This window comes from Microbulbifer mixtoriginis (SeqCode) (assembly GCF_052466865.1).
Genome location: NZ_CP174293.1, coordinates 3,945,873 through 4,003,543 on the forward strand (window position 1 = coordinate 3,945,873; position 57,671 = coordinate 4,003,543).

The 57,671-nt window shown below is 52.9% G+C and carries 56 protein-coding genes and 1 other RNA gene (2 of these 57 cut by a window edge); 21 read left to right on the top strand and 36 right to left on the bottom strand.

The features are described 5' to 3' along the window. The 19 genes from secA to rsmI all read right to left on the bottom strand — a co-directional run. Window positions 1-1,415 carry the 5' portion of a preprotein translocase subunit SecA gene (gene secA, locus ACJJJA_RS17800; protein WP_444900077.1) on the bottom strand. Its footprint begins 1,330 nt before the window's first position, so only the first 1,415 of its 2,745 coding nucleotides appear in the window; its start codon is at window positions 1,413-1,415; the stop codon falls past the left edge of the window. Window positions 1,416-1,577: 162 nt separating this feature from the next. Continuing rightward, window positions 1,578-2,513: a M23 family metallopeptidase gene (locus tag ACJJJA_RS17805; RefSeq protein ID WP_252082956.1), complete on the bottom strand. Its 936-nt coding sequence runs from the start codon at window positions 2,511-2,513 to the stop codon at window positions 1,578-1,580. A 201-nt stretch (window positions 2,514-2,714) separates the two neighbouring features. Further along, on the bottom strand, window positions 2,715-3,626 hold the full coding sequence (gene lpxC, locus ACJJJA_RS17810; protein ID WP_252082957.1) for a UDP-3-O-acyl-N-acetylglucosamine deacetylase: 912 nt from the start codon (window positions 3,624-3,626) through the stop codon (window positions 2,715-2,717). 426 nt (window positions 3,627-4,052) lie between these two features. Further along, entirely contained in the window at window positions 4,053-5,312 is a 1,260-nt protein-coding gene (ftsZ, locus tag ACJJJA_RS17815; RefSeq protein WP_252082958.1) for a cell division protein FtsZ, read from the bottom strand. A gap of 88 nt (window positions 5,313-5,400) precedes the next feature. After that, window positions 5,401-6,636: a cell division protein FtsA gene (gene ftsA, locus ACJJJA_RS17820; protein ID WP_444902941.1), complete on the bottom strand. Its 1,236-nt coding sequence runs from the start codon at window positions 6,634-6,636 to the stop codon at window positions 5,401-5,403. 112 nt (window positions 6,637-6,748) lie between these two features. Next, window positions 6,749-7,555, bottom strand: coding sequence for a cell division protein FtsQ/DivIB (locus tag ACJJJA_RS17825; RefSeq protein WP_444902942.1), 807 nt, complete (start codon window positions 7,553-7,555; stop codon window positions 6,749-6,751). A gap of 6 nt (window positions 7,556-7,561) precedes the next feature. Next, window positions 7,562-9,004 (bottom strand): UDP-N-acetylmuramate--L-alanine ligase, encoded by a 1,443-nt coding sequence (gene murC, locus ACJJJA_RS17830; protein ID WP_435583648.1) that lies wholly within the window; start codon window positions 9,002-9,004, stop codon window positions 7,562-7,564. Window positions 9,005-9,059: 55 nt separating this feature from the next. Then, a complete protein-coding gene (murG, locus tag ACJJJA_RS17835; protein ID WP_252082962.1) occupies window positions 9,060-10,157 on the bottom strand; it encodes an undecaprenyldiphospho-muramoylpentapeptide beta-N-acetylglucosaminyltransferase in 1,098 nt (365 codons plus the stop codon). Then, window positions 10,157-11,389 (bottom strand): putative lipid II flippase FtsW, encoded by a 1,233-nt coding sequence (ftsW, locus tag ACJJJA_RS17840; protein WP_444902943.1) that lies wholly within the window; start codon window positions 11,387-11,389, stop codon window positions 10,157-10,159. Before ftsW ends, murG begins: the two co-directional genes overlap by 1 nt. Beyond that, entirely contained in the window at window positions 11,386-12,768 is a 1,383-nt protein-coding gene (gene murD, locus ACJJJA_RS17845; protein ID WP_444902944.1) for a UDP-N-acetylmuramoyl-L-alanine--D-glutamate ligase, read from the bottom strand. Before murD ends, ftsW begins: the two co-directional genes overlap by 4 nt. A gap of 7 nt (window positions 12,769-12,775) precedes the next feature. Continuing rightward, window positions 12,776-13,861, bottom strand: coding sequence for a phospho-N-acetylmuramoyl-pentapeptide-transferase (gene mraY / locus ACJJJA_RS17850; protein ID WP_252082965.1), 1,086 nt, complete (start codon window positions 13,859-13,861; stop codon window positions 12,776-12,778). Beyond that, complete coding sequence (locus tag ACJJJA_RS17855; protein WP_444902945.1) at window positions 13,861-15,240, bottom strand: UDP-N-acetylmuramoyl-tripeptide--D-alanyl-D-alanine ligase; 1,380 nt, start codon at window positions 15,238-15,240, stop codon at window positions 13,861-13,863. The genes mraY and ACJJJA_RS17855 overlap by 1 nt, the downstream gene beginning before the upstream one ends. After that, window positions 15,237-16,766 (bottom strand): UDP-N-acetylmuramoyl-L-alanyl-D-glutamate--2,6-diaminopimelate ligase, encoded by a 1,530-nt coding sequence (locus tag ACJJJA_RS17860; protein ID WP_444886948.1) that lies wholly within the window; start codon window positions 16,764-16,766, stop codon window positions 15,237-15,239. The genes ACJJJA_RS17855 and ACJJJA_RS17860 overlap by 4 nt, the downstream gene beginning before the upstream one ends. Further along, window positions 16,763-18,523 (bottom strand): peptidoglycan D,D-transpeptidase FtsI family protein, encoded by a 1,761-nt coding sequence (locus tag ACJJJA_RS17865; RefSeq protein WP_444900068.1) that lies wholly within the window; start codon window positions 18,521-18,523, stop codon window positions 16,763-16,765. Before ACJJJA_RS17865 ends, ACJJJA_RS17860 begins: the two co-directional genes overlap by 4 nt. 166 nt (window positions 18,524-18,689) lie before the next feature. After that, window positions 18,690-18,965 carry a cell division protein FtsL gene (ftsL, locus tag ACJJJA_RS17870; protein ID WP_252082969.1) on the bottom strand — a complete coding sequence of 92 codons (276 nt, stop codon included), beginning with the start codon at window positions 18,963-18,965 and terminating at the stop codon, window positions 18,690-18,692. 4 nt (window positions 18,966-18,969) lie between these two features. Further along, window positions 18,970-19,902 carry a 16S rRNA (cytosine(1402)-N(4))-methyltransferase RsmH gene (gene rsmH, locus ACJJJA_RS17875; protein WP_444902946.1) on the bottom strand — a complete coding sequence of 311 codons (933 nt, stop codon included), beginning with the start codon at window positions 19,900-19,902 and terminating at the stop codon, window positions 18,970-18,972. A gap of 12 nt (window positions 19,903-19,914) precedes the next feature. Further along, window positions 19,915-20,358: a division/cell wall cluster transcriptional repressor MraZ gene (gene mraZ / locus ACJJJA_RS17880; protein WP_252082971.1), complete on the bottom strand. Its 444-nt coding sequence runs from the start codon at window positions 20,356-20,358 to the stop codon at window positions 19,915-19,917. Between the two features lie 465 nt (window positions 20,359-20,823). After that, window positions 20,824-21,191: RNase P RNA component class A (gene rnpB / locus ACJJJA_RS17885), an RNA gene on the bottom strand. A gap of 69 nt (window positions 21,192-21,260) precedes the next feature. Then, complete coding sequence (rsmI, locus tag ACJJJA_RS17890) at window positions 21,261-22,103, bottom strand: 16S rRNA (cytidine(1402)-2'-O)-methyltransferase (RefSeq protein ID WP_444902947.1); 843 nt, start codon at window positions 22,101-22,103, stop codon at window positions 21,261-21,263. 39 nt (window positions 22,104-22,142) lie between these two features. Between rsmI and ACJJJA_RS17895 the strand changes: the two genes are divergently transcribed. The 4 genes from ACJJJA_RS17895 to ACJJJA_RS17910 all read left to right on the top strand — a co-directional run bounded on the left by ACJJJA_RS17895 (window position 22,143) and on the right by ACJJJA_RS17910 (window position 25,653). Next, window positions 22,143-24,056: a penicillin-binding protein activator gene (locus tag ACJJJA_RS17895; protein WP_444902948.1), complete on the top strand. Its 1,914-nt coding sequence runs from the start codon at window positions 22,143-22,145 to the stop codon at window positions 24,054-24,056. Further along, window positions 24,043-24,405 (top strand): YraN family protein, encoded by a 363-nt coding sequence (locus ACJJJA_RS17900; protein WP_444902949.1) that lies wholly within the window; start codon window positions 24,043-24,045, stop codon window positions 24,403-24,405. Before ACJJJA_RS17895 ends, ACJJJA_RS17900 begins: the two co-directional genes overlap by 14 nt. 63 nt (window positions 24,406-24,468) lie before the next feature. Then, window positions 24,469-25,059 carry an SIS domain-containing protein gene (locus ACJJJA_RS17905; protein WP_226645585.1) on the top strand — a complete coding sequence of 197 codons (591 nt, stop codon included), beginning with the start codon at window positions 24,469-24,471 and terminating at the stop codon, window positions 25,057-25,059. 3 nt (window positions 25,060-25,062) lie between these two features. After that, window positions 25,063-25,653 carry a BON domain-containing protein gene (locus ACJJJA_RS17910; RefSeq protein WP_252082975.1) on the top strand — a complete coding sequence of 197 codons (591 nt, stop codon included), beginning with the start codon at window positions 25,063-25,065 and terminating at the stop codon, window positions 25,651-25,653. Between the two features lie 128 nt (window positions 25,654-25,781). On the opposite strand, the gene ACJJJA_RS17915 is transcribed toward ACJJJA_RS17910, so the two are convergent. After that, a complete protein-coding gene (locus tag ACJJJA_RS17915; protein ID WP_444886954.1) occupies window positions 25,782-26,972 on the bottom strand; it encodes a thiolase family protein in 1,191 nt (396 codons plus the stop codon). A gap of 178 nt (window positions 26,973-27,150) precedes the next feature. Between ACJJJA_RS17915 and ACJJJA_RS17920 the strand changes: the two genes are divergently transcribed. Together ACJJJA_RS17920 and ACJJJA_RS17925 are read left to right on the top strand one after the other, a co-directional pair. Further along, on the top strand, window positions 27,151-27,747 hold the full coding sequence (locus tag ACJJJA_RS17920) for a LemA family protein (protein WP_444884045.1): 597 nt from the start codon (window positions 27,151-27,153) through the stop codon (window positions 27,745-27,747). Window positions 27,748-27,750: 3 nt separating this feature from the next. Beyond that, window positions 27,751-29,646, top strand: a complete 1,896-nt coding sequence (locus ACJJJA_RS17925) for a M48 family metallopeptidase (protein WP_444902950.1) — start codon at window positions 27,751-27,753, stop codon at window positions 29,644-29,646. A gap of 19 nt (window positions 29,647-29,665) precedes the next feature. Here the strand turns inward: ACJJJA_RS17925 and ACJJJA_RS17930 are convergent, their stop codons facing one another. The 9 genes from ACJJJA_RS17930 to zapE form a co-directional block, all read right to left on the bottom strand. After that, window positions 29,666-30,289 (bottom strand): Yip1 family protein, encoded by a 624-nt coding sequence (locus ACJJJA_RS17930; protein WP_444889628.1) that lies wholly within the window; start codon window positions 30,287-30,289, stop codon window positions 29,666-29,668. A gap of 106 nt (window positions 30,290-30,395) precedes the next feature. Beyond that, the gene (locus ACJJJA_RS17935; protein WP_444902951.1) at window positions 30,396-31,574 is read right to left on the bottom strand and encodes a GGDEF domain-containing protein; all 1,179 of its coding nucleotides are present in this window, start codon (window positions 31,572-31,574) and stop codon (window positions 30,396-30,398) included. A gap of 167 nt (window positions 31,575-31,741) precedes the next feature. Continuing rightward, complete coding sequence (locus tag ACJJJA_RS17940) at window positions 31,742-32,137, bottom strand: ClpXP protease specificity-enhancing factor (RefSeq protein ID WP_252086012.1); 396 nt, start codon at window positions 32,135-32,137, stop codon at window positions 31,742-31,744. 25 nt (window positions 32,138-32,162) lie between these two features. Further along, on the bottom strand, window positions 32,163-32,789 hold the full coding sequence (locus tag ACJJJA_RS17945; RefSeq protein WP_252082981.1) for a glutathione S-transferase N-terminal domain-containing protein: 627 nt from the start codon (window positions 32,787-32,789) through the stop codon (window positions 32,163-32,165). 104 nt (window positions 32,790-32,893) lie between these two features. Then, window positions 32,894-35,095: a ubiquinol-cytochrome c reductase gene (locus ACJJJA_RS17950; protein WP_444884042.1), complete on the bottom strand. Its 2,202-nt coding sequence runs from the start codon at window positions 35,093-35,095 to the stop codon at window positions 32,894-32,896. Continuing rightward, window positions 35,092-35,691 carry a ubiquinol-cytochrome c reductase iron-sulfur subunit gene (gene petA, locus ACJJJA_RS17955; RefSeq protein WP_444884041.1) on the bottom strand — a complete coding sequence of 200 codons (600 nt, stop codon included), beginning with the start codon at window positions 35,689-35,691 and terminating at the stop codon, window positions 35,092-35,094. The genes ACJJJA_RS17950 and petA overlap by 4 nt, the downstream gene beginning before the upstream one ends. A gap of 301 nt (window positions 35,692-35,992) precedes the next feature. After that, window positions 35,993-36,385, bottom strand: coding sequence for a 30S ribosomal protein S9 (gene rpsI, locus ACJJJA_RS17960; protein WP_252082984.1), 393 nt, complete (start codon window positions 36,383-36,385; stop codon window positions 35,993-35,995). Window positions 36,386-36,400: 15 nt separating this feature from the next. Then, window positions 36,401-36,829, bottom strand: a complete 429-nt coding sequence (gene rplM, locus ACJJJA_RS17965; protein WP_152454552.1) for a 50S ribosomal protein L13 — start codon at window positions 36,827-36,829, stop codon at window positions 36,401-36,403. A 127-nt stretch (window positions 36,830-36,956) separates the two neighbouring features. Further along, window positions 36,957-38,081, bottom strand: coding sequence for a cell division protein ZapE (gene zapE, locus ACJJJA_RS17970; RefSeq protein ID WP_444902952.1), 1,125 nt, complete (start codon window positions 38,079-38,081; stop codon window positions 36,957-36,959). 357 nt (window positions 38,082-38,438) lie between these two features. On the opposite strand from zapE, the gene ACJJJA_RS17975 reads away from it, so the two are divergent. Further along, window positions 38,439-38,879: a Z-ring associated ZapG family protein gene (locus tag ACJJJA_RS17975; RefSeq protein ID WP_252082986.1), complete on the top strand. Its 441-nt coding sequence runs from the start codon at window positions 38,439-38,441 to the stop codon at window positions 38,877-38,879. A gap of 91 nt (window positions 38,880-38,970) precedes the next feature. Here the strand turns inward: ACJJJA_RS17975 and sat are convergent, their stop codons facing one another. Beyond that, entirely contained in the window at window positions 38,971-40,161 is a 1,191-nt protein-coding gene (gene sat / locus ACJJJA_RS17980) for a sulfate adenylyltransferase (RefSeq protein WP_444884039.1), read from the bottom strand. A gap of 605 nt (window positions 40,162-40,766) precedes the next feature. Here sat and ACJJJA_RS17985 point away from each other — a divergent pair. Both ACJJJA_RS17985 and ACJJJA_RS17990 read left to right on the top strand, forming a co-directional pair. Continuing rightward, complete coding sequence (locus ACJJJA_RS17985; protein WP_444884038.1) at window positions 40,767-41,909, top strand: S1C family serine protease; 1,143 nt, start codon at window positions 40,767-40,769, stop codon at window positions 41,907-41,909. Between the two features lie 27 nt (window positions 41,910-41,936). Continuing rightward, window positions 41,937-42,371, top strand: a complete 435-nt coding sequence (locus tag ACJJJA_RS17990) for a nuclear transport factor 2 family protein (protein ID WP_444902953.1) — start codon at window positions 41,937-41,939, stop codon at window positions 42,369-42,371. Window positions 42,372-42,395: 24 nt separating this feature from the next. Here the strand turns inward: ACJJJA_RS17990 and ACJJJA_RS17995 are convergent, their stop codons facing one another. The 6 genes from ACJJJA_RS17995 to ACJJJA_RS18020 form a co-directional block, all read right to left on the bottom strand. Next, window positions 42,396-43,559 (bottom strand): hypothetical protein, encoded by a 1,164-nt coding sequence (locus ACJJJA_RS17995; protein WP_444902954.1) that lies wholly within the window; start codon window positions 43,557-43,559, stop codon window positions 42,396-42,398. A 42-nt stretch (window positions 43,560-43,601) separates the two neighbouring features. Continuing rightward, window positions 43,602-44,909, bottom strand: coding sequence for a histidinol dehydrogenase (hisD, locus tag ACJJJA_RS18000; protein ID WP_444902955.1), 1,308 nt, complete (start codon window positions 44,907-44,909; stop codon window positions 43,602-43,604). A 16-nt stretch (window positions 44,910-44,925) separates the two neighbouring features. After that, window positions 44,926-45,561 carry an ATP phosphoribosyltransferase gene (gene hisG / locus ACJJJA_RS18005; RefSeq protein WP_444902956.1) on the bottom strand — a complete coding sequence of 212 codons (636 nt, stop codon included), beginning with the start codon at window positions 45,559-45,561 and terminating at the stop codon, window positions 44,926-44,928. Window positions 45,562-45,620: 59 nt separating this feature from the next. Then, window positions 45,621-46,883 (bottom strand): UDP-N-acetylglucosamine 1-carboxyvinyltransferase, encoded by a 1,263-nt coding sequence (murA, locus tag ACJJJA_RS18010; RefSeq protein ID WP_444902957.1) that lies wholly within the window; start codon window positions 46,881-46,883, stop codon window positions 45,621-45,623. Between the two features lie 42 nt (window positions 46,884-46,925). Further along, entirely contained in the window at window positions 46,926-47,159 is a 234-nt protein-coding gene (locus tag ACJJJA_RS18015) for a BolA family protein (protein WP_444884033.1), read from the bottom strand. Window positions 47,160-47,246: 87 nt separating this feature from the next. Continuing rightward, window positions 47,247-47,900, bottom strand: a complete 654-nt coding sequence (locus ACJJJA_RS18020; protein ID WP_252082995.1) for an MlaC/ttg2D family ABC transporter substrate-binding protein — start codon at window positions 47,898-47,900, stop codon at window positions 47,247-47,249. A gap of 414 nt (window positions 47,901-48,314) precedes the next feature. Here ACJJJA_RS18020 and ACJJJA_RS18025 point away from each other — a divergent pair, with 414 nt between their 5' ends. From ACJJJA_RS18025 to yjgA, 12 genes are all read left to right on the top strand, one after another. Then, window positions 48,315-49,286: a KpsF/GutQ family sugar-phosphate isomerase gene (locus tag ACJJJA_RS18025; protein WP_444902958.1), complete on the top strand. Its 972-nt coding sequence runs from the start codon at window positions 48,315-48,317 to the stop codon at window positions 49,284-49,286. Window positions 49,287-49,349: 63 nt separating this feature from the next. Further along, window positions 49,350-49,889 (top strand): KdsC family phosphatase, encoded by a 540-nt coding sequence (locus ACJJJA_RS18030; RefSeq protein ID WP_444902959.1) that lies wholly within the window; start codon window positions 49,350-49,352, stop codon window positions 49,887-49,889. Continuing rightward, the gene (lptC, locus tag ACJJJA_RS18035) at window positions 49,889-50,455 is read left to right on the top strand and encodes an LPS export ABC transporter periplasmic protein LptC (protein WP_444886966.1); all 567 of its coding nucleotides are present in this window, start codon (window positions 49,889-49,891) and stop codon (window positions 50,453-50,455) included. The genes ACJJJA_RS18030 and lptC overlap by 1 nt, the downstream gene beginning before the upstream one ends. After that, the gene (lptA, locus tag ACJJJA_RS18040) at window positions 50,442-50,990 is read left to right on the top strand and encodes a lipopolysaccharide transport periplasmic protein LptA (RefSeq protein ID WP_252082999.1); all 549 of its coding nucleotides are present in this window, start codon (window positions 50,442-50,444) and stop codon (window positions 50,988-50,990) included. The genes lptC and lptA overlap by 14 nt, the downstream gene beginning before the upstream one ends. A gap of 91 nt (window positions 50,991-51,081) precedes the next feature. Continuing rightward, complete coding sequence (lptB, locus tag ACJJJA_RS18045) at window positions 51,082-51,807, top strand: LPS export ABC transporter ATP-binding protein (RefSeq protein WP_252083000.1); 726 nt, start codon at window positions 51,082-51,084, stop codon at window positions 51,805-51,807. Window positions 51,808-52,000: 193 nt separating this feature from the next. Further along, the gene (locus tag ACJJJA_RS18050; RefSeq protein WP_444902960.1) at window positions 52,001-53,446 is read left to right on the top strand and encodes an RNA polymerase factor sigma-54; all 1,446 of its coding nucleotides are present in this window, start codon (window positions 52,001-52,003) and stop codon (window positions 53,444-53,446) included. Window positions 53,447-53,627: 181 nt separating this feature from the next. Beyond that, window positions 53,628-53,918, top strand: a complete 291-nt coding sequence (gene hpf, locus ACJJJA_RS18055) for a ribosome hibernation-promoting factor, HPF/YfiA family (RefSeq protein WP_252083002.1) — start codon at window positions 53,628-53,630, stop codon at window positions 53,916-53,918. A gap of 3 nt (window positions 53,919-53,921) precedes the next feature. Continuing rightward, on the top strand, window positions 53,922-54,383 hold the full coding sequence (ptsN, locus tag ACJJJA_RS18060) for a PTS IIA-like nitrogen regulatory protein PtsN (RefSeq protein WP_444884027.1): 462 nt from the start codon (window positions 53,922-53,924) through the stop codon (window positions 54,381-54,383). Between the two features lie 127 nt (window positions 54,384-54,510). Beyond that, the gene (gene rapZ, locus ACJJJA_RS18065) at window positions 54,511-55,371 is read left to right on the top strand and encodes an RNase adapter RapZ (protein WP_444886971.1); all 861 of its coding nucleotides are present in this window, start codon (window positions 54,511-54,513) and stop codon (window positions 55,369-55,371) included. Window positions 55,372-55,391: 20 nt separating this feature from the next. Next, window positions 55,392-55,661, top strand: coding sequence for an HPr family phosphocarrier protein (locus tag ACJJJA_RS18070; RefSeq protein ID WP_252083005.1), 270 nt, complete (start codon window positions 55,392-55,394; stop codon window positions 55,659-55,661). Between the two features lie 106 nt (window positions 55,662-55,767). After that, window positions 55,768-57,135, top strand: a complete 1,368-nt coding sequence (mgtE, locus tag ACJJJA_RS18075; protein ID WP_435583621.1) for a magnesium transporter — start codon at window positions 55,768-55,770, stop codon at window positions 57,133-57,135. Window positions 57,136-57,199: 64 nt separating this feature from the next. Next, a protein-coding gene (gene yjgA, locus ACJJJA_RS18080) for a ribosome biogenesis factor YjgA (RefSeq protein ID WP_444902961.1) crosses the window boundary here: on the top strand, window positions 57,200-57,671 show its 5' portion. Its footprint extends 38 nt past the window's final position; the window shows 472 of its 510 coding nt (coding positions 1-472); its start codon is at window positions 57,200-57,202; the stop codon falls past the right edge of the window.

The window sequence follows — 57,671 nt, forward strand, 5'->3', positions numbered from 1 at the left end:
ACCTGATGCTTGATGCCCGCCTTTTGCAACATGCGCGACATCTCTTCAGAAGTCTCGATAGAGGCGGTACCTACGAGGATCGGTGCCTGCTTATCACGGCAGAACTTAATATCCTCGATAATGGCGTCCATTTTTTCTTCTTTGCTCAGGTAGACCAGGTCGTTGAGGTCATCCCGCTGAATATTCTTATTAGTGGGGATTACTACCACATCCAGACCATAAATCTGCTGGAATTCAAACGCTTCAGTGTCTGCGGTACCTGTCATACCAGAGAGCTTTGGATAGAAACGGAATAAATTCTGGAAGGTAGTGGAGGCTAGCGTCTGACTTTCAGACTGGATCTGAACATTCTCCTTGGCTTCCAGCGCCTGATGCAAACCCTCGGAGAGACGACGGCCCGGCATAGTACGGCCGGTGTGCTCATCGATCAGGACAACCTGACCGTTTTGCACGATATAGTCCACGTCCCGGTTAAACAGTACCTGGGCACGCAATGCGGCATGCACATGGTGCAGCAGGCCCAGGTTACCAGGGGCGTAGAGAGATTGATCTTCTTTCATCAAGCCGCTGCGAGACAGCAGCTCTTCCACCAACTGATGCCCCTGCTCGGTCAGCTCTACCTGGCGGGTCTTCTCATCTACGGTGTAGTGTCCCTCACCACCTTCTTCGGCACGCTCCAGCTGTGGAATCAGCTTATTCATGGCCAAGTAAAGGTGAGAGGAATCTTCCGCCGCACCAGAAATAATCAACGGGGTACGTGCCTCATCGATAAGGATTGAGTCCACCTCATCCACGATGGCAAAGTTTTGTGGGCGCTGGGTACGATCTTCCTTGCGTAACACCATATTGTCACGCAGATAATCGAAGCCAAATTCGTTGTTGGTGCCGTAAGTAATATCGGCCTGATAGGCGGCCTTTTTCTCGTCCGGGTGCTGCTGGGAGACAATCACTCCAACAGTCAGACCGAGAAATTCATAGACTGGGCGCATCCAATTGGCGTCGCGGGATGCCAAGTAGTCGTTGACCGTAACAATATGTACGCCCTTGCCTTCGAGCGCGTTCAAATAAGCCGGTAAGGTCGCTACCAGAGTCTTACCTTCACCGGTACGCATTTCCGCGATACGACCTTCATGTAGCGTCATACCGCCGATTAGCTGTACATCGAAGTGACGCATGCCCATTGTGCGCCGACCCGCTTCACGCACTGCAGCGAAAGCTTCCGGCAGCAGCTGGTCTAGAGTTTCCCCATCTGCAATACGCTTTTTAAACTCTTCTGTTTTGGCACGAAGAGCTGCATCATCCAGCTTCTGGAAATCCTCTTCCAGCGCGTTGACTTTTTCCACGACGCGTCGCATGCGCTTCAGCTCGCGGTCATTTTTTGTACCAAAGACCGATTTAATCAGTTTGCCAATCATTATCTAGAAACCACTTATCTTATGTGCGCTATCGGCGCTAATGCTGGGCAGATATTGCACCGATACTCCTTTATGCGAGGGGTGCAAGTAAACAGGAAGGCGTAAGCGCTGGCAACTCTTATGCCAAGCTGCCAGCAATTACGCGTAAAGGAAGGATAGTTGTTATCTGCCTGTACGGCGGATATAGCTGGCCGGGTCGACCGTGCGATTGTTCTTAAAGATCTCAAAGTGTACATGGGGACCAGTGGAGCGCCCACTGGACCCCATTTGGGCAATCACCTGCCCTTTCTTAACTACATCACCGAGCCCAACATTGAGCTCACTGTTATGGCCGTAGCGGGTGGAATAACCATTACCATGATTGATTTCCACCATATGTCCGTAGCCGTGACGCTCATCAGCCCAGGTAACAACACCGGCGGCTACAGATACTACGTCTGACCCCATCTTACCAGCAAAGTCCACACCTTTATGCCAAGTGCGGCGCCCTGTGAAAGGGTCGGTGCGATAACCATAACGCGAGGACATCCAGCCTTTGGTGATCGGGCGCCCAGCAATAAATTGCTCATCCTCAAGCTGCAGGTTTGCCATCAGGGACTCGAGCGTATTGAGCTGCATTTGGCGATCATCTACTTTGTGAGACAAGTCACCAATCACTTCGAGAAACTCGGGGGGTTGATAGGGTAAATCTGAAGCTCCGGCGATGCCAGGATCTTCCGGACCACCCACTGCAGGCACAGCGCTAAATTCAAACTCGCCCTGATCGAGATTGGCCGCTGCGGTTAGGCGCTCACCCACAGCATCCAATCGGGTAAGACGCGCCTGCAATTCAGCCAGTTTTACCGTGAGCGCAGCAAGTTGCTCGTGAGCCTCGCGATCGGCCTCCTCAATTTCCTGCTGCTGCTTACGTAAAGCGCGCTCCCAAGCCTTGGCTGTACGCGCATCAAATAAATCAGTTTTGGTCACGGGAAGATTGGCACCCAGGAAGAAGGCACCAACCGGGAGGCCCAAGAGGCACAAGCTCAATAGCGCCTTGCTCAGCCCACCAAAGTTGAAGCTGCGGGTTGCACCGCGCTCATTGACCAGAATTACTTTCATAACAAGCAGGAGAAGTCCGATATCTTGTAATTTTGCTGTCTCTGTAAGTGAGACGAGGCTCCAGTGCAATACCTCACACTAAAAGACCGGTCATCCAAATACCCAAAGGGAAACAAGGTTACCAGAATTACCCCAACCCTCTCTGGCGAATCTGTCACGTAAAAAAGCCGGCAATATAATGCCGGCTTTTTTATTGAGAGTTTAAACTGCCAGTATTGGCTTAACGTAGGAGATTGGAGCTTCTTGCTCTCCCTCGAATGTCACCATCTCCCATGCGTCCTTTTGAGTCATCAAATGACGCAGAGACTTATTGTTCAAGGAGTGGCCGGATTTAAAGGCTTTAAACTCACCGATCAGACTGGTACCCAGAAGATAAAGGTCGCCAATGGCATCGAGAATTTTATGTTTCACAAATTCGTCTTCGTAACGCAATCCACCTTCATTCAGAATGCGATACTGGTCAATCACGATGGCGTTATCCACAGAACCACCCTGAACCAAACCCTTAGAGCGCAGGTACTCAATTTCGTGCATAAATCCGAATGTACGCGCACGACTCACCTCTTTCACAAAAGAAGTACTGGAGAAGTCTACGGAAGAGGTTAGGTTACGCCCCTGGAATACCGGGTGGTCAAAGTCGATGGTAAAGGAGACCTTGAAACCATTGAAAGGCAGGAAGCTGGCTACTTTATCGCCCTCTTCCACGGTAATCGGCTTCTTAATACGCAGGAATTTCTTCGGCGCAGATTGCTCCTGAATACCAGCGGACTGGATCAGGAACACAAAAGGACCGGCACTGCCGTCCATAATTGGTACTTCCTGGGCGGACAGTTCGACAATCGCATTGTCGATACCCAGGCCCGCCATCGCCGAGAGTAAATGCTCCACGGTAGCGATGCGAACATCGCCCTTGACCAGGGTAGTGGAAAGTAGCGTATCGCCCACATTCTCTGCGCGGGCTTCAATTTCGACCACCGGGTCCAAGTCCGTTCGACGGAACACGATGCCGGTGTCTACGGGAGCCGGCTTCAAGGTCAGGATGACCTTTTTGCCAGTGTGCAGACCTACGCCAGTGGCGCGAATAGCATTTTTAAGCGTGCGCTGTTTGATCATGAAACTATCTTTTCCCAGTCGGTGGTCTACGCAAAACGCGCAGCAAGCCGCCGATATTAGCACAATTGCGACGCCAATACCAATTGTGGGCGTGTGGTCAACTTAACACACCGCCACCGTCCTTCTAAGGATAGTTTAAATAAAGATTGGAGCGCCACATCTCAGTCGCTGAGACAGCATTTTAAGACCATGAGCGCCGGGATCACTGTAAAAAATTGTTAATTAAACTCTTACTTGCCTATTTCCTTACCACGCATAGCAGAGTAACTCTGATATCAGGTCTTATGGAACTGGGCAAACTTCTGATTTAGCAATACCAAAAGTGATATCAAATACAAAATTCTGCGATAAGCCGCCCCGCAGAGGCGACACCCAACAATAAGCTGGGTGGACATGAGCAGTGTACTGCCTCTGCGGCGGCTACTCTCAGTCTGCCTGGCGGCGCAGGAAGGCCGGAATATCCAAATATTCCATATCGGCATCAGCAGAACTGAGCGACGGAGCGGGGCGCTTGGGACGCTCTACATCCACCCTAGGACGGGTGTCGGCCGCGCTCTCACGAGAGACTAGCCCTGCGGCACCGTGGCTTTCACGCATATCGCGCATATCCCGGCTCTCACGCATGTCTCGAGTCTCGCGAACATCGCGGGATTCACGCACTTCTGGACGACGTGTGTTATCTACCACTTTAGCCGGGCGAGCCGCAGGAGTTCCCTCACCCAGGCCAGCGGCTACTACAGTCACCCGCATTTCATCACCCAGCTTATCATCCACTGCCGTACCAATAACCACTGTGGCCTCATCAGAGGCGATCTCCTGCACGATCTCACCCACTTCAGAGTATTCACCCAGGGTCAACTCCTGACAGCCAGCTTCTTCACTGCCGGTAATGATGTTGACCAAAATACCGCGTGCACCAGCAAGGTTAACGTTATCCAACAGAGGACTGCGTACAGCCTTCTCCGCCGCTTCACGAGCGCGATTCTCGCCAATGGCAGAGCCGGAGCCCATCATCGCCATACCCATTTCAGACATCACCGTGCGTACATCGGCGAAGTCCACATTCATAATGCCGGGGCGGATCATCAGATCGGCAATACCTTGAACCGCTCCGAGTAACACGTTGTCAGCCTCTTTATAGGCAGACTTCATGGTGATTTTGCTACCCAATACTTCCAGCAGGCGATCGTTAGGGATAGTAATCAGGGAGTCCACTTTGTCGCGCAGTTCGAGAATACCCTCTTCGGCTACGACAGTGCGCTTGCGGCCTTCAATTTTGAACGGGCGAGTAACAACAGCCACGGTGAGAATGCCGAGCTCTTTGGCAATCTCGGCTACAATCGGCGCTCCACCGGTACCAGTGCCGCCCCCCATGCCAGCGGTAATAAACACCATATCAGCACCGCCCAAGACTTCAGCGATGCGATCGCGGTCTTCCAGAGCGGACTGACGACCGATATCGGGATTGGCCCCAGCACCTAGTCCACGGGTAATCGTATTACCAAGCTGTAGGATAGTTTGCGCTTCAATATCTTTCAGCGCCTGAGCGTCAGTGTTCGCGCAGATAAAGTCTACGCCCTCCACGTCGCTGGCAATCATATGCTTAACAGCATTGCCACCGCCGCCGCCGACTCCTATTACCTTGATGACAGGTTTATCCTGTACGCTATCAACTAGCTCGAACATCGCTGTTCCCCTTTCTTGCTCATGTCGAATTTTACAGCCACGCCTAAAAAAAATCCCTTATGGGACGGCTAATTCTGGTTGCATGCTATTACAAATTTCCACGAAACCAGTGCTTTACTTTGTCCCACCACTGATTATCGTTACGCACGGGCTGAGTTCTTCCCTCTGCAGCCTCTTCCTGCTGCATTGCGTACATCAATAATCCAACTCCGGTGGAGTAAATTGGATTGCTCACAATATCGCTCAATCCAGAAATTCCTTGAGGCACTGCGAGACGTACCGGCATATGGAAAATTTCCTCAGCCAGCTCTACCGCACCCTCCATTTTTGAAGAGCCTCCCGTTAAAACCACTCCTGCTGCGCACAGGTCTTCAAATCCACTGCGGCGCAATTCCGCCTGCACCAGAGTAAACAGCTCGTCATAGCGCGGCTCTACTACTTCAGCCAGGGCCTGACGGGACAAATCCCGGGGTTCCCGATCTCCGACACTCGGTACTTTTATGGTTTCACCTTCCCGCGCAAGTTTTGCCAGAGCACAGGCATATTTTATTTTTAAATCTTCGGCGTGCGGTGTCGGGGTACGCAATGCCATCGCGATATCGTTAGTCACCTGATCCCCAGCGATGGGAATCACTCCAGTATGGCGAATTGAGCCACCGGTAAAAACAGCAATATCGGTGGTGCCCCCACCGATATCCACCATACATACTCCGAGTTCTTTCTCATCTTCAGTCAGTACCGCGTAACTGGAAGCCAGCTGTTCGAGAATGACATCCTCCACTTCAAGACCACAGCGGCGGATACACTTCTCAATATTTTGTGCCGCATTGACGGCACCACTGACTAAATGCACCTTTGCTTCGAGGCGCACACCAGACATACCCAGAGGCTCTTTTACCCCCTCCTGGTTGTCGATCAGGTATTCTTGCGGCAGCGTATGTAAAATTTTCTGATCCGCGGGTATAGCAACTGCACGAGCTGCATCAATTACCCGATCCAAATCCTGTTGGGTTACTTCACGATCTTTAATAGCCACAATGCCGTGAGAATTGAGACTGCGAATATGGCTGCCCGCGATACCGGCATACACAGAGTGAATTTCACACCCCGCCATTAATTCTGCTTCCTCCACCGCACGCTGAATAGATTGCACGGTGGATTCAATATTTACCACCACACCTTTTTTCATCCCGGTGGAGCGATGGGAGCCAATACCAACAATATTAAGCTCCCCGTTAGCAGATACCTCACCAACGATGGCAACCACCTTGGAGGTGCCGATATCCAGCCCAACAATCATGCGCTGATCGGATACTTGTGTCATTTTTGTGCCAACCTCGCTAGGCCATACCCCGGCTTTCCTTTCATTATCAACCGGATCAGCGCCTTCGCTTTTAAACTTTATCTTTCCACAGCGGCTACTGCCGCGTCCCTGTTTACTCTTGCTCGTTCTTCCACTGAACCGCTACCGCGTTACCGTAACGAGTATCTACCTCGGCTACTTTTTGTAAATAAGGAGCAAGTAACCCGCGACTCAAAGTGAGAAAGCGGTTAACACGCTCCAGCAGTGCCTCATGACCGAGTTTTAATTCAATTCCCGACATCAACTCCAGACGCCAGCCACTAAGGTCATCAAATGACAAGCGCTTCACTTCCATATCCCGCGTAGTCAAAAGCCCCGCAAGCGCTTGGTATTGGGACATAATTTGCCCAACCAATTCTTCATCCCCGGCGAGCTCGGGTAGTGTACCCACCTGCATTTGTTTCGGCCGTGGCAGCAGTGCACCACTGGCAACCAACAAACGATCACGGCCCCAGATGGCAAGTGGCTGCGCCTCGCTGACTTCAACAACAACGCCTTTGGGCCAGCGGCGACTTATGGAAACCTTGGTAATCCACGGTTTCTCTAGCAATGCTGCGCGCATCGCGCGGATATCAACAGAAAAAAAACCCGCTTGCAAATACGGCAGTAAAATTTCTTTAATCTGCTCTTCAGTTACAGCATTAAAGGTTCCGCGAACCTCAACTTGCTCCAGTGCATCAACTCGACTGATCTGAATCGCCGGTAGGTGCTGCCACAACCAGTAGCCCCCACTAAGCAGCCCACCAAGCAAGAACATTAAGACACTGGTAAATAACCAGGGGCGCCAGTGGAATCCCCGCTTCTCTCTCTCTTTGAGAGGGCTGGCACCACGAACCGAGGCCCGGGGAGTCCCTGTATTTTTTTTTTGTGCAGACCTCACTACCACTCAAGCCTCGAGGTCTTTCTCACCCAGGCGCCATTCCGCCAACCTCTGTGAAAGAGCCCCAACATTACCCGCGCCCTGAGTCAGAACCACATCGCCGGGTTCCAGTAGATCAGCCAGGATCGGGGGAACCTGATCAACGGTTTCGACAAAAATGGGATCGACCTGGCCTCGATTGCGCAGGCTACGAGCCAAAGTCCGCCCATCCGCGCCGGCTATCGGTGCCTCCCCAGCACTGTAAACATCCAGCAAAATTAGTTTGTCCACCTCGGACAGCACCTGAACAAAATCCTCAAACAGATCTCGGGTTCGGGTATAGCGATGCGGTTGGTAAACCATCACTAAGCGCCGATCGGACCAGCCGTCACGTACAGTCCTGATAGTTGCTGCCACTTCCCTTGGGTGGTGGCCATAATCGTCCACCAGCATCACTTTTTCTGCGTTACTGTCGTCACTAATAGAGAAATCTCCATAAATTTGGAAGCGACGACCGACTCCTTGGAAACCTTGTAATCCCTTTTGAATAGCTTCATCACCGATACCCTCATCGGTAGCGACAGCAATTGCCGCAGTAGCATTCAATACATTATGAATACCAGGAGTATTTACCGAGACCTCAAGCAGATCACCCGCCGGACGCTGCACTTTAAAATGGCTTCGCAACGGCTCCTGTTTAACCTCGACAATGCGGAAATCATTGCCCTCAGCAAACCCATAAGTCAGCACCGGCCGGGAAAACTTGGGAATTACTTCCTGCACATTGGCATCATCGCCACAGACCACAGCAAGACCATAAAAAGGCAGGTTATGGACAAAATCAATAAAGATCTGTTTGACCTTTTCAAAGTCCCCACCATAGGTTTCCATATGGTCCGCATCAATATTCGTGATCACCGTCACCATCGGTTGCAGGTGAATAAAAGATGCATCACTTTCATCTGCCTCAGCGATTAGATAACGACTTTCGCCCAATGCCGCATTGGCACCTGCCGAATTGACCAAACCGCCAATCACAAACGTCGGATCTTTTTTATCCGCAGCAAAAATCGAGGCTATCAGGCTGGTAGTTGTAGTCTTTCCGTGTGTACCCGCCACGGCAATACCATAGCGATAACGCATCAGTTCCCCGAGCATTTCCGCACGGCGCACCACCGGAATTCGGTTTTCGTGGGCGGCGACCAACTCTGGATTGTCGTCATGCACGGCCGAAGAGTTAACAACCACATCGACACCGCGGATATTTTCCGAACTGTGTCCAATTTCAACCCTAACACCAAGCTTTTGCAGACGGTCTGTTACAGCTGATTCGCGCAAATCGGAACCAGAAACCTCGTAACCCTGATTCTGTAGCACTTCGGCAATGCCGCTCATGCCTGCACCACCCACTCCGATAAAGTGGATGCGACGAATGCGGCGCATCGTCGGTACAGCATAACTTTTTTCCATATTGGCACGCTCAGAAGCCATACTTTCTAACCTTGATCCACTCATTTTTTATTTGCTATCTGACAAGAGCCAGCTGTTCAGCGCAGGCACCTACTACCTGCTCGGTTGCATCAATTTTTGCCACACTGCGCGCAGCTTTCGCCATCGCAAGCAACGCTTGAGGGTCTGAGAGAAGCTTCTGCAATAATTCTGACAGACTCTGTGCATCCATGGCGCTCTGCTGAATTACCACAGCGCCACCGGCATTCTGTAACCACTCGCCATTGCGTGTCTGATGATCATCAATCGCAAAGGGAAAAGGCACCATAATTGCGCCCACACCAGCGGCAGCGATTTCCGACACAGTCAGCGCCCCGGAGCGACAAATGATCAAATCTGCAACGCTATAGGCATCGGCCATATTCGCAATAAAAGGTACAACCTCTGCCTCTACTCCCGCAGCCTTATAAGCTTCTTGGGCCAACGCTGCATGACGTTCACCCGCCTGATGAACCACTTTCGGCCGTAGGGATAACGGCAGAAGAGCCACAGCTTTTGGCACCAGCTCATTAATTGCCACAGCGCCGAGACTGCCACCGAGCACCAGCAGGCGCAGTGGTGCCTCATTTCCGATACGCTGTTGCGGCTCAGGCAAACTCGCAATCTCAGTGCGCACCGGATTGCCAACCTGCTTAGCACCAGGCAAACCACTGGGGAAAGCCTCCAATACCCTACTCGCGATTCGAGCAAGCAGGCGGTTAGTGGTGCCGGCAACCGCATTCTGCTCGTGAATAATCAGCGGAATTCCACTGAGTCGTGCTGCTACACCACCGGGACCGGTGGCAAAGCCACCGAACCCGAGCACCGCATCTGGTGCTACCGCCCTTACCACGGCACGGGCCTGGACCACCGCGCGAAAAATCTGCAGAGGTGCCTTGAACAAGGCCAATTTGCCTTTGCCACGCACACCCTCCACACGAATACAGTGCAGTGGAATATTCGCCTCGGGAATTAAACGCGCTTCGATACCGCGCTGTGTACCCAGCCACTCAACACTGGCACCGCGCTCCTGCAAGGCTTTTGCCACTGCCAGTGCTGGAAATACATGGCCACCGGTACCTCCGGCCATCAGTAAAAACTTCTTATTGGCGAAAATTTTTTCTTCATGGGACATCAGACTACTTCCCCACTACCAACGCCAGCACTGGTGCGGCGCCGGGCAAAAATTGGCAACTTCCCAAACAAACCAGGACTTTCCTCACTATCCCCGGCTTGCCCAAATTGCCCTCGCAATTCAGTGCGAACCCTCAAAGCCAACCCCAATAGGGCACAGCAAATAATCAAACTACTACCACCGGAACTGACAAACGGCAGGGTCAGCCCCTTAGTCGGTAACAACCCTGAAGCCACTCCCATATTCACAAAAGCCTGGCCAGCAATCTGTATTGCCATACCAAATGCCAGTAAAGCCGCAAAAAATTTTTGTTGCGCCAGGCCTTCACGGACCAAACGCAATAACGAACAGGTCAGGAGCACAAAAAGCCCAACAACAACCAAGCCGCCAAACATGCCCCACTCCTCGGCGAGGATGGCAAAAATAAAGTCGGTATGGGCCTCGGGCAGATAAAACAGTTTTTGCACGCTATTACCCAGCCCCACACCAAACCATTCACCACGACCAAAAGCGATGAGCGATTGGGTCAACTGATAGCCACTGGCAAACTGGTCTCCCCAGGGGTCTAGAAACGTTAGCAGGCGCTGCAAACGATAGGGGCTCATCAGCGCCATCAAGGCCAAACCGCAAGCCGCTGCCGCCACGAGTAAAAACGTGTGGGGTAAGCGTGCACCACCCAAAAACACCATCGCCAGCACTGTGCCGGAAAGTACTACCACAGAGCCGAAGTCCGGTTGCAATAACAGTAAAAAAGCAACCATCGTGAGAATAACCACCGGTACCATAAAGCTGCTCCAGTGGTGTAATTGCTTGCTGCGCCGGGTTAGAAAACTGGCAAAAAATACCAGCATGCAAAACTTCGCCACTTCTGCAGGTTGGATAGTAATTCCCGCAAACACCAACCAACGTCGACTACCATTTACCTCTCGACCAATACCTGGCACCAATACCACGATTAAAAGCAGACAGGAAAACAGTAACAGTGGCCAAGATAGGCGCGACCAAATAGCCAATGGGATCTGGCTTACCAATAACGCCGCAATTGCCCCAATTAACAAGAATACCAAGTGACGCTTCAGGAAATACCAAGGGTCTGCATAAATATCTGTAGCAAAAGCGATCGACGCTGAAGCCACCATCACAACGCCGATGCTCACCAGCGCCAAAACGCTAAAAGGTAAAAGAGCATCGAGAAAATCACGCCTGCTATTTAGGGAGGGCAATTCACTCATTGTCCCTCCCGTGAGCACTCACACAGCGTCGCTACAATATTGCGGAAGTCTTCACCACGCGCTTCAAAATTGCGATACATATCAAAGCTGGCACACGCCGGGGAGAGCAACACGTAGTCTCCGCTATGCGCCAAAGTTCGGGCCTTACTCACAGCATCCGCCATAGAATCAGCGCTGAGTGTGCTGCACTGGCCAGCAAACACGCTGGCAATTTTGTCGCCATCAACACCGATTGAAACCACTGCACGCAGGGAGCCTGCGCTTTTCTTCAATGCGGAAAAGTCTGCACCTTTACCATCTCCACCTGCGATTAAAACTATTTTACGGGTTGAGGTCGCCAATCCATCCAGCGCGGCCTGAGTTGCACCTACATTAGTGCCCTTAGAGTCGTTGACATAAGTTACGCCATGTAAATCCGCCACGCGCTCACAGCGATGTGCCAAGCCAGGAAAACTACGCAGCACCGACAGCATTGCCGCCACAGGCAGCCCCACTACAGTACCCATGGCCAATGCAGCCAGAGCATTGGCAATATTATGCTTGCCCACCATCGCCAGCTCATCGACCGGCAATAACTTCTCACTTCCTTGAGCCAACCACTCACGCTCCCCAGATAAGCACACACCAAACTGTTTTAAGTCCGGTCGATCAAGGCCGAAAGTCCACTCACGCCGCTCGCGCGACAGAGGTCCCTGGCTCAGGGGGTCATCGCGATTAACCACAAATACTTCTGCACCGCGATAAATCCGTTGCTTCGCCCGGTGATACTCCAACATACTGGGATAGCGGTCCATATGGTCCGCACTCATATTCAAAACAGTCGCTACTGTTGGAGTGAGGGAATAAGTTGTCTCCAATTGGAAACTGGAAAGCTCCAGTACAAACAACTCCGGTAAGGGGTCATCCAATAAATCGAGCACCGGTACGCCAATATTGCCACCCACCCGCACAGAAATGTTGGCGGCTTCAGCCATTCTGCCAAGTAGTGTCGTGACCGTGCTTTTGCCGTTAGAACCAGTAATCGCGGCCAATTTCGCTTTAGACTGCTTTCGCAGTAAAGCCTGGGCAAATAATTCAATATCACCAACAACCGGAATACCCTCGGCAACGGCCTTTTGCAAAACCGGCTCCGCCAAGGGCACACCTGGGCTGACAATAATTAAACTGGCCGCAAGTAAAGTGTCTGGACGTAGCGGGCCGGTTTCCACCACGACCCGAGGAAACTCCTCCTGAAAAGCCGCAAGCCCTGGAGGGTTATCACGGCTATCCACCACCACCGGGGTATGACCATGACGCAGCAGGTAGCGCACCACCGATTGCCCGGTAGCGCCCAGTCCAATTACCACTTTATGCTGCGAGGAAGTCGCGATCAGGCTCATTGTATTTTTATCGGAGTTTCAGTGTTGCCAGTCCAGCCAGAACCAGAATTACCGTGATAATCCAGAAGCGCACGATTACCCTCGGTTCGGGCCAACCTTTCAATTCAAAATGGTGGTGCAACGGGGCCATGCGGAAAATACGCTTACCCGTCAACTTGAAGGACGCAACCTGCAGGATGACTGAAACAGTTTCCATCACAAACACGCCTCCCATAATAAACAGCACAATCTCGTGGCGAGTGATCACCGCAATGATGCCCAGTGCCGCACCCAAGGCCAGGGCACCTACATCCCCCATAAACACCTGCGCCGGATAGGTGTTAAACCATAGGAACCCTAAGCCTGCACCGCACAGAGCGGCACAAAATACGGCGAGTTCCCCCGCACCAGCAATCGCAGGAATATGTAGATAATCGGCAAATTCCGCATGTCCAGATAAATAAGCAATAATTCCCAGTGCCCCGCCTACCATCACCGTAGGCATAATTGCCAGGCCATCAAGACCATCGGTCAGATTAACCGCATTACTGGAACCCACCACTACAAAATAGGTCAGCAAAATAAAGGTGACGGGCCCAAGATTAATAGCGACGTCTTTAAAGAAAGGCACAAAGAACTGGGTTTCCGCCGGGCTGGTCGCACTCATAAATAAATATATGGCCGCCCCTAAACCGGCAATGGACTGCCAAAAATATTTCCAGCGCGCGATGAGGCCACGGGGGTTCTTGTGTACAACTTTTTTATAGTCATCGACAAAACCTACCGCGCCGAAGACAAAGGTCACCAGTAATGTGACCCACACATAGCGATTACCAAGATCCGACCATAGCAGCGCCGAAGCAAAGATCGAGGCGAGAATCAGGGTGCCGCCCATAGTGGGCGTACCGGATTTACTCAAATGTGTTTCAGGGCCATCGTCGCGAATCGCCTGACCCACTTGTAAATGGTTCAGCCAGTTGATCATACGTGGTCCAACAATCAGGGAAATCCCCAGTGCGGTAAGGGCCGCAAGAATTGCGCGGACAGTTAAATAATTGAACACCGAAAAGGTGCTCACATGTTGTTGTAATAATTCCGCCAGCCAAAGCAGCATTACGACTCCCCTCTGCTGTTGCCAAGCAGGGCCTGAGCGACCAGTTCCATACGGGCACTACGAGAACCCTTCACCAAAACAGTGGTGTTGTTATCTAATTCATGGGTCAGAGCCGCGATCAACGGCTCCCGCTCCCGATAATTCTGCAGGGGCTCATTGCCCCCATGGCTAAATGCCAAGCTGGCAGCAGTGCCTAATGGTCCCAGGGTAAACAGCGCATCAAGCCCACGCTCTCGCGCCAGATCACCTACATCGCGATGCATATCCTCAGCATCCGGCCCCAACTCCGCCATGTCCCCAAGCACCAGGATTCGTTTCCCTGGTCGTTGTGCCAAAAGCTCAATAGCCGCACCTACAGAGCCCGGATTCGCGTTATAGCTATCGTCGATAACTGTGGCTCCACAAATACCGCGCTGCTCCTGCAAGCGGCCGCTGACACCTCTCAGGCTTGATAGCCCCTGAACAATTTCTTTTGCCGATATCCCCGCGGCAAAAGCACAGGCTGCCGCTACTAGAGCGTTGTGCACGTTGTGCTCTCCAAGTAGCTGAAGCTGCAACGGGTAGCTAAGCCCTTCAATCACTAGGTCAAATCCGGCACAGCCACTGTTATTCAGGACAATATTTTCCGCAAAGATTTCACATTGGCTGGCAAGCCCCACCTCTAAAGTGCGCACACCTTCGGGCATTCGCCCGCGCCAATAGTCTGCGTAATTATCATCGGCATTAATAATTGCGGTTCCACCGACATCCAACCCTGTATAAATTTGACCTTTGGCTTTGGCGATGGCGTCAATAGAACCAAACCCTTCAACATGAGCGGGCATAACATTATTGACGGCACTCACTTGTGGCTTGCCGATACTACACAGATAAGCAATATCGTCAGGGCCATTCGCCCCCATCTCCAAAATCAGTACATCGTGCTCTTCGCTGAGACCGAAAAGGGTTATCGGCAGACCGTACTGGTTGTTTAGGTTGCCTGCAGTCACACAAGGTGTGTGGCGTTGGGAAAAAATCGCCGATAGCATTTCCTTAACCGTGGTCTTGCCACAGGAACCAGTAATCGCAATTACTGGACCAGAGAATTTCTCACGACACAACAGACCAATTTGTCCGAGTGCTACGGTAGTATCTTTCACCCGCCACTGAGGCAGGCCGCAACCCCGAACCTCCCGATCAACAACTAAGCCAAGTGCCTGACCATCAAGCTCTCCGACAAAATCATGAGCATCGAAATTGTCACCAACCAATGCAACAAACAGTGCTTGGGGGTTTAATTTACGAGTATCTGTGCACACCTCAGAAAATTCGACCGGGCCATTGATCAACTCACCACCGAAGCGTTCTTGCAGTTGCTTAAGAGATAACGACCCAATCACTGGGCTTCCCCCTTCATCCCTTCAACCTTGAGGGGCTTACCCATACGCCGAAGCAACGCAGAAGCTGCCTGCTCACGATCGCAAAAATGAATTTTTTCGCTGCCGATAATCTGGTAATTCTCATGGCCCTTACCAGCGATCAGCACTATATCTCCCGGCTGTGCCGCAGCCACTGCCTGGCCAATAGCCTTGGCCCGATCAATTTCTACTTCAATATTACTGGCAGCACCTTCGAGGATATCGTCGATAATTTTTTGCGGCTCTTCACTGCGGGGATTGTCGCTGGTAACAATGGCCCGATCGGCCATTTCCGAAGCTATACGCCCCATTGAAGCGCGCTTACCAGTATCACGATCACCACCACAGCCAAATACACACCACAATTTCCCACGGCAATAAGGGCGTGCAGCGGCCAACGCCGCTCGCAACGCATCTGGAGTATGGGCGTAATCGACCAACACACCCACTTCATAGACACCTTCGACTTGAACTCGCTCCATACGACCGGGTACCCCCTGAATAGAGGGAAAAACCGTGAGAATTTCCTCGAACGGCATACCCGCCGAAGCAGCAGCAGCGATAACGGCAAGTGCGTTATAAATATTGAAATCGCCAATCAGCGATGCATTGAGTTCACCGCTCCCCCAGGGAGAACTTAGCTGGACAGAAAAGCCTTTTTCATGACGGCGTAAATCTGTCACATGCAGGTCGCCCGCCTGCAGGCCATAGGTCAATACACGCAACCCGCGCAATCTGCAACGCTCCGCCAGTTGAGCGCCGAAAGGGTCATCCAGGTTTATAATGCCGCGCTTTAATTTTGGCAGGCCAAATAATTTTTCTTTGGCAGCCCCGTAGGCTGCCATATTGCCGTGATAATCCAGGTGGTCGCGGGAAAGATTGGTAAAAATTGCGGTATCAAAAATAAGACCATGTACTCGGCCCTGAGACAGGGCATGGGAGGAAACTTCCATCGCCGCAGCACCTACTCCGCGTCGGCAAAAATCGGCAAAGTCCTCCTGTAGCCGCACAGGATCAGGAGTTGTAAGACCCGTCTCATGCAGCTCAATCACCCCGTGATTCCATATGCCATTGCCAATGGTACCGATCAGGGCAGCGCTGCCAAAATGCCGAGCCAATAACTGGGAGGTGAGATAAGCGCAGGTAGTTTTACCATTGGTGCCGGTCACTCCCACCAAATGCATTTTTCCGCTGGGATTATCGTGGAAGCGCGCGGCTATTTCCCCCACCCGCTTAGCAAGCCCGGGTACGGTAACCACAAGGATATCCTTGTGGGTTTTACATTCCAGTTTGTCCCCATCTGCCAACACTACGGCAGCGCCAGCTTCTATTGCGGCATCAATATATTCCCGCCCATCCACGACAGAGCCGCGCAACGCCATAAAAGCATCGCCAGCTTTCACCTTGCGGCTATCCAGAGCTACACCACTAACAGGTACATCGGGTATGCTCGCGTATCCGGGCACCAATTCCTGCAGGGAGATAAATGATTGTTCGCGCTGAGTCACGACTTTGAACCCCTTCCGGTTAACTGCGCGGCCAGCTGCCGTTCCGCCGGCTCTTTAAGCTCTGGCGGTACTTGCAGCAGGCGCATAGCCCCAGCCATCACAGCGCCAAATACCGGCGCTGCCACTTCACCGCCGTAGTACTTCGCCTGGCTGGGATCGTCTATTACTACAACCGCGGCAAGGCGCGGCTTGTCTGCGGGAATAAATCCCGCAAATACTGAGCGGTAGCGATTATCGGCATAACCACCACTACCAACCTTGTGAACAGTGCCAGTCTTGCCCGCCACTCGGTAACCCTCTACAGCGGCTTGACGGCCAGTGCCGCGGCTGCCAATTACGGTCTCCAGCATGGCGCTCACATCCTTAACGAGCGGCCCTTCGACTACCCGCTGCGCCTCAGAATCGGGCTTATCGTCAGATAGAATCAGGGAAACCGGACGTTTAAGCCCACCGTTAGCCAACACGCTGTAGGCCTGGGCCAATTGCACCCCATTCACGGTTAAACCGTAGCCGAAGGCAAAATTAGCCCGCTCGATTGGGTGCCAGCGGCTGCGGCTAGGTAGGATTCCCGGCGTCTCACCAGGAAAACCACTGCCAACCGCCTCCCCCAAACCCAGGCGGTAAAAGAGTTCTCGAAGCGTATTTGGTTCCAAATCCAGGGCAATTTTTGTAATACCCACCTGACTCGACTTGGTGATAATGCTGGTTAGATCCAACTTGCCGTAGTTGACCGGATCCACCAAAGTTTTACCGGGCACGCGGATATAACCCGGGCTTGTATCTATTTGGGTATGGGGCTTGTAGCGACCTGTCTCCAGCGCCGCCAATACCGTCAAAGGCTTTACCGTAGAGCCCGGCTCAAACTGATCAATCAGAGCTCGATTGCGCATGGCCGCCGCCCTAACTCCCTTGCGGTTATTGGGGTTAAAAGAGGGCTGGTTAGCCATAGCGAGGACATCGCCACTGTGGATATCCAAAATCACCATAAAACCGGAAGCGGCACCATTTTCTGCCACAGCACTTTTTAATTCCCGATAGGCGAGGTATTGCAGACGCATATCAATCGAGAGGCGCAACTCCTGACCGGGTTGAGCCTCTCTCTGAATAGCCAGTTCTTGCACCGTGCGACCTTTCAGGTCCTTAACCACCTGCTGCGCACCTGGCTCTCCGGACAACCAGTTATCGTAAGCAAGCTCAATGCCCTCCTGACCGCGATCGTCGATATTGGTAAAGCCCAATAGCTGCGCAACCACCTCGCCGGCGGGATAGAAGCGGCGGTATTCCTTTTTGCTGTAGACACCGGGCAAATCGAGAGACAAGACCCGCTCCGCCTGCTCTGGGGTCAGGTGGCGACGCAGATACATAAATTCCTTATTGCGGTATTTTTCCAGGCGCGCGGTCAACTTATCCGCCTTTAACCTCAGCGTCTTAGCCAGTTGCTTTACTTGTTCGGGACTGCTCTCGCGCAATAATTTGGGATTGGCCCAGAGGCTGTGCACCGGGGTGCTAACCGCTAACAGCTCTCCGTTGCGATCGACAATGGAACCCCGATAGGCGGCTATCTCCTCGGTACGGATGGTGCGCGCGCGCCCCTGATCCTGCAGGAAGCGATATCCCCGTTCCGCTGCAGGAACCACCTGTAACCGCGCCAAGTGAGACACCAGTGCCAGGGCGAGCAGGCACAACAGAACCGCTACCAGCACAAAGCGCCAGCGAGCGATTCCCGGTTGAACTTGCTTTTTCTTTACTGCGCCCATAATTTTCCAATTTGGCGTTATATTGTCATCCTGAGGGCAAACCTCTTAGCGGGGCGATTTAACCGGTACCCCGACAGCGCATCGATAAACAAATTTTCTTATGTTTATTAAGTCAATTTCCGGTGTACACTACCTAAAAGAGCCGCCTACACTCCGACCAAGCCAATCACTCCACTGGCACCAAGATCTGCTCTGAAGGGCTCGGCATGCGCATTTTTAATTCTTCCCGGGCCACTTTCTCCACACGGCTATAAGCAGACCAGGCCCCCCGCTCAAGCAGCAGGCGCTCCTGCTCATAACGCAATTCATCGCGGGTCTTTTGTGCGCGGCCTAGCTCTGCGGTCAATTCTCTGCTGCGCTGAGTCGAATACACCACTGCCAACGCCGAGGCAATTGCACCCACCCAGAGCACAGCAATGCCAAGAAACGACCGTATTGGCACAGAATCAGCACCCACCCTGCTTTTCGGCAATCCGCATCACCGCACTGCGCGAGCGCAGGTTTTCATCCACCTCAATGGTGTTAGCCTTGACCGCTTTGCCCACTGAACGCAGGGGCTTCGCGATTTGGCTATCCATTACCGGAAGTCCGCGGGGCAATTTGGGTCCGCGCTCTTTTTCGCGGATAAAGCGCTTGACCATGCGATCTTCCAGCGAATGGAAGCTGATAATCACCAACCGGCCTCCCGGCGCGAGCAACTGCAGAGACTTCTCCAACGTACTCTGCAGGTCGTTCAGCTCACCATTCACATGAATGCGAATAGCCTGGAAGACTCGAGTAGCCGGGTGCTTACCCTTTTCCCAAGCTGGATTGGCTGCCTTCACTACCTCAGCCAAATCCAAAGTTCGCTCGAAGGGCTTTTCAGTGCGACGGCGAACGATGGCTGCGGCCATTCGCCGCGCGAAACGCTCCTCGCCATATTCTTTAAACACCCGGACCATCTCATCCTCGGCCTCGGTATTCACCCACTGCGCTGCGCTGATACCCCGGCTAGTATCCATACGCATATCCAGCGGCCCGTCCTGCATAAAGCTAAAGCCGCGCTCAGCCTGATCCAACTGGGGAGATGAAACCCCTAAGTCCAACAGGATTCCGTTAACACTTCCCGCCCTCTCGCCAACAGCGAGATCCATATCGGCAAAGGAGCCGTGCCAAATTGAAAAGCGCGGCTCAGCAGCAAAACGCTGCTGCGCATAGTCAATCGCCTGGGGGTCTTTATCCACAGCCAACAATTGCCCCTTGGGGCCCAGTTGTTCGAGGATCGCAGCGCTGTGTCCACCGCGCCCAAAGGTCCCATCCACATAGAAACCTTCGGTGTCAGTCACCAGAGCGTCCACGGCCTCGCGCAACAACACACTGCGATGCAATTCTTGAGACACTCGGTGTACTCCTTATAAAGAAAGGGAAGCCATTTCCTCGGGCATTCCCTCCTCGTCGTCACTATTATCGAGCCAGGACATCCATCGTTCCTCGCTCCAAAGTTCTAATTTCTTGCCCTGCCCCACGAGCATCAGCTTTTTCTCCAGCCCCGCATATTCGCGCAGAGTAGGAGGGATCAAAACGCGGCCATTGCCATCCACCTGCAGCTCACAGGCATAACCAATCAGTAATCGCTGGGCCCGGCGCGCCACCTTATTAAAGCTGGGAAGGGCCTCGACTTTAGGCAAAATTTGCTGCCACTGCGGCGCCGGATAGACCAGCAGGCAACGCTCCTCTGTATGAGCTGTGATCACCAGGCTACCGGCGCACTCCTCCAGCAAGCGGTCGCGGACCTTCGCCGGTATCGCCAGACGCCCCTTGGCGTCCATATTGATTGCATGGCTGCCTAAATACACTTTGTGAGTTCACTCGCTCTGCTAGGCGATTGTCGCGGAAGGCCCCTTCATCCAGCGGGCCGATAGCGGGAAAAATTTAAACTTACGCCACACTGTGTAAATGCCCACTTACAGGCGACGAATAAACCACAAAGTTCCACGAATTTCCACTTTTACCCACTCTCGACACTATAAAACTGGTCGACGCAAAGTCAAGGAAATCGACCGCAAAGTCCGCATAAACCCCAGTAAAATCGGGGTCTACAGCAAAGATGGGAGTAATGACATATAAATCACTGTCACAAAGTAACAAAATGGAGTGGGCACCCACTTACAAAATAGTCAACCATATTAAACTAGCCGCCACAGCACCAGTAAGCGCGCCACGATCAAAAACAGGGGCACATCCGTTCCATTCTCCGCCAAAGACTATGCCAAGCTAGAGGGAACAAAATAAAAAGCCCGGCGAATGCCGGGCTTTAGATATGTGTGAGCTGGCCTGTAAGCCGGGTTCTGTCGAGGACAACCATTCATCTGGGATGCCTGTCACCAGACACCTCAAGCGACCTACCCGCCCTCAGTGCGGGTCACACCTATAGAGGGCCTATTTGGTCTTGCTCCGAACGGGGTTTACCGTGCCGCGGACTGTTACCAGCCGCGCGGTGCGCTCTTACCGCACCCTTTCACCCTTACCTGTGCTTCCCCAGACCAAAATCGAGGGAAGCCATCGGCGGTCTACTCTCTGCTGCACTTTCCGTAGGCTCGCGCCCCCCAGGCGTTACCTGGCGTTCTACCCTATGGAGCCCGGACTTTCCTCCATCGCACAAGGCGACAGCGATTGCCCGGCCAGCTCGCGGCGAAGAGTAATGAGGCGACAGCCGGAATGCAACAGGCATTTTCCCTGAACCGTGAAAGACAGCGCCTTATTTTTGCTCCAGGCTCCAGTTATACAGGACCTTCTTATTAACACCGGTAATCTCCGCAGCAATAGCGGCGGCCTTTTTCGGCGGTAACTCGGCCAGTAGCAGAGTCATCACTCGCTGCGCCTCTCCATCCAGCGCATTGTCGCGGCGACGCTCAGCACCACGCACCAACAATACAATCTCTCCTCGCTGCTGATTACTGTCGGAACGCACCCAATTTACCAACTCACCCAAAGGCATCAACTGGAATGTCTCGAAGGCCTTGCTCACCTCCCGCGCAATGACCGCTTCGCGCTCAGCGCCAAAAATCTCTGCCATCGCCTGCAAGGTATCTGCGACCCGATGGGGTGCCTCATAGAAAACCAGAGTGCGGCTGTCTGATGCCAACTCCTGTAATGCTCGCTCACGGGGGCCGGATTTGGAGGGTAGAAAACCCTCAAAGCTAAAACGGTCACTGGGCAAGCCGGCAGCACTCAGCGCGGCGACAAAGGCACAGGCGCCTGGGATAGGCACCACGCGAACACCCTTTTCTCGCGCCTCGCGCACCAGACGATAGCCGGGGTCGGAGATTAGTGGGGTACCGGCATCGGAGATCAGCGCCACCGTTTGCCCTTGCTCCAGGCGATGTAGTATCTGTCCCGTACGCTTGCCATCGGAATGATCGTGATAGGCCATTAGCGGCGTATCGATATTGAAATGGGAAAAGAGTCTCTGACTGTGACGTGTGTCCTCTGCCGCAACCAGATCGGCGCATTGTAGAACTTCAATCGCTCGCGGTACCATATCGGCCAAATTACCGATGGGCGTAGCAACAATATATAGCAGCGCCTGATCCGGCCCCATAGCTGTTCACTCCAAATATAAATATTGCGGGAGAAGAATATGTTCGCCTCTTCCCGGCGTACCTCTACTGTGATCACCAGCGTGGCAGCCGCCGCTCTGACACTGGCCTTAGCTGCCTGCCAGACTCCAGCCTCACGGCCTGGGGGCTACCAGCCCTCCTATCCGGCAAACCACCAAGTCAGCCGCAGTGATGCCCTGCGGCTGCTGCGCCGCGCAGATACCCTGCCGGCACCCGCTAGGGACCAACAGCGTCTGCAAGCGGCGGCTATTCTATACGAGCTGGGCGACAAAGAGACGGCCAAAGACGCAGTAACCCAAATAATTCCCGAGCAGCTCAACGACACTCTGTTTGCCAGCTACGCCCAGGTTTACGGCCATCTACTGGTTGATAATGACGATTTCTTCGAGGCTTTAGACCTAGCAACCTCGACGCGCCTCGACAGCGTCTGGAGGCAACTACCCCGCGATACCGCCCTGCCGTTGCGAAACCTGCGTGCCGACCTATGGGGGCTTTTGGGAGACTTGGATAGCGCTATATCTGAGCGCCGCGAGATTTCCTACCTGGCCCAATCTGATGAAAGTATCACCGAGAACAACAACGGCTTCTGGCAACTGCTGACCCAGCTGCCCTCCAGCGAACTTCAGCAGCGCGCTAACAGTAGCAGCGATACCCAGATGCGCGGCTGGTATCAGCTCGCCCTGCTGGGGCGCGATACCCAGGCCGATATCAGCTCTCAACTCACCGCCCTGAGCCGCTGGCGGGAGCGCTGGCCGGCACACAGTGCCAATTCCCACCCACCCGAGGCACTGCAACTACTGGAACGCCTAGCTGCGCAGCGGGCAGATAATATTGCCTTATTACTGCCTATCAGTGGCTCACTGGGCAGTGCCGGCCGCGCGATTCGCGATGGTTTTATGGCCGCCCACTACACCGCTTTAAAAGCTGGTGCAGCAACGCCTCGGGTATTGGTGTACGACACCGGTAGCGAGCAACCTTTCGAGGAGATTTATCAAAATGCTGTAGACGCGGGGGCGCAGTTTGTTGTCGGCCCTCTCGATAAAAGTAAGGTCGCTAATTTGCTGGCCACTGAAAAGCTACCCGTCCCCACACTCGCACTGAACTATGGCGACAGGGGCCGACTTACTGGCGACCTGGTCCAATTTGGACTGGCAGTTGAGGATGAAGCTCGCCAGATTGCTCGTCACGCCTATCGCCAAGGACATCGCCAAGCGATGGTTTTGAGCACCAATAGCAGCTGGGGACAGCGTGGTGCCGAAACGTTCGTGGAGGAGTGGCAGCAACTCGGCGGCTCCGTAAGCATCAATGAAACCTTCACTAATAACAGCAAATTTTCTGACCTGGTCAGCGATGTCCTACTCATTCCCGACAGTAAGGCGCGCAAGAAGGCACTTCAGAGACGCCTGTCGGCGCCACTGGAGTTCACCCCACGCCGGCGCGGTGACGTCGACATGGTCTTTGTTGCCGCCCTGCCGCAGCAGGCGCGACAGCTCAACCCCATGTTGACCTACTTCTATGCTGGAGACCTGCCGGTTTATGCGACCTCACATGTTTTTGCCGGCCAGGCCAACCCAAATCGCGATCGAGATATCAATGGCGTGCGCTTTACCGCACTGCCCTGGCTGTTTGAAGACAGTGAAACCAAAAGGGATATCGAAGAACAGGTAGCCCCGCAGGCAGCATTCGCCCGCCTTTACGCTCTGGGCGCAGATGCTTTCCGCCTCTACCCGCGTCTGCCAATGTTGCGCCAGTTCCCAGAGCAAAAAGTACACGGCCTCACCGGTGCACTGAGCCTAAGCACCGACGGGCGCATAGTGCGCGAGCAGATGTGGGCTCAAATTGAAAAAGGTGTACCGGTACCGATTACAACCATAGAACCCCCGATACCAGCGCGACAACCCAGCCTGCAAGCGGATAATAGTGAAACTTTTTAAAGGCTCCACAGGCAGTATCGGCGCCCACATGGAGGGCGCCGCGGCACGCTATTTACAGCGTGCCGGACTCACCCTGATCGAACGAAATTACCGAAGTCGCCACGGAGAGATAGACCTTATCGCCCGTGAAAGCGATACTGTAGTGTTTGTGGAGGTGCGCTTCCGCCGCAACAACCGTTTCGGCGGGGCCGGAGCCAGTGTGGATATTCGCAAGCAACAGAAACTGCTCGCCACTGCTCACGGCTATTTGCAACAACACAAACTGGACTGTCCCTGCCGCTTCGATGTCCTTGCTATAGAGGGCGATGCGCAAAACATTCAGTGGATTAAAAACGCCTTCGAAGCTTGAGGCAAAACCGAGATTTACCTTGCCAAGTATGGCGAACCCCAGTTCGCCAGTATTAAGGACACAATGGAACAGCGAGTCGTAACCCTTTTTCACCACAGCCTGGAAGCCACCATGAACGCCGGTGAGATACTGGCGCCCCTGATTGCGGAAGCCAGTGAGATGGTGGTGCACACACTGCTGGCAGAGAGCAAGGTGCTGCTCTGCGGCAATGGGGTCAGCGGCGCCCTGGCACAGAGTTTTTGCTCTCAACTTACCGGGGGGTTCCAGCGCGAGCGCCCAGGCCTGCCCGCCATGGCCCTTAACAGTGACGGCGTCTCCATGGGCACCGTTGCGCAAAATCACGGCAGCGCCGATACCTTTGCGCACCCAGTGCGCGCACTGGGACAACCCGGCGACCTTTTGGTAATTATCAGCAGTGATGGTCGCGACTCAAATCTCGTTCAAGCCATGCGCGCTGCACGGGATCGCGATATGGGCATACTGGCGCTGACCGGTGGCGACGGTGGCGATTGTGCAGCCCTGCTAGACACACACGATATTGAACTGCGAGTGCCTTCTGATGTCGCAGCAGAGGTACACCAGGTGCACCTTCTGACTATTTTTTGCCTGTGTGATCTAATCGACAGCAGCCTTTTTGGTGGCTACGAGGACTGAACCATGAAAAAAAACCAACTTTCCTTGGGAAAACGCCTTCTCTCTGCCCTTGCCGCAACCGCATTACTCGGTGGCTGCAGCACCGTTATGGAGGCTACCCACGATGGCCCCATTCAACAAGATCCCGGCAAACGCTCACTGGGCACCTATATCGATGACGAGAGAATCGAAACGATAGTGACGGTCAATATCAATAAGGCACATCCGGATCTGAAGACCTCAAATATCGATGTAACCTCCTTTAACGGAGTCGTGCTACTCACTGGACAGGTGCCCGATCAGGAACTGCGCCTACTCGCCGGGCGCACTGCCAGCCAAGTACAAAATGTTCGCCAGGTTTACAATGAAACTCAGGTTCGCGGTAAAGTTACTTTTCTAGCCTCTACCAGCGATACCTGGCTGACCACCAAAGTAAAAACCAACTTACTCGCTCACAAAGAAATTGATGGTGCGCGCATTAAAGTCGTGACGGAAAACGGAGTCGTTTACCTGATGGGACTGCTCACCCCAGCCGAGGCCGAGCGCGCTGCTGACCTCACCCGCTCGATTGGCGGGGTTCAGAAAGTGGTGAAAGCGGTGGAATATATCAACTAACAACACATCCACTGCGCGCTACTGTAGCTAGGCCTTAATAAGAGCCTGGTGATATCGGTCAAAAAGAACAAGCGCAAAAAAACGGAGGCAAAAGCCTCCGTTTTTTATTTCTAACTATCGCGCGGGACCTATACCCGCTCAATCGCTACTGCTGTGGCCTCACCACCGCCGATACAGAGGCTCGCCACCCCTTTTTTCACATCGCGCTTTTCCATCGCCGCCAGCAGGGTGGTCAGGATGCGGGCACCGCTCGCGCCCAAAGGATGCCCCAATGCGCAGGCGCCACCATTCACATTGACCTTCTCCCAGGGCAGATCCAGCTCGCGCATGGCCGACATGGTCACCACAGCAAAGGCCTCATTGATTTCAAACAGGTCTACATCGCTGACGGACCAACCAGAGTTTTCCAGCAGCTTGTGCATGGCGCCCACCGGAGCGATGGTGAACCACTCGGGTTCGCGGGCAAACTGAGCCTGTGCCTTGATCACTGCCAACACTTTGAGACCGCGCTTCTCCGCTTCACTCTTGCGCATCAGCACCAGGGCGGCGGCGCCGTCAGAAATAGAGCTGGAGTTGGCCGCGGTGACAGTACCATCCTTGCGGAAGGCCGGCTTCAGCTGGGGAATCTTATCTGGGCGGGCATTGCCGGGGGCCTCATCCGTATCAACCTTTACCTCGCCCTTACGAGAAGCGATGGTCACTGGGGCGATCTCACGAGCGAAACTGCCACTTTCGATGGCTGCCTGGGCCCGAGCCAGGGATTCCAGTGCGAAAGCATCCTGCTCCTCACGGGTAAAACCGTATTTTTCGGCCGTACTCTCGGCAAAGGTGCCCATCAACTTGCCATCTGCCGCGTTTTCCAGGCCGTCAAGAAACATTGAATCCTTGACCTCGCCGTGTCCCAAGCGCATGCCGGAGCGAGCTTTGGCCAGCAGGTATGGGGCATTACTCATGCTCTCCATACCGCCGGCAACGATGACTTTGCCTTCACCCAAGAGTAGTGCGTCGCGGGCCATCATCACGGTCTTCATACCGGAGCCGCAGACCTTATTAACTGTGGTAGTAGGCGTGCCTTCGGGAATACCCGCAGCCAGGGAAGCCTGGCGGGCAGGCGCCTGCCCGACTCCGGCCGGAAGCACACAGCCCATCAGTACTTCATCGACATCGGCAGGAGACACGCCGGCGTCTTCCAGCGCCGCGCGAATGGCCGCGGCGCCCAGCTGCGGCGCGCTCAACGCCGACAGGCTCCCCTGCATAGCACCCATTGGGGTGCGTGCCATTCCAACGATCACTACTGGATCTGAGGTTACATCGCTCATTCTGTCTGCTCCCAGTTCAGCGCCGCCATCCCTGTCGTGGCGGCAATTGTTTTTAATGTCGCGGCATTATAGCCGAAGCCATACCCCGCTCCGCCAGAACCCCGGGGCAATACGTCTCGATCGCCACGGGGGCATGTTACTATCGACGCCAATCACAAGAAAAAGTGGCGAGGGGATTATGGAGATTTCAAGCATCGTCGTTCTGGTTGTTTTGGCCGCACTGTTGTTCTACGGGATCGGCATCTTCAACCGGCTGGTATCCCTAAAAAATCGCAACGAGAATGCCTTCGCTCAGATTGAGGTGCAGCTTAAGCGCCGCCACGATCTGATCCCCAACCTGGTGGAAACCGCCAGGGGCTACTTACAGCATGAGAGGGATACCCTTGAAGCGGTGGTCAGTGCACGCAACACCGCCATTAGCGACCTGAAGGCCGCGGCAGCCAGCCCTTCCAACGCCAGCGCGATCGACAACCTCGGCCGTGCTGAAAGTGCCCTAAACAGCGCTCTGGGCCGCTTCAATGCTGTTATGGAGGCCTATCCAGATCTCAAGGCCAACCAGAATATGATGCAGCTCAACGAGGAGCTGAGCAGCACCGAAAATAAGGTTGCCTTTGCCCGCCAAGCCTTTAACGACGCAGTCACCAATTACAACATTTACAAACAGAGCTTTCCCCCCGTTCTACTGGCGGGATTCTTTGGTCACCGCGCCGACGGCCGCTTACTGGAGTTTGCCGACAGCGAAGCCATCCAGGTAGCACCACGAATCGAGTTTTAAGCGATGAACTTCTTCGAGTACCAGGATAAGGCCAGGCGCAACAGCGGCTTGTTAGTCGGACTCTTTACGTTGGCGTTAATTCTGCTGGTTGGATTGACCACCTTGGTGGCTGCCGCTGCGGTTTCGTATTCCCGCGGCCAGGCTTTTTCCCCACTAGCGATCGAGCAGCTGCTCGGCTGGCAGACAGTGGGCTACATAGCACTTACCATTGTGGCTATCGTGGCCCTGGGCAGCCTGTACAAACTGCAGCAGCTGGCCGCCGGCGGTAAAGTGGTAGCTGAGTCGCTGGGCGGGCGCAAACTCAATATCGCCTCTCAGGGCCCTGCCGAACAGCGCGCCCTGAATGTGGTAGAGGAGATGGCCATCGCCTCCGGTACCCCGGTGCCAGATGTGTACCTGATTGAAGATCAAGCCATCAATGCATTCGCCGCCGGCTACAAGCCTTGCGATGCGGTGATCGGTCTTACACGCGGCTGCATTGAAAATCTCAACCGAGACGAGCTGCAGGGCGTGGTGGCGCATGAGTTCAGCCATATCCTCAATGGCGACACACGTCTGAATATCCGTATCGTCGGCCTACTGAACGGCATATTGATTATCGGCCTGCTGGGCCACTGGCTGGTGCGCGGCGTCTACCCCAACAGTAGAGATAACCGCGGTCGTATACCCCTGTTTGCTTTGGGCCTAGCTCTGATGGTGTTGGGCTATGCAGGCACATTACTCGGCAACCTAATCAAATCCGCTGTGAGTCGGCAACGGGAATATCTTGCAGACGCCTCTGCGGTCCAGTTCACCCGCAACAACGCAGGTATTGCCAACGCCCTCAAGAAAATTGGCGGCTGCAGCACTGGCTCAAACCTCAGTAGTGGCAGAGCGGCTGAGTTCAGTCATATGTTTTTTAGCAGCGGCCTAAAGCGCTCTTTTTTCAACCTGTTCGCCAGCCACCCTCCCCTGAGCAAACGCATAGCGCGGCTAGAACCGAGCTGGAATGGCCTCTACCTCAATGAGCGAAGCTCCACTGCAAAAACACAAACTAGAGAAACAAATTCCGGATCAACTATCCATTTCGTCGACTCAGCCCCCTTCCAGGTCGCCCTGGAAGCGGTGGACAACAGTATTGCCTGCCCCAGTGCACAACAAGTGCAATACGGCCGTCAGCTACTGGAATCTATCCCCTCCGCTATCCTGCAGGCTGCTCACGACCCCTTCATCGCTCGTGCTCTGATTTATCATCTGCTGCTGCACAGTGGGGAGAGCGAGCGCGAGACCCAGATGGTGCTATTGAAGAAAATCGCCCATCCCGCGGTAGTAAGAGAAATGCACAAGTTAGCTCCACAACTAAAAGCCCTGCCCGACAATGCGCGCCTGCCGCTTTTAGATCTCTGCGTACCCGCACTCAAAGTACTGGTTCCACAGCAATACCAGGTATTCAAGAGAAACCTGATTAAACTATTGCGCAGCGATGGAAAGATTGAGATCTGGGAGTGGGCCCTGTATCGAGTATTGATGCACGCCATGGAAGAGAGTCCCGATCGGCAGCGCCTTTCCAACAAGAAAGGCGCTGGTAACGATGCCTCTCGTTTCCTGATCGCAGCCATTGCCCATGCGGGTAATAGCGAGTACCTACCGGCAAAACGCGCCTACGAGCAGGGGCTAAAGTTTTTACAGCTAGAGGTTACTCCACTGCCAAGCCGCAAAGATATCGATCTGCAGCATCTGGACAAAGCGATCGCTATAGCCTGTCAAATGAAGCCTTTAGAAAAGCCCTTACTGCTAAAAGCGTTGGTTTACACTCTAAACCACAATGGCATTATCAAGGCGGAAGAGATTGAGCTGCTCAGAGCGATAGCGGACAGCCTGGATTGCCCTATGCCGCCCCTAGTATTAAAAGAAAACTAGCCTGGCAAATTATTTACTCTTAAGGCGCGTGGTGCTGATAGATTGGGCCTATGCCCACACTCCATAAAATAACGGAGGTGATTAGCACTGTGACCATCAACACCAAGGCCACGGTCAACACTGCGCAAGCATAAAGGAAGGCCCGCTCTTTATTCATATTCATCAAAATGGGGATGCCTGCAAACACCAGATAGATGGAATACATACCCGCAATTCCGACCGCAGCCATGGTCAACCAGGGGTGTGGGAAAAGCACGACAATGCTGGCAAGAAAAATTGGTGTGGTGATAAAAACGGCGAGTGCTGTACCTTCATAGTGCCTAGTGGGCTCATCCCCCTCGACCCCATAGGACCTGGCCATCCAGTTGATAAATTCCCCTAGGAAATAAACACCAACCAAAAGAGCAAAATAGGTAACGATTGATAAAACCGCCGCACTCTCAGGGGTCAGCTTCGCCAAGTGCCCGCCTACTTCAAACCCTACCCTAGTTACACCAAAATAACCGGCAACTGTAGGTATCAAAGCTAGAAATGGCACATGGGTCATGAATACCTGGAAGAAAGAATGCCTGTCCGCCCGTATAGCTTTCCACTCTTTCTCTGGGTTGGTCAGAATACCAATAGTGTGACTGAGTAACCGCACGCTTATTCTCCCTTTAATACCCTGCTTTGCAGTATCGGGGGTCGGCGCGAAAATAACCAATGCAAATAAGAAATTAAGCGCCACTTTCAAATCAGGTTGATTTATATCAATGGTGGATACTCATGCGATTTCGACCACTGCGTTTAGCTTTATAAAGTGCCTGGTCCGCAGCTTTTAGAATCTCCTCAGCCCTTCTCAATCTCCTGCTTTTCTGGGCAAGGCCGATACTAACTGTTACCTTGACTTGCTGGCCCGTACGGTTCTCAGAACGCCAAAATTTATTCCCAGAGCTACGTTTTCCTGAGCGCAGATGCATAGGGTAAGAGGCAATTTTCTCCCGCATAAATTCCAGCTGTTTCTCTGCCGCCTCCCGGTCACGCCCCGGTATCAGCAACACAAATTCCTCACCACCGTAGCGAAATAATTGCCCCGGTGCATATCTGGCAATTTGGGTAGCCACCATCCGCAATACCTGATCTCCAAGCTGATGCCCAAAGCGGTCGTTCAGCTTTTTAAAATGATCGATATCAATCATCGCAATGCAATAGTGCCACCCCGGTGTAAGCATTTGATAGCGAAACGCCCTCCGAGACTTAACCCCGGTCAGTTCATCGCGAAAAGCCAACTCATAACTACTCCCAAGCAACGAAGTTAGAAGAAGTAAGCCCGCTACAGACATCAGAGGAATCAAGGGCATACCACTCCAAACCCCATAAAACATTAGCAGGTTGCAACTTAGCAACCCCATGGCTGTTGGTCCTGGGTAAAGGATCAATAGAGCGAATGCCCCCATTGAAGCCGCCATACAGGCCAAAAGTGGTAGTGGGGAGGAGAACGATTCAAAGGCTAACGACCAAGCCGGCAAGTGGGGCAACGAGAACTGCTGCAACAGTGGACCAAAGTTCTGCTGCATCCAAAAGAGCCCCATCCCCTGCCCAAGAAGCGCCAATAGCCAGACACCCCCCAAATAGCCCCAGATACTACGATCGCGGCTACAACTAAATAGCATCACATTGAGAGCTATCAATCCCAGGTAAATAGGTAGGTCCTGCTCCCACCCCAATAACCAGTCCAGGCGAGTCGCCCCATAGAAAGCCATCAGCAGCAATGCAGCCAAACCAACCCGGCTGGAGTGGTAAAAAAAACTGAGTAGAAGCGCCCCTACCAACAGGAGAAATGGCAGCTGGGCATTGTGCAGAAAGGCCAAATCAAGCCAGGGTAAGTATTGGACAAGCGGTAAACCCAGAAGTAGCCCAGGTATCCAGCTAAAACGCAGCCACTGCAAATACGACGGCATGGTGATGAATAGGAACTAAAAAATAACAGGCAATTTTACGCAACTAGCAAGCGCGTATTCTCAGAAGTAAGTCACAGAAATAGAGAGGAGCGAAAATAAGCTAGAGTAAAAACAACAAAGGGGGCAAAACCGCCCCCTTCGAAATCCTGATGCGACTACTTCACCACCCTTAGCGAGGGCTTTTTCACCGACTTTTTGCCTAAACTGGTAGGCGGTGTCGGCTCCGGCGGTTCCGGGGTCTCTTCAGGCTCGAACACCATGCCCTGCCCATTTTCACGGGCATAGATACCGATAACCGCCCCTACCGGGACTTGTATATCGGTAGGCACGCCACCAAAACGCGCATTAAATCTGATCGCATAGTTGTCCATGGTCAGGCCAACCACAGCACTTTCCGAGACATTCAGCACAATCTGGCCGTCGTCGTTAACATGCTGTTGAGGCACCAAGACTCCAGACAAATGGGTATCCACCAGAATATAGGGAGTGCACCGGTTATCGGTTATCCACTCATAGAACGCCCGTAAAATGTAAGGGCGATTGGATGTCATAGCCGGCTTACTCACAAAAGTGTCCTCAACGCATTTCCCGTTCGTACTCAGTCAGGCTCTGCTGGAAGGCTTCGCGAGCAAATAGGCGATCCATATAATCCAGTAACGGCTTAACCTGCTTGGTTTTAGGCAAACTGACTTCAAACTGCTCAAGACGCCACAGCAGCGGGGCCATGCAGCAATCAACCAGAGAGAACTCTTCATTAAAGAAATAGGGCAACTCGGTAAACATCGGCGCGATACCAACGAAGCTATCGCGCAGTTCTTTACGCGCAGAAGCTACATCTTTGCCGCCGGCCAAGATTTTATCTACCAGCGGGCACCAGTCACGCTCGATGCGGTGCATAATCTGGCGGCTCTGTGCACGGGCAACCGGATACACAGGCAGCAACGGCGGATGCGGGAAACGTTCGTCCAGATATTCCATCATCACCTTGGTTTCGAACAATACTAAATCGCGATCTACCAGGGTGGGCAAAGAATTATAGGGGTTGAGGTCAGCGAGCTCGGCTGGTTTATCATCGGGATCAACATCAATGATGTCGACGGAAACTCCCTTTTCTGCAAGCACAATGCGCACGCGGTGGCTGTAGTGACTGCGACCATCGGAAAAGAAGGTCATCGAGGAGCGCTTGTTGGTAGGCACACCCATGTTCAATCTACCTCAAACTAGTTGGTCGGCGAGCGCCAACCTTTTCAAAATATAAAAGGGTGGCGGAGCAACTCCACCACCCATCAAAGAGAAACCGGCGAAACTTAGTGGTGTATGTCTTTCCAGTACTCGCGGTTCAACAGCCAGGCGAAGATAAAGAATACAAAAATAAACGCCAGCACGTAGAAACCAATGCGCTTGCGATCTTCAGCCATAGGCTCGGCAATGTACTCCATAAAGTTGACCAAGTCATACATAGCCTGGTCGAACTCTTCAGGATTCATGGAGCCCTTCACACTACCGACTTTCAGGCTGCCACAATCGGCATCCATAATGGGGTTGCCCAACTCATCGCGCACAATCTTGCCGTGGTCGCGCTTAGGACCCGGGGCACATTCCGGCAAACCCTGCAGCTCCATCAAAACATGGGGCATAGCGACACTGGGGAATACCAGGTTGTTCACACCGGTAGCCCGGCTGTCATCCTTGTAGAAACTGCGGAGATAAGTGTAGAGCCATTCCGGTGAGCGGGAGCGGGCCACCAGCGTCAGGTCCGGAGGTGTGGCACCGAACCACACCTTGGAGTCATCCGGACGCATGGAGATCTCCATCAGATTACCAATCTTATCGTTGCCCAGAACCAGGTTCTGCATCATCAACTCGTTGGGGATATCCAGATCGGTGGCAACGCGCTCCCAGCGGGAGTAGTTGGCACTGTGACAACCCATGCAGTAGTTGACGAAGTACTTGGCACCGCGCTGCAGAGACGGCTTGTCCTGCAGGTCGATATTGATGTGGTCCAGCTCAACACTGGACTCGGCACCTACGGCCTTAATCGGGATAAGGGTCAGCAGTCCGACAACCACGATACCAATAAACAGGATACCGAAAGTCTTGGCGCCAGACGGGCTGGTTACACGCTCAGGTTCCGGATATACGTCATCGCGGTTAGTAATCCACGGCAGAGCGGCAAAGAAGCCCGCCAGTAGAAGGGTTACCACAGCCATGAAAGTATTCACAGAGAGATTGGCAACGGCCATCCACAAGAACAGCACACCGAAGCCGATACTTACAACCCAGGAACCAATGCCTTTTTTGCTCTTCGGATTCGTCCAGACCGGCATGGTCAGGAAGAAGGCGAAATAGAACAGAGTCGCCACCTGAGACAGGAAGTTGCGTTCAGGGGTCGGAGATTTAACACCAAGATAACCGAGGATAATAAATACCGCAGCGAACACCAGCAGTAATGCCTTGGGCAACCAGCCTTTGTAGCGGATGGAACGCACCGGGCTCTTATCCAGCCAGGGCAGCACAAACAGCACCGCAATAGCAGCACCCATAGCAACAGTACCGAGGAACTTAGCCGGTAGAGGGCCAATATCCATAGTTACTGCGCGCAAAACTGCATAGAAGGGTGTGAAGTACCAAACCGGGGCAATATGTGGCGGTGTCTTCAGCGGATTTGCCTCTTCGAAGTTAGCGTACTCCAGGAAGAAGCCACCCATCTCCGGGAAGAAGAACACCACGGTTGCGAAGATAAACAGGAATACCGCAATACCCACCAGGTCGTGAACCGAGTAGTAAGGGTGGAAAGGCACGCCGTCTTTGGGAATACCGTTCTCGTCTTTGTTCTTCTTGATCTCGATACCGTCTGGGTTGTTAGAGCCCACTTCGTGCAGCGCAAGAATGTGCAATACCACCAACAATACCAGCACCAACGGCAACGCAATGACGTGCAGAGAGAAGAATCGGGTCAGAGTAATACCTGAAATCAGGTAGTCACCACGAATCCACTCCACCAGGGTGTCACCGATGCCGGGTATCGCACCAAACAGGGACACGATCACCTGGGCACCCCAGTAGGACATCTGACCCCAGGGCAGCACGTAACCCATAAAGGCTTCGGCCATTAGCACCAGATAGATACACATACCGAAGATCCACACCAGCTCGCGGGGCGGCTTATAAGAGCCGTACATCAGGCCGCGGAACATATGCAGATACACCACCACGAAGAAGGCAGACGCACCTGTCGAGTGGAGATAGCGTATCAACCAGCCCCACTCCACATCACGCATGATGTATTCAACGGAGGCAAAGGCGCCCTCTGCAGAGGGGTTAAAACTCATTACCAGCCAAATACCGGTCAACAACTGGTTGACCAGTACGAGCAGGGAGAATACGCCGAAGAAGTACCAGAGGTTAAAGTTTTTGGGCGCATAGTACTTGCCCATATGCTTATCCCAGGCCTGGTAGATCGGCAGACGCTGATCAACCCAGTCACCGAAATTTGCTAGCCATTTCATGCAGCGCCCTCCTGGTCTACACCAATCACGATTACAGCATCGCTTTCATAGGAATAAGGCGGAACCTCCAGATTGGTAGGTGCCGGAACACCGGCGTATACACGGCCAGCCATATCGTATTTGGAACCGTGGCAGGGACAGAAGAAACCGCCCATCCATTCGTCACCGCCAAGGTCGGCGGCACCGACTTCGGGACGGTACATAGGCGCACAGCCCAGGTGAGTACACAGACCAACCAAAACCAACAACTTCGGCTTGATAGAGCGGTTTTCCGGGTTTACATAAGCCGGCTGGATAGACTCTTCGGAATTGGGGTCTCGCAATAGCGGCTCCACCTTTTCCAGGTCCTGTAAAATCTCGTCAGTACGACGGACCACATATACCGGCTTGCCGCGCCACTCAACGGTGACCATCTGACCCGGCTCAAGTTTGCTAATGTTGTACTTAACCGGAGCGCCCGCAGCTTTCGCCTTGGCACTCGGCTTCCAGGAAGCGACGAAAGGCACGGCCACCCCAACCGCACCCGCACCACCAACTACAGAGGTAGCAGCGGTTAAAAAACGGCGCCGTCCTACATTTACACCGTCATCACTCATGACGTAGTTCTCCCATCACAGCGATCCCGGACAGACCGGAAATGCGCTGGCCCAAACCCAAAAAGTCTTGAAAGAAGTTCCGCTCCGGCAGATTGCCCGCGCGAATAAACCCCACAAATCAAGCGGATACAAATCCGCGCAATGTTAAAGAAAATGCCATTTTGATACAAGGCAAAGACCTGGGGAACGTCTGGAATTGCGCGGTGAAATTGCGAGAAATTGAACAATTCCCAAATGGGTATTCAAAGTCACAACTACCGGATAGAAAAAAGCCCGGCAATTGCCGGGCCCAAAAGAAAGCTTAACGCTTGGAGAATTGCGGCTTCTTACGCGCTTTGCGCAGACCCACTTTCTTACGCTCAACCTCACGGGCGTCGCGGGTAACAAAACCAGCGGCGCGCAGCGGTTGACGAAGCTCCTCATCGTACTGCATCAGGGCGCGGGTCAGGCCGTGACGGATTGCACCCGCCTGACCAAAGGAACCACCACCTTTTACAGTTGCGATGATGTCGAATTTCTCGACCATGTCTACTTTTTCCAGCGGCTGACGCACGATCATGCGAGCTACCTGGCGGCCAAAGTATTCGTCCAGGTCGCGACCATTTACGCTGATCTTTCCTTCACCGGGCACGATAAATACACGAGCGGTGGAGGTCTTGCGGCGGCCGGTACCGTAGTATTGAGTAGTTGCCATCAGATTTCTTCCCGTTTAGATCGCCAGTTCAATCGGCTGTTGTGCCGCGTGAGGATGTTCACTACCGCCGTATACTTTCAGCTTCTTGAACATGGCGCGACCCAGAGGACCCTTCGGCAGCATGCCTTTAACGGCGCTTTGAATGGTACGCTCGGGCGCTTTCTCGATCAGCTTTTCAAAGCTGATGGACTTGAGACCACCGGGGTAGCCGGAATGGCTGTGGTAGATCTTGTCTTTGGCCTTATTGCCGGTCACGCGAACCTTCTCGGCATTGATCACAATAATGTAATCACCAGTGTCCACGTGGGGCGTGTATTCAGGCTTGTGCTTGCCACGCAGGCGGTGTGCGATCTCGGCAGAAATACGGCCGAGGGTCTTGTCCGCAGCGTCAACAATGTACCAGTCGCGTTTTACCGCTTCTGGCTTGGCACTGTATGTCTTCATGTTATAAACACCTGTAATATGACCCCCTGGTTTTAGGGGCCGTCCCACAAAAGAGCGCGGATAGTACAAAAGGAGTGCTCGCTTTTCAAGCGATTTCTGGGGCGCCCACCCTTCTCGGCAAGCGAGGCTATTCCGGGCGATGCGCCCTCTCCAGGTACTCCCTGGACTGCATTTCCAATAACCGGCTGACCGTGCGCTCAAACTCAAAACGCAGGTGCTGCCCTCCATATAATTCTTCGGCCAGTACCTCTGCAGAGATAACCAACTTGACGCAGCGATCGTAGAATTCATCCACCAAATTGATAAAGCGGCGCGCCTGGGCATCCATGCGCTCATCAAACTTCGGTACCGCCGCCAACAGCACCGTATGAAATTCCCGCGCCAACTCTATATAGTCATTTTGTGAGCGAGGACCATCGCACAGATCTGCAAAATTGAACCAGGCAACATCATCTGCCACCTTCAGTGCGCGGATAGGACGCCCCTCAACCTGCAAGTCGACATCACTGCGCACCTCACAACCATCCACGATCAGACGGGAGAAACTGCTGGACAGGTTTTCGTCTGCCGCTCTGTCGAGTGGAGCATGGTATAGCTCCAGTAACTCCAGGGTGCGCAGCCGGTAGTCGGTGCCACCATCGACATTCACCACCTTGGTGTGTTGCTGAAGGAGTTCTATAGCTGGCAGAAAACGGGCTCGCTGCAAACCATCTTTATAGAGCCCTTCCGGCACGATATTAGAGGTGGCCACTAGAGCCACCCCACGGCGGAACAAGGCATCCAAAAGGCCCGCCAGGATCATAGCGTCAGCGATATCGGAGACAAAGAACTCATCAAAACAGAGCACACGCGCTCTTCGCGCAATCTTGTCGGCTACCTTTTCCAGCGGGTTTTTCTCCCCGGCATACTCCTTCAGATCCAGATGAACCTGGCGCATAAACCTGTGGAAATGGGTGCGCTGCTTCTGCTCAAAAGGCAGGGACTCATAGAAGGCATCCATCAGATAGGTTTTACCGCGCCCCACCCCACCCCAGAAGTAGAGCCCGCGCTCAGGCCCAACATCGGCGCCGCGCAGACGTGAGACTAGCCCGGCAAGAAACCCTCGCTCAGCCCTTGCCACCAAGCGCAGGTGCAGATTTTGCAGCTCCTGAACCGCTGCCCTCTGGGACGAGTCCTCCAAAAATTCAGGGCGCTGCAGGTCATTCTCATAGCGCTCAAGAGGGGAAAGTAAGAGAGGTTTGGCGGGCAACATAGATGAAAAATTCTTCAACAGCTAAATCACAGGCGCGCACTCTACCAAATTCACCACAAAGCCGCCTAGGCGACAAAGGTACAACATCGGCGACCCCAGCCAAGCCCTACCCGCGTCCGATTCGCCAGCCTATACCGGCAATTCGGAACTGGCGGTAAATTGGCGTGTCGCAAATAACTAACAACCTTAATTGTCAGATTAATAATCGCGTATACTGGGCCCGCTAACATTGGGCGACAGTCACTTAACGTTGACCATCCAGGGCCTCAGACAGTATCGCGGTCCAAATAACCGCCATCCATAATCATGCACCAGGGATCGCCAGTGCCATATAAGAGCAAGTTCGGGAGGTAGGAAGTGCACTCTACATCGGTATTAATTTTAGTTGGCATTCTAGGAATGACGCTGGGTGCTTTTTTAGCCTACCTGGCGATTCGCGGGCGCTCCAGTATTGACCGCACCCAAGAGCTGGAACAGCGCCTGCGAGAGGCCAATAGCAAGCTCGAGGATTTCCAGCTACAGGTCAATGAACACTTTGACCAAACTTCTCAGCTGGTTCACAACCTGACCGAAAGTTACAAAGACGTTCACGAGTATCTATCCAATAGCGCTTTACGCCTCTCCAACCAGGATATAGGCCGACAAATGCTTGAAGCCGGTAGCGGCAAACTGAAAGAAGACGACAAGCAACTTCAAGAGATGGAACCACCAAAAGACTGGGCACCAAAAGAGCCCGGCGCCAAAGGCACCCTCGATGAAGATTATGGCCTGGAGAAAGAGGCCCACGCAGGCAGCTAACAAGTAACAAGAACCCAATAAGCTCTATTTTTCGCAACGGTGTAAAATCGAAAAAGGCGGGATATCCCGCCTTTTTCATTAAGTTGTAAACTTACAGACTCTGATAATAATCCATCAGGATCTGCGCCACTTCCGGGCGGGAGAACTCCGGAGGCGGCGCAATGCCATCCCCCAGCATTTCACGTACCTTGGTTCCAGACAGCAGAATAAAGTCTTCCTTAGTGTGATCTGGTACATCACGCATCATCACAACTTTATTGAGCTTCTTTGAGTAGGCCGTGTGATCGGCTCGGAAGATTTCGATTTCCAAAGCACCCTCAGGTACCTTCTCATCGAAAATAGTCTGCGCATCGAAGGCACCGTAGTAATCTCCAACACCAGCGTGATCTCGACCTACAATCAGGTGGCTACAACCACAGTTCTGGCGGAACAACGCGTGCAGCACAGCTTCGCGAGGACCAGCATAGAGCATGTCAAAACCGTAACCGGTCACCATTACGGTATTAGCAGGGAAGTAGAGCTCGACCATCTTGCGAATCGAGGCATCGCGTACCGGCGCAGGGATATCACCGGGCTTCAACTGCCCCAGTAACATATGAATCAGGACACCATCCGCTTCTACCGCTTCGAGAGCCATCTTACACAGCTCTTCATGGGCGCGATGCATAGGATTGCGGGTTTGGAAGGCCACCACTTTGCTCCAACCACGCTCGGCAAATTCATTGCGAATTTCTACCGCTGTGCGGAAGGTATCCGGGAAGTCGTTGATAAAATAACTAAAGTTCAGTACTTCGATAGGGCCAGAAATTAACTGACGACCAGCGGATTTAAAGGTGGCAACACCGGGATGCTTATCATCCAGGGTGCCAAAGACCTGCTCGGCCATCGCATCCATCTGCTCATCGGATACGGTTTCAATCGATTCCACATCCATGATCGCCAGCACCGGGTTACCCTCAACATTCGGGTCCCGCAAGGCGATTCGAGATGCCCCCTCAATAGCACTGGTGTCTTCAACAACATTCAACACCGGCACAGGCCAAAAGAGGCCGTCGACTGTGCGCAAGGTGGCAGCAACACTCAGCGCATCGGCCAAGTTCATATAACCGTGTAAGGGGTTGAAATAGCCCGCTCCCAGCATGACTGCGTTGGCGGCAGCGGCAGAGCTAACCACAATAGAGGGCAACGACTCCGCCTCATGCATCAGCTGGTGATGCCGCTCGCTGTCATAAACAAAGCGAGGCTGCAGCTCAACACTGCCGTGGGGACGAACTAAGGACATTTTGGTCTCCAAATACAAAATTTGCCGGTTAGTCAATTATCGGCTGGCCATTATACGCATCTATAAAGGCTGACCAATGTCAAACCTATACAGAGTGGGGGAGTATAGCTCCCCCTATAGCCCACCAAACAACAATACTGCTCTAAGAAATTGATGCTCTACCAAAACACAATTTTTAAAAGATGGTACATATATTCGAAGTAAAGGCTGGGGGTAATCTAGCCAGGAAATAAACACTGGGAAAATATCCCCGAATATCTGTTTGGGGCTGTCAACATCAATAGGGCATAGATATAAGAACTGGGACGAGAAAGGTCAGCTTACCCCCCTCGATCAAGCTCAATAAGCCTTCTGGGGACCACAAGGTAACTATAAACACTGGCAAGCATATGAATGGACTGCCTTGAAGGCTTCTAAACAGAAGTCATTGATGCTGATCTTTTGAATACCCCCACTAACGCACCCTCAATAGTCACTAGGGGGATAGAAAACTCCTCGCAGAACCCCTAACTCACCTTGAACTAACCACTGAAACAGCAGCAAGGCTGTACTCGGCGAATCCCCAGCGAGAGGTGTGTATAATCAGCGCAAATGAGGAGTCTCGAGTGTCCCAAAATCGCTTTTTACAGGATTGGGCCCTGCCTGCCCTGATAGGTTTGGCTATGGCCGCACTACTATTGGTCATATTTCCGCAGTTGCGCGGCACAAACCCCACACCTCCCCAGGAGGATTGGCAGGGGCCGGTTTCCTATGCCCAGGCAGTCAATATGGCTGGTCCCGCTGTAGTTAACATTTATACCCGCATGGCACTACCACAGCGGCAACACCCACTATTTAATGACCCCCTTTTTCGCCGTTTGTTCGACAATATGAATGTCCCACAGAGGGAACGCATGCAGTCGAACCTCGGTTCTGGGGTTATTGTCAGTGACAACGGCTATATTCTCACCAACCACCATGTGGTCGACCAGGCAGACGCTATTGTCATTCTGCTCGCCGATGGCCGCGAGGCACAGGCTCGCATGGTCGGTAGCGATGCCGACTTTGACTTGGCCGTTTTGAAAATCGAACTCGACAGCCTAACTTCTATCTCAGTTGGTGAGCCCGAATCCGCTCAAGTAGGCGATGTAGTTCTGGCTATTGGCAACCCTTTTGGGGTTGGCCAGACGGTCACCCAAGGCATCATTAGCGCCAAGGGACGCCACTTGGAAAACTCCGGCACCGGAAGCCACCTACAGAATTTCTTGCAAACTGACGCTGCCGTGAACCCGGGTAACTCCGGCGGCGCATTGGTGGACTCCCGCGGGCGCCTGCTCGGTATTAACACTTCTATTCTCAACCAGTCCGGCTACTCCGGCGGGATCAGCTTCGCCATTCCCGCCAATATCGCTTTTAAAGTAATGCAGGACATTATTGCTTACGGCCGCGTTGTACCCGGCTGGCTAGGCATCGAAGCCAGCGCAATCAGCCCACAGATGGCTAAGGAATTCAATCTCCTCTCCACCGGTGGCGTCATGATTACTGCCATCTACAATGAGAGCCCAGCTCATAACGCCGGACTCAAACCTGGAGATGTGATCACCCATATCGATGGACTCCCCATTGGCGACGGAAAGCAAGGTGAGGCCACCATGGCAACCCTGCGTCCTGGAGACACCATCTCCATTACCTTCACTCGAGAGGGGCAGTCTCATACCGTGGAAGCTACCGTGTCAGTCAAGCCTGACACAACAACCCCTGTGGAATAGCCTGCCGGGGAACAAGGAAGACAACCTATGCGCACAATCATCCTTACCATCCTCGCGACTCTTGTTGCCGGGCAATGCTGGGCCGATGACAAAGAGGAACTCCAAAAACTACTACATTATTTTATCGATAATGCTGCCAGCAGTGCCGAGGCCCATCAGCGCTTTTGGGCTGATGACCTTGTCTATACCAGCTCCGCGGGAAAGCGATTTGGCAAAGCAAAAATCATGCAGGGCATGGAGACAGCTGGCGATGAGCCAATAACAGTGAACTACGCCGCAGAGGATATCGATATTCGCCTACTCGGAGATACGGCAGTAGTAGCTTTCAAATTAGTCGCCAACGATAGTATCGAAGGAAAGAAAAACTATTATTTAAATACAGGCACTTTTGTGAAACGCCAGGGAGACTGGTTTGTAATCGCCTGGCAGGCAACCCAAATTCCCAGAGAAGGAAGCCAGTAGAAATAGGATATTGCGTGGGCCAGGCTAGTCTCCGGCCCGCCTTTCCCGCCAATTCTCGCGAACATTAGCCATAAATCGGGATTCACTGGGTACATTCGCCTGGGCAATTAGCCCCCTAGCAAAAGTCTCTACCTCCTCCCTGCTTCTCCCCTCTCCGGAAAAAGAAGCTCGCACCTTAATAAATTTATCCTTGCGTACAAATAAATAGGTATGGGTATCAAAGCGCTCCCCATCTGCGGCGAGGAAATAACCGGAAAGCCTGGTCACTGGCATGTCCTGCCCCTGCACGCGCCATATTTCTGAAGCCTCCTCGCTGAGATCCAACGCCTGCCACTGAGCCTCCCTCTCCACCAGCTCAAGTTCCTGGCGAACCCTATCCAGCTCCTCAACCTGCGTCTGCTTCAAATCTCCCCACTCCCAATTGGGGATTGGGTAGACAAAAACATCTACAGAATCGAACTGAAACTGACGGTGCACGTAGCGCGTTTGAGCCCCAAATAACGGGTGGCTTGCAAGCACAAGGGGGTTGCTCACATACTCACCAACAGACTCCGGTAAATTCAGAGCCGAGTGGTAGTCACTCGCTCCAATGGATTGATAGAGATACTCCGGAGCCATAACCCTATCTTCCTGCAGTAAAGCTATCAGCTCCCCTGCTACCACTTTGGCCAAATCCCGCTTTGCGGTGAGCGGAGAAGTAAACAGACTTATTGTTGTTGTGAACGGAAACTCTAATTGGTAGCGTTTCAAGGGAAGGCCGTGCCAAGTCAGGATTGCATCGATATGGATATCCTGCGTGGTACGCATAGGAGCCAACATCAAAGTGGCACCGGCTATAACCGCCTCGCCGATATCCTCTATCCCCTCCTCAGAATAACCGGCAGAAGTTACCAGTAATTGGTAAGGTATATCGTCGTTACCAGAGTGCACAGAACTAAAGGCTGTGGAGGCTTCCAGTTGCCCCAATAGTTCCGTGTAGTCCACTACACCATACTGACAATATTTGAGCAGAGAACTTTCGGAATAGTCGTTACAGCGCCGTTCAAAATCCTCACCAGGCATCTTGGCGAATAGGGATAGGGCGGGAAGGCTCTGCTCAAACCCTGAATATTTTTCAACGCTATATTCATCAGTCGTCGCACAACCAACCAGGCTAAGGGCGGCTAAACACAGAAGTAATTTACGCATGATGTGCCTTACTGGTGCCAGTTACCGCGATAAGGTATTCGTTTATTTCTTGATCCGAAAGGCGGCAGAGCGAGCATGGGCTTCCAACCCTTCACCACAAGCGAGGGTGGCAGCTACACGACCAAGCTGATCGGCACCTTGTGGGGAACAATAAATAATCGAACTGCGTTTCTGAAAATCGTAAACACCCAGGGGCGAGGAGAATCTCGCGGTACCACTGGTAGGCAGCACATGGTTGGGCCCCGCGCAATAGTCCCCCAGAGCTTCTGCAGTATAGCGGCCCAGGAAAATCGCACCGGCATGACGAATTTGCGGCAACAAAGATTCAGGATCAGCCACAGAAACTTCCAGATGTTCGGGAGCAATACGATTAGAGATTTTTATTGCCTGCTCAAGAGAGTCCACCAGAATCAGAGCACCGCGATCCATTAGTGACTTGGCTGCTATTGTTGCGCGAGGCAACTCCGCCAGCAGCCGCTCAAGGGATGACTCCACCGCATCGAGAAATTCTGCGTCAGGGCAGAGTAGAATCGCCTGCGCCTGCTCATCGTGTTCGGCCTGGGACAGCAGATCCATCGCGATCCAATCTGGATCGGTGGCCCCATCGCAAATAACGAGTATTTCCGAGGGCCCGGCGATCATGTCTATTGCCACATGGCCAAAGACCGCGCGTTTGGCACTAGCCACAAAGATATTACCGGGGCCAACGATCTTATCTACCGAGGCAATCGTTTCGGTGCCATAAGCCAGTGCGGCCACCGCCTGTGCACCACCAACAGTGAACACTTGATCCACTTCGGCAATCGCTGCCGCGGCCAGAACCAAATCACTGATCTCGCCCTCGGGAGCCGGAACCACCATAACCACTGAATCCACGCCAGCAACCTTAGCCGGAATAGCATTCATTAATACCGAGGAAGGGTAACTGGCTTTACCCCCAGGTACATAAATGCCAACACGCTCCATTGGAGTAATCTGCTGGCCCAGTACTGTGCCGTCTGCCTCGGTATAGCGCCAGGAGCCCTGCTTTTGGTGTTCATGGTATTCACGTACGCGCCGGGCGGAGACTTCAAGGGCCTCTCGCTCCTCGAATCCAATACGGGCAAGAGCCTCAGTCAACGCTTGTGAAGTTAAACAAAAGTCTTCTGCTCCAGTAAGATTGCGGCGATCAAAACGGTTAGTATATTCAATAACCGCAGCATCCCCTCGACTGCGCACCTGCTGCAGAATTTCTGCAACTGTCTCCTCGACCTGTTTATTGGCCACCGCCTCCCAAGCGAGCAACTGCCTTAATTGCCCATCAAAATCTGTGTCAGCGGCACTTAGCCGACCAATAAACTTGCGAGTCATAACGTCTAAAAATCTTCTAGTTCTGCGCGACAGCTGTCGACAATTTTTCAATCAGCTGACTGATTGGCTGATACTTCATCTTCATGGCGGCCTTATTGACAATCAAGCGGCTACTGATATGCGCAATCATTTCACGAGCTTCAAGGCCATTGGCTTTTAAGGTATTGCCACTATCCACTATATCTACAATTTCATCGGCAAGATCCATCAATGGAGCCAACTCCATTGCGCCATACAGCTTGATAATGTCCGCCTGCCGCCCTTGAGCGGCGTAATGTCGCTTGGCGCTCTCAACAAATTTTGTTGCCACTCTTATCCGCCCCTTCGGCAGAGCGGCCCCCTTCACCCCTGCGGTCATCAGACGACAGCGCGCAATACCGAGGTCAAGAGGCTCATAAATACCGTCAGCATGATGTTCCAGCAGAGTATCTTTACCAGCAACCCCCATATCCGCAGCGCCATGCTGCACATACGTGGGAACATCTACACCACGCAAGAGAAGCAGGCGCACCCCCTCGCAGTTGGTGGGGAAAATCAGCTTGCGGCTTTTCCCTAGGTCTTCAAGTGGTTCCAGACCCGCCGCTGCGAGTAGAGGTAAGGTTTCTTGCAGGATACGCCCCTTGGTCAAGGCGATCGTGATTTGCATAGTCATTATTAAGCCGGCTCTTTTTCGAGAGCCGCCCCGACCAAAGGGGCGGCTGTCTCAACTTGCTAACCAGGTACTCGGCGAATACTCGCCCCCAGTTGCTGTAATTTTTCCTCAATACATTCATAACCCCGGTCTATGTGGTAGATACGGTCGACTGTGGTAGTGCCTTCAGCAACCATACCTGCAATCACCAGACTTGCTGAAGCGCGTAGATCCGAGGCCATCACGGGTGCTCCTTTAAGCTTCTCGACACCTGTGACGAAAGCCGTATTACCCTCAAGGGTGATATCAGCACCCATACGATTCAACTCATGAACCTGGATCAGCCGATTCTCAAAAATAGTCTCCACCACGGCGCCTTTACCCTCAGCTACGGCATTCATAGCGGTAAACTGCGACTGCATATCGGTGGGGAAAGCTGGGTAGGGTGCGGTGCGGAAACTCACCGCCTTAGGGCGGTTGCCCTTCATATCCAGCTCAATCCAGTCATCACCACAGCTCAGGTGTGCGCCAGCCTCCTCAAACTTCACCAATACCGCATCGAGGATGTCCGCACGGGTATGCAGAAGCCGAACCTTGCCACGAGCTGCTGCCGCAGCGGCAAGAAAAGTGCCAGTCTCGATGCGATCCGGCATAACGGTAAAGGTGCAAGGGGCCAACTTGGGGACGCCGTGGATGCGCATAGTGTCAGTGCCAACACCCTCTATCTGTGCCCCCATGGCAATTAGGAATTCTGCCAGGTCGACGATCTCAGGTTCGCGCGCGGCATTGTGCAATACCGTGGTGCCCTCTGCCAAAACTGCCGCCATCAGCAGGTTTTCTGTACCACCGACAGTAACCTTCTCCATAACGATATTGGCGCCTTTAAGGCGGCCATTGGAGCGGGCCCGGATAAAACCACCGTCAATGGTTATTTCTGCACCCATCGCCTCCAGCCCTTTCAGGTGGATATCCACCGGACGACTGCCGATCGCACAGCCGCCAGGGAAAGAGACATTAGCTACGCCGTGGCGGGCCAGTAGCGGGCCCAAAACCAAAATAGAGGCGCGCATGGTTTTCACCAGCTCGTAGGGCGCCGTCAGATCGTTGACCGAACGGGGGTCTATTTCAACACCCAGCTTCTCATCAATTGTGACATCACACCCCATACAGCGCAGCAGGGTGATCATCGTGGTGATGTCATTGAGGTGTGGCAGGTTATGAATATGTACCGGACCATCGGCCAAAAGTGCTGCGGCCAAAATTGGCAGAGCGGAATTCTTCGCACCAGAAATTCGCAGGGTGCCGGAAACTGGGCTACCACCCTCTATTATTAACTTATCCATTCGGTCTCGTATTTCGGGAGTCGCCTGAATACAGGCGACAGGTTATCGACTGGCTTCTTCTGGAGTAAGGGTCTGCATTTGCACGGCGTGCAAAGTGCCGTCGGCAATTTTGTCATTTAGCGCCGCATAAACCAGCTGTTGCTTTTTCAAGCGGCTTAGGCCTTCAAAGGCGCTGCTCACCACAGTCACCATCAGGTGGCTACCTTCAAAGGCGACGTCGACATTACTCTCGGGGATATGACCCTCAATGAGGGTTTTGATTTCATCTGGTTGCATAGGTGGGATTTGCGTTAGTTAAAAAACATCACGCAAGTGTACTTGAATCATGGAGGGTGCGCAGCTGCGCACCCTGAAGTTCGCCGACTAGCTCACTTTATCGGCAACATCCTGTCCTGCGGACCAGTTGGAGATTACCTTGTCGATATCCCCATAAGACTGCATAGATTGAGAAAACTGACTGCGGAAAGTTTTACCCAAATTAACGCCATTTAAGATAACGTTAATCAGCTTCCACTCTCCAGCGCGGTTACGCACCAGAGTATAAGAAACTTTGGTAATACCCTCTTTGCTGCGCACTTCCTGCAAAACATTAACCCGGTTCCCACTGGGCAAAGTTCCCGGGTTGACCACTTTCACATCGAGGTCGCCAAAATTTGCTACACCCCGAGCAAATGTTGCCACCAAATCTCGACGAAAAGCACTGGAAAAACGGGAGCGCTGGGATGCAGTCGCCTGTTTGGCATAACGCCCCATAACACCGCGCGCGATAAAATCAAAATCCACAACCGGCGTCAGGACCCCCTCAATAGCGCTGTAATATCTCTGCGGATCAGAGTTGGCATATTGGGCATTTGAGCGAATCACACTCAACAGTTTTTGGGAAACCCCTTCAATCATTACATAGGGGTTTTGATCGGCATTCGCAGCGGGGACCACAGCAGACACCAATACTGCGCAAAGTACAAATCTTAGCCACCGGGAAAAACCGTACCGACCAATCCAAAATGATGTATTCACAAATACTCTCCAATTAGCAAATCATTCCTTGGACGCACACAGCGTAAATAAGTGCCATGACGAAGCTGCTAGCAATCAGTCCCAGTAAATGGGAAATTGTCGTTCATCCGCTGAGTGACATAGCTGACAGCAGCGGCGGCAGACTATACCATGACCGCGCCCGGTGGTGTGGCAGTGTACGAGCGTGTCATTTGACACTCCGGCAGGCGACCGGTTTTCCTACATGCCTGTTGGGTGTTCGTATTTAGATTAGCACGACAATCGCAGGGACAACTGCGTCAAACATAGTTGATAAAGTCTGCCCCCTAACGCTCAAAGGGCTCAACATAAAACCGGACGAAGATAAGTCATCACTTTTTTACCTTATAAAATTAGAAACTATTAAATTAGAAGTCAGTAATTCAGAGGCACCCAATGACCCAGGATTTGATATTGCAGGCCGGGCAGCGCACCGTGCGAATGGAAACGGAAGCTGTTGCCGCACTGGAACACCGGATCAACGGCGACTTCCAGCGCGCCTGCGAGATGATCCTACAGTGCCCCGGACGTACCATCGTAACTGGCATGGGTAAATCAGGGCATATCGGACGCAAAATAGCGGCCACCCTTGCCAGTACTGGCACCCCAAGTTTTTTCGTTCATCCAGGGGAAGCGAGCCATGGCGACCTGGGAATGATCACTCGAGACGACTTGGTGATTGCCATCTCCAATTCAGGCTCTTCCGCTGAAGTACTCACCCTACTGCCACTGTTGAAGCGCCTGAGCATCCCCATGGTCAGCATGACTGGCAAGACAGATTCTCCCTTGGCTCAGGCGGCAGAGGTAAACCTGGATATTTCAGTGCAAACTGAAGCATGCCCCTTAAATCTGGCACCAACCTCATCAACCACTGTCACCTTGGTTATGGGTGATGCTCTGGCCGTGGCCCTACTGGAGGCGAGAGGCTTTACGGCTGAAGACTTCGCTTTCTCTCATCCTGGTGGAGCACTTGGCCGACGCCTGCTACTGAAAGTCGAAGATGTTATGCACGCAGGGGAAGAACTACCTCAGGTCCAACCCGATACTTTGCTATCTAAGGCCCTACTGGAAATGACCAGTAAAGGGTTTGGTATGACCACTATCGTCGACGTAAAAGGAGAACTGCTTGGCGTGTTCACCGACGGGGACTTGCGCCGCGTAATCGATCACAAAATTGAATTAGATAAAGCCACTATGGAACAGGTGATGAGTCGCCGCCCCAAAACGGTATCCGCCGAGACCCTGGCTGCAGAGGCACTACGCATTATGGAAGATTACAAGATCACCGCGCTGGTTGTGGAGGATGAAGCCCACCACCCGATCGGTGTATTACATATGCACGATATACTGCGCGCCGGCGTAATCTGAGATAATCAAACAATTTGCAGGGCCCATTAGTGCTCTAAAAAACAGTAAACAAGGACAACTCTGGTGGTTTCAGAAGAAGAAATAAACGCAGTATTGCAGAAAGTACGCTGGTTGGTATTGGATGTAGATGGCGTCCTCACCGATGGCAAGCTCTATTTCGACAATAACGGCAATGAGCTGAAGACCTTCAATACACTCGATGGGCACGGCATTAAAATGCTGCAAAATTCCGGGGTTCGCGTAGCCATTATTACAGGGCGACGCAGCTCAGTAGTGGAACGCCGCGCTCACGATCTTGGCATCACTAAACTGATCCAAGGGCGCGAGGACAAATTTATAGCACTGCAGGAGCTCTTAGCCGACGAGCCATGCCGCCTAGAAGATATCGCCTATATTGGCGACGACTATCCTGACCTTCTGGTTATGACCCGTGTCGGCTGCCCAATAGCCCCTCCCAATGCAGCCCCTCCAGTCAGAGAGCGCGCCCTGTGGATAACCCGAACCTACGGTGGTGAAGGCGCTGTACGCGAAGCCTGTGACCGAATTATGCAGGCCCAGGGAACATTTGACTCTGCACTTGCCCCCTATATTGGTGAGCAATAATGCGTACCTGGCTACCGCTGCTATTAGTAGTGTCGCTAATCAGCGCTGGCCTATGGCTTTCGGAGAGCCCGCCAGATCAGCTGCTGGGAATCCGCCCTACCCCCCAGCAACATGACAAAGCGGCAGAACTGATCATCCGAAACGCCAAGACACGCCACTTTAATGAGGAAGGAAATCTAGCCTATCGCGTGGACGCAGATCAGATAACCTACTACCAGTTTAAACGTCGTGACCGGGCAGACCTGACCGAACCTCGCATGGTTTTTTACCAAGATGACCAGCCTAAATGGCGTACCGAGTCTCGAGAAGGGGTGGCACACAATCGTGGTGAACGAATAGTCCTAAGTGGCGATGTAGAAATTGATGAACTACCCACCCCTGGTGGCATCAAATTGGAAACGTCCAGTATTACGATTCTGCCCGCGAAGGAATTCGCCGAAACAGACAAAGTTGTTACTATAAGCTCTGGCCCAAACCGCACCACCGGCAAAGGCATGCGCGCTTACTTGAATGAAGACCGGATGGAAATCCTATCCGATGTAAAGAGCATCTATGACACTGACTAATTACCGCCACCTGTTAAAAGTCTCCACCATCGCAGCGCTCCTGCTCACAGCCTCATCAGCTTTTGCACTGCCTGAGGACCGCCAGCAGCGGATCAATATCAGCTCTGATGCAATGAATGCAGGTCTAAATAATAACTTGGTGGTATATAGCAATAATGTTGTTATAACTCAGGGCTCTTTAAAAATACGGGCAGACCGCGTTGAGGTTTATTTCACTCCAGAAAAGGAGATTAGTCGTGTAGTGGCCGTGGGCAAACCCGCACATTTCCAGCAAAAGATCCTCCAGGGTGAGAACCCCGTAAAAGCCCGAGCCCAGCGCATTGTTTACCAAGTGGGCTCTGAGGAGTTGCAACTAACCGGTAAAGCCCATGTTGACCGGGAAGGCAACACACTGACAGCGGAAAAAATTGACTACGACCTCACTACCGAGCAAATGAGCGCCAAGGGCCAAACAGGGAAAGGGCGTGTAGAGATGACCTGGAAGCCCGAGAAGAAAGAGAGCTCTCAAGACGCCAATGATAATCAAGGTCAGTAACTCCCCAGCTACCACCCCTGTATAAGTAACAAATATTATTGCACCGGCGGGCATCACTTAGCCCGCGGCATGGATAGATTCGGTACACACTATGCCAACGCTCAAAGCGTTACACCTCGCGAAACAGTATAAAAAAAGAAAAGTCGTCCAGGATGTCACTGTCAGTGTTTCCAGTGGACAGGTCGTCGGCCTCCTCGGCCCCAACGGTGCCGGCAAAACAACCTGCTTTTATATGATTGCCGGGCTGGTGCAGGCCGATGCTGGCAGGGTGATGATCGACGATGAGGATATAACCCGGCTATCCATGCACGGACGCGCACGCAAAGGTATCGGTTATCTCCCCCAAGAAGCCTCTGTATTTCGCCGCTTGACGGTAAAAGACAATATCTTAGCAATCCTTGAAACCCGCAAGGACCTCTCAAGAGACGAGCGGCAACAACAGGCCCAAGCACTACTTGAGGAATTTAATATAACCCATATCGCGCAAAGCCTGGGTATGGCCCTCTCTGGTGGAGAACGACGCCGAGTTGAGATTGCCCGCGCTCTGGCCACCAACCCCGGCTTCGTCCTGTTGGACGAGCCCTTTGCTGGGGTAGACCCCATATCGGTGAACGATATCAAGGAGATTATCCGCCACCTGCGTGATCGCGATATTGGCGTACTAATCACAGACCATAATGTTCGCGAAACGCTGGATATCTGTGAGACCGCTTACATTGTCAGTGAAGGTCATATCATCGCTGCAGGCACGCCGGATGAGGTACTCGCTAACCAACAGGTGCGCGAAGTTTATTTGGGACATGAATTCACTATTTGAAGCTAACTACCAATTTCTGTCCTTAAATTCTTCACTTAAGACGGGAATAATCATAATTTTGGAAACATAGCGCCAGCTATCACTCCAGGGCCGGCACGCTTATTGCTTGTAATAGATTGAAGAGAGGGGTAGTCTGCGCCATCTTAGGACAATTTGATCGACCCCCTGTCTTATCGGCCTGCGGCGCTCCACTATGAAGCAGTCTCTCCAGCTCAAGCTCGGCACACAGCTGACCATGACCCCCCAGTTGCAGCAAGCAATTCGCCTACTGCAACTCTCCACACTCGATCTGCAGCAGGAGGTCCAGGCAGCACTGGACAACAACCCAATGCTGGAAGCGGATAGCGAAGAGCAATCCGTAAAGGTGGATGAAAATCAACCACAGTCTGAACAAACACCGGAAAACACAACACAGCCGGTAGAAGAGCGCGAACTGGCCGAGGGGGACTGGGACCAGGCAATTCCTGATGAGCTGCCCGTCGACTCGCGCTGGGATGATATCTACACCAATAACAGCGGCAGCCACGAGTTAGATTCCTCTAGCTATGAGCGTAACTCCACCTCCATCGGCCTTCAGGATCATCTACGCTGGCAGCTGAACTTGACCCCCTTATCTGAGCAAGATAAGTGGATCGGTGAAAACTTAATTGATGGCATAGCCCCCAGCGGCCTCCTTGGTACTTCTGTGCAGGACGTCGCCACCTCTTTATCGATCGATGAAGATGAGGTGCTCGCGGTTCTGAAGGCTATTCAGCAGTTTGATCCCGCTGGCTGCGGGGCTCGGGATCTCAAAGAATGCCTGCAATTACAACTGCAGCAGTTGCCGCCAAATACCCCTTGGCTAAGCCAAGCGCAAAACATTATTGAGAAACACTTGGACTTACTTGGCAAAAGGGATTTTCGCCAGTTGAGTCGACGCACACGACTCACTGAAGCCCAGCTTGGCGAGGCCATTCGCCTAATCCAGACCTTAAATCCCAGTCCGGGAGAGAGCTATGGCGGGCAAGAACCGGACTATGTAATTCCGGATATTGTCGTTTCCCGCAAAACCCTTCGCTGGCACGTAGAATTGAATGCAGAGATCACCCCAAAGATCCGTATCAATGACCACTACGCCTCCCTGGTCAAGCGTGCCGACAACTCCAGAGATAACAATTTTTTGCGGGATCACCTGCAAGAAGCACGCTGGTTTATGAAAAGCCTGCAGAGTCGCCACGAGACTTTACTGAAAGTAGCCAACTGTATTGTCGAAAAGCAGCAAGGTTTTTTTGAGGAAGGCCCGGAAGCCATGCGACCTATGGTGCTGGCAGATATTGCTGAATCTATTGGCATGCATGAATCGACCATATCCAGGGTGACCACCCAGAAATACATGCTCACGCCTCGCGGCGTGTTTGAGCTCAAGTATTTCTTTTCGAGCCACGTCAGCACAGACTCCGGTGAGGATGCCTCTTCAACCGCTATCCGCGCACTGATCCGCAAGCTGATTGACGCAGAGACCCCGCGCAAGCCGCTCTCAGATAACAAAATTACCCTAGAGCTCGATAAACAGGGTATTAAAGTAGCCCGCCGCACTGTGGCGAAATACCGCGAGTCAATGGGAATTCTCTCCTCCAGCGAGCGAAAACGCTTGGTCTGAAGGGGCCGCTTGGGTTTCGACTCATGAGGTAGGCCAAGTCATAACCTGGCACCAATTACTACACCTTCGCAACCGAACTCCAAACTTTGAGTGTATCCTTCCATTCTGGGCCACTTCCTAGTAGGGTTGCGACCCGAAAGGAGGCTCGCCGTAATGTGATGCACCTGGTAAGGAGAAATCCATGCAGATCAATATTAGTGGTCACCACGTCGACGTTACCTCGCCAATGCGCAGCTACTGTGAGAACAAGCTGGAAAAGCTCTCAAGGCATTATGACAATATAACCAACGCGCAAGTCATCCTATCCATAGACAAGCTGATCCAGAAAGCCGAAGCCCGAGTACATATCAATGGTCACGATCTTTGCGCGGGTTCGGAAGACAAGGACATGTATGCGGCCATTGATTCGCTTACAGACAAACTGGACCGCCAACTGAAAAAACACAAAGAGAAGTTGCAGAACCACCGCTGAACTATGACACTGGAAGCTTTACTCTCTCCCCGCCTCAGCCTTTGCCATCTGGCGGGGAGCAGCAAAAAAAAATTGCTGCTCAATATCGCCCAGGCTGTAGCCGAACAATATCCACAGCATGACTCTGACACCATATTCAACCAACTGATTGCGCGCGAGCGTCTAGGCTCCACAGGAATTGGCGAAGGTGTGGCTATCCCCCACTGCCGTCTTCCTGGATGTGAGCACCCCATTGGCGTGCTCTGCACTACAGAACCCGCCATAGATTTCGACGCTATCGACCGACAACCTGTCGATCTGCTCTTTGTCTTGCTGGTCCCTGAAGATTCGGAACAACAACATCTCGATACACTGGCTGAAATCGCTGCGCTCTTCTCTAACACCCAGGTCCGGGACAAGTTGAGGCAGGCTGACACTAGCGACGCACTCTACGCCCTAGCTATAGATTCAGCCGCAGCGGCCTGATTCTAGCTTTGCGCTCATATCCTGGTAATCCGATTCCGGAGTCACGACTTATAAATTACCGCCAGGAATATAAACACCATTTAATTAACGATTAAATGGTATAAAGAGCTAAAAAGAGGGGGTCCCCATGCGCTTGATTATCATCAGCGGCCGCTCCGGCTCTGGTAAAAGCTCCGCACTTCAACTACTCGAAGATGCGGGCTTTAACTGCATCGACAATCTGCCGATTAGCCTGCTACCCGAACTCATCAAGCGGGCTGAGCAGCAAACGACTAAAGGGGACACCCCCCTTGCCCTGGGAATAGACGCTCGCAATCTCTGGCAGGATATCAAGCAGGCCCCCCGTGTTATTGAAGCCCTGCGCAGTACCGGCGTAGAGTGTGATGTCATCTACCTGGACGCCCGCGAACCTGTACTGGTACAACGCTTCAGCGAGACCCGCCGCAAACACCCCCTAAGCAATGATTGCACCCACTTGCTCGAGGCCTTGAAACAAGAAAGAGAGCTGCTAACACCCGTCTCAGCCATGGCGGATATGGTGATAGATACCAGTAGCCTCGGTTTGCACGAGTTACGGGAGCTGATTAGAAGCCGCGTGGTGGGCGGACATTCGGAAGGGATGGCAATACTTTTCCAGTCTTTCGGTTTTAAATATGGGGTGCCAGTGGATGCCGACCTGATGTTCGACTTACGCTGCTTACCAAATCCCTACTGGGAACCCAATCTTAGGAAAAAAACCGGATTGGACCATGAAGTAGCCGAATTTTTACGCTCCCACCCCAAAACTAACAAGATGGAAGCAGATATCACCGGTTTCCTAGAGAACTGGCTACCCTCTTTCCAGGAGAGCAATCGCAGCTACACCTGCATCTCCATTGGCTGCACCGGAGGAAGACACCGCTCAGTTTATATGGTTGAACAACTGGCACGCACTTTTCTCCACAAATTTGGCAACATTCAAGTCCGTCACCGCGAACAACAGAGATAGTCCATACAAATCCGCTACCTATGCAAAAACAGCGCCTCACCATCATTAACAAGCTCGGGTTGCACGCTCGCGCAGCCAGTAAGTTTGCCCAAACCTCTGCCCGCTTTTCCTCCAACATCAAAGTGCACTGTGGCGATAGATCGGTGGATGGCAAGAGCGTTATGGCGCTTATGTTACTTGCCGCCGGGCAGGGCACAGAGTTGGAGCTGGAGGTAGAGGGCCGTGATGAGAGTGACGCACTCGGGGCTATCAGCACTCTCGTCTCAGAGCGCTTTGGAGAAGCCGAGTAATTTGCAAAGGCGAGCGGCTCTGGATAGAGTCCGCCATGGCGTAATAACGCCGCGACTTTCTTATGGTCTCTACTCCCTAAACACCGCTGAGCAGTAAGGATTTATCGTGTCCAGCCCACCCCAAGCCGAAATCAAGTTCCGCGCGCAAAACCAGCTCAGCGAGTTGTTCGCCGCCCTCGATAGTGGCACCGGGCAGGAAGTCCGGCGCATGCTCAAAACCCTGACCCCGCAGAGTATTGCGCAGCTATTGGAAAGCTCCCCCCCGCGTATTCGCCAGGTTCTGTGGAACCTGATCGATCGGGATGTCGAAGGTGAAGTACTGCAAGAGCTCACCGATGAAGTGCGCAGCCAAATCCTCGATACCATGGATACCGAGGAGATGGTGGAGATTATGGAGGGGCTGGATGCGGACGATATCGCCGATATCCTTCAGCAGCTCCCCGAACGTGTTGTCTCTGAAGTCCTCTCAGCAATGAGCGAAACCGACCGCCTGAGGGTGGAAAGCGTACTCGCTTACGATGAGAATACCGCTGGCGGCTTAATGGACACCGATACTATCTCGGTGCGCCCCAACTTAAGCTTGGATGTGGTGCTGCGCTACTTGCGCCGCCATGAGCAACTGCCGGAATCCACCGATAGCTTATTTGTAGTCAACCGGCGTGGCCAATATATCGGGCTGCTACCGCTTTCAAAGCTTCTCACCACAGACCCCTCTGTCACGGTACGCGAGGTCGTCAATACTGATGTGGAGCCAATTCCCGCGGATATGCGCGATACAGAGGTGGCCCGGTTGTTTGAAAAGTATGACTGGATCACCGCACCAGTAGTGGATGAACACAACCGCCTGCTGGGTCGAATTACAATCGACGATATCGTCGATGTTATTCGCGAAGACGCTGACCACTCCCTGATGAGTATGGCGGGCCTCGATGAAGAAGAGGACACCTTTGCTCCGGTAAGGCGCACTGCGCGCAGGCGCGCCCTCTGGCTCGGTATCAATCTGCTCACAGCCCTTCTCGCCTCATGGGTAATCAGTCTGTTCCAGAATACGCTGGAAAAGGTCGTTGCCCTGGCGGTATTGATGCCGATTGTCGCAAGTATGGGGGGGGTGGCCGGCAGCCAGACACTCACCGTGGTGATCAGGGGTATGGCTTTAGGCCAGATAGGCAAAAGTAACCTCAGTTGGCTACTCTCGCGGGAGCTCGGCTCTGCATGCCTTAATGCCCTGCTTTGGTCTCTGGTGATGGGGCTAATCGCTGCACTCTGGTTTGACGACATTACCATTGCGGTCATTATTGTTGCGGCCATGGTAATCAATTTGATTGTGGCAGCGATGGCAGGAGCAATCTTACCGGTTGTATTGCGGGCAATAAAAATCGATCCGGCATTAGCCGGTAGTGTCGCACTGACAACCGTCACCGATGTGGTGGGGTTCATGTCCTTCCTTGGCCTCGCCACCTGGTATTTTGGCTGAAAGGCAATACACTCCCCGCTCAAACAGAGCCGGTACGATCCGGAACTTTTATACGGAACTGAAGATGTACGAATACGACGATGAAGACCTGCCCAAGAGCAAGACGCAGGTAAAACAGGAGATGCACGAGCTGCAGGCCCTGGGGAAGCAATTAACCGAACTATCTAAAGCCCAGCTCGCCGAGGTGCCCATTGATGAGGATATGCGCGAGGCAATAGACACCTTGGGGCGAATCAAGTCCAACGAGGCTCGCCGTCGCCAAATGCAGTATATTGGCAAGCTGATGCGCAGTGCAGATCACGAAGCGATAGAAGCCGTGCTGAATAAATTTAAAGAGCGAGACCAGCAGCACCTGCGCTTCGATAAAATGGCCGAAGACTGGCGCAGACGTCTACTCGAAGAAGGTAATAGTGCCCAGGGTACCTTTTTTGACCAGTACCCCCAGGTAGACCACCAGCATTTACGGCAGTTGGTACGCGACTCCCTGCGTGAGATCAAAAACAGCAAACCACCCAGTAATCAGCGCAAGCTGTTCC

Bases quoted from the DNA above. Each gene is read 5' to 3' on its own strand.
- ACJJJA_RS17805 (WP_252082956.1), bottom strand. From the start codon at position 2,513: ATGAAAGTAATTCTGGTCAATGAGCGCGGTGCAACCCGCAGCTTCAAC.
- lpxC (WP_252082957.1), bottom strand. From the start codon at position 3,626: ATGATCAAACAGCGCACGCTTAAAAATGCTATTCGCGCCACTGGCGTA.
- ftsZ (WP_252082958.1), bottom strand. From the start codon at position 5,312: ATGTTCGAGCTAGTTGATAGCGTACAGGATAAACCTGTCATCAAGGTA.
- ftsA (WP_444902941.1), bottom strand. From the start codon at position 6,636: ATGACACAAGTATCCGATCAGCGCATGATTGTTGGGCTGGATATCGGC.
- murC (WP_435583648.1), bottom strand. From the start codon at position 9,004: ATGGAAAAAAGTTATGCTGTACCGACGATGCGCCGCATTCGTCGCATC.
- murG (WP_252082962.1), bottom strand. From the start codon at position 10,157: ATGTCCCATGAAGAAAAAATTTTCGCCAATAAGAAGTTTTTACTGATG.
- ftsW (WP_444902943.1), bottom strand. From the start codon at position 11,389: ATGAGTGAATTGCCCTCCCTAAATAGCAGGCGTGATTTTCTCGATGCT.
- murD (WP_444902944.1), bottom strand. From the start codon at position 12,768: ATGAGCCTGATCGCGACTTCCTCGCAGCATAAAGTGGTAATTGGACTG.
- mraY (WP_252082965.1), bottom strand. From the start codon at position 13,861: ATGCTGCTTTGGCTGGCGGAATTATTACAACAACATGTGAGCACCTTT.
- ACJJJA_RS17865 (WP_444900068.1), bottom strand. From the start codon at position 18,523: ATGGGCGCAGTAAAGAAAAAGCAAGTTCAACCGGGAATCGCTCGCTGG.
- rsmI (WP_444902947.1), bottom strand. From the start codon at position 22,103: ATGGGGCCGGATCAGGCGCTGCTATATATTGTTGCTACGCCCATCGGT.
- ACJJJA_RS17895 (WP_444902948.1), top strand. From the start codon at position 22,143: ATGTTCGCCTCTTCCCGGCGTACCTCTACTGTGATCACCAGCGTGGCA.
- ACJJJA_RS17905 (WP_226645585.1), top strand. From the start codon at position 24,469: ATGGAACAGCGAGTCGTAACCCTTTTTCACCACAGCCTGGAAGCCACC.
- ACJJJA_RS17910 (WP_252082975.1), top strand. From the start codon at position 25,063: ATGAAAAAAAACCAACTTTCCTTGGGAAAACGCCTTCTCTCTGCCCTT.
- ACJJJA_RS17915 (WP_444886954.1), bottom strand. From the start codon at position 26,972: ATGAGCGATGTAACCTCAGATCCAGTAGTGATCGTTGGAATGGCACGC.
- ACJJJA_RS17920 (WP_444884045.1), top strand. From the start codon at position 27,151: ATGGAGATTTCAAGCATCGTCGTTCTGGTTGTTTTGGCCGCACTGTTG.
- ACJJJA_RS17925 (WP_444902950.1), top strand. From the start codon at position 27,751: ATGAACTTCTTCGAGTACCAGGATAAGGCCAGGCGCAACAGCGGCTTG.
- ACJJJA_RS17940 (WP_252086012.1), bottom strand. From the start codon at position 32,137: ATGACATCCAATCGCCCTTACATTTTACGGGCGTTCTATGAGTGGATA.
- ACJJJA_RS17945 (WP_252082981.1), bottom strand. From the start codon at position 32,789: ATGGGTGTGCCTACCAACAAGCGCTCCTCGATGACCTTCTTTTCCGAT.
- ACJJJA_RS17950 (WP_444884042.1), bottom strand. From the start codon at position 35,095: ATGAAATGGCTAGCAAATTTCGGTGACTGGGTTGATCAGCGTCTGCCG.
- petA (WP_444884041.1), bottom strand. From the start codon at position 35,691: ATGAGTGATGACGGTGTAAATGTAGGACGGCGCCGTTTTTTAACCGCT.
- rpsI (WP_252082984.1), bottom strand. From the start codon at position 36,385: ATGGCAACTACTCAATACTACGGTACCGGCCGCCGCAAGACCTCCACC.
- rplM (WP_152454552.1), bottom strand. From the start codon at position 36,829: ATGAAGACATACAGTGCCAAGCCAGAAGCGGTAAAACGCGACTGGTAC.
- zapE (WP_444902952.1), bottom strand. From the start codon at position 38,081: ATGTTGCCCGCCAAACCTCTCTTACTTTCCCCTCTTGAGCGCTATGAG.
- sat (WP_444884039.1), bottom strand. From the start codon at position 40,161: ATGTCCTTAGTTCGTCCCCACGGCAGTGTTGAGCTGCAGCCTCGCTTT.
- ACJJJA_RS17990 (WP_444902953.1), top strand. From the start codon at position 41,937: ATGCGCACAATCATCCTTACCATCCTCGCGACTCTTGTTGCCGGGCAA.
- ACJJJA_RS17995 (WP_444902954.1), bottom strand. From the start codon at position 43,559: ATGCGTAAATTACTTCTGTGTTTAGCCGCCCTTAGCCTGGTTGGTTGT.
- hisD (WP_444902955.1), bottom strand. From the start codon at position 44,909: ATGACTCGCAAGTTTATTGGTCGGCTAAGTGCCGCTGACACAGATTTT.
- hisG (WP_444902956.1), bottom strand. From the start codon at position 45,561: ATGACTATGCAAATCACGATCGCCTTGACCAAGGGGCGTATCCTGCAA.
- murA (WP_444902957.1), bottom strand. From the start codon at position 46,883: ATGGATAAGTTAATAATAGAGGGTGGTAGCCCAGTTTCCGGCACCCTG.
- ACJJJA_RS18015 (WP_444884033.1), bottom strand. From the start codon at position 47,159: ATGCAACCAGATGAAATCAAAACCCTCATTGAGGGTCATATCCCCGAG.
- ACJJJA_RS18025 (WP_444902958.1), top strand. From the start codon at position 48,315: ATGACCCAGGATTTGATATTGCAGGCCGGGCAGCGCACCGTGCGAATG.
- lptC (WP_444886966.1), top strand. From the start codon at position 49,889: ATGCGTACCTGGCTACCGCTGCTATTAGTAGTGTCGCTAATCAGCGCT.
- lptA (WP_252082999.1), top strand. From the start codon at position 50,442: ATGACACTGACTAATTACCGCCACCTGTTAAAAGTCTCCACCATCGCA.
- lptB (WP_252083000.1), top strand. From the start codon at position 51,082: ATGCCAACGCTCAAAGCGTTACACCTCGCGAAACAGTATAAAAAAAGA.
- ACJJJA_RS18050 (WP_444902960.1), top strand. From the start codon at position 52,001: ATGAAGCAGTCTCTCCAGCTCAAGCTCGGCACACAGCTGACCATGACC.
- hpf (WP_252083002.1), top strand. From the start codon at position 53,628: ATGCAGATCAATATTAGTGGTCACCACGTCGACGTTACCTCGCCAATG.
- ptsN (WP_444884027.1), top strand. From the start codon at position 53,922: ATGACACTGGAAGCTTTACTCTCTCCCCGCCTCAGCCTTTGCCATCTG.
- rapZ (WP_444886971.1), top strand. From the start codon at position 54,511: ATGCGCTTGATTATCATCAGCGGCCGCTCCGGCTCTGGTAAAAGCTCC.
- ACJJJA_RS18070 (WP_252083005.1), top strand. From the start codon at position 55,392: ATGCAAAAACAGCGCCTCACCATCATTAACAAGCTCGGGTTGCACGCT.